The organism is Caballeronia calidae (genome assembly GCF_900044055.2).
GTDB lineage: Bacteria > Pseudomonadota > Gammaproteobacteria > Burkholderiales > Burkholderiaceae > Caballeronia > Caballeronia calidae.
In genome coordinates, this window is the sequence record NZ_FCOX02000001.1 from 338,619 (window position 1) to 396,289 (window position 57,671).

General features: G+C 63.2%; 48 protein-coding genes, 1 tRNA gene and 2 riboswitches (2 of these 51 cut by a window edge). Of the genes, 35 read left to right on the forward strand and 14 right to left on the reverse strand.

Going from position 1 to position 57,671, the window contains the following annotated elements; genetic code table 11:
- The 18 genes from AWB78_RS01630 to AWB78_RS01715 all read left to right on the forward strand — a co-directional run.
- Window positions 1–378: the 3' end of a branched-chain amino acid ABC transporter ATP-binding protein/permease gene (locus AWB78_RS01630; RefSeq protein WP_062601590.1), read on the forward strand. It extends 1,407 nt beyond the left edge of the window; 378 of the gene's 1,785 nt are visible here — the last part of the coding sequence; its start codon lies off the left edge, out of view; its stop codon occupies window positions 376–378.
- Window positions 378–1,145: an ABC transporter ATP-binding protein gene (locus AWB78_RS01635; RefSeq protein WP_062601591.1), complete on the forward strand. Its 768-nt coding sequence runs from the start codon at window positions 378–380 to the stop codon at window positions 1,143–1,145. The genes AWB78_RS01630 and AWB78_RS01635 overlap by 1 nt, the downstream gene beginning before the upstream one ends.
- A 158-nt stretch (window positions 1,146–1,303) precedes the next feature.
- On the forward strand, window positions 1,304–3,268 hold the full coding sequence (gene mnmG, locus AWB78_RS01640) for a tRNA uridine-5-carboxymethylaminomethyl(34) synthesis enzyme MnmG (RefSeq protein WP_062601592.1): 1,965 nt from the start codon (window positions 1,304–1,306) through the stop codon (window positions 3,266–3,268).
- Window positions 3,265–3,930, forward strand: coding sequence for a 16S rRNA (guanine(527)-N(7))-methyltransferase RsmG (rsmG, locus tag AWB78_RS01645; RefSeq protein WP_062601593.1), 666 nt, complete (start codon window positions 3,265–3,267; stop codon window positions 3,928–3,930). The genes mnmG and rsmG overlap by 4 nt, the downstream gene beginning before the upstream one ends.
- Window positions 3,931–4,007: 77 nt before the next feature.
- On the forward strand, window positions 4,008–4,787 hold the full coding sequence (locus AWB78_RS01650) for a ParA family protein (RefSeq protein ID WP_062601594.1): 780 nt from the start codon (window positions 4,008–4,010) through the stop codon (window positions 4,785–4,787).
- A 45-nt stretch (window positions 4,788–4,832) separates the two neighbouring features.
- A complete protein-coding gene (locus AWB78_RS01655) occupies window positions 4,833–5,735 on the forward strand; it encodes a ParB/RepB/Spo0J family partition protein (RefSeq protein WP_062601595.1) in 903 nt (300 codons plus the stop codon).
- 12 nt (window positions 5,736–5,747) lie between these two features.
- Window positions 5,748–6,884: an SLC13 family permease gene (locus AWB78_RS01660; RefSeq protein ID WP_062601596.1), complete on the forward strand. Its 1,137-nt coding sequence runs from the start codon at window positions 5,748–5,750 to the stop codon at window positions 6,882–6,884.
- A gap of 223 nt (window positions 6,885–7,107) precedes the next feature.
- Entirely contained in the window at window positions 7,108–7,641 is a 534-nt protein-coding gene (locus AWB78_RS01665; protein WP_062601597.1) for an ATP synthase subunit I, read from the forward strand.
- Window positions 7,642–7,817: 176 nt separating this feature from the next.
- Window positions 7,818–8,669 carry a F0F1 ATP synthase subunit A gene (gene atpB / locus AWB78_RS01670; RefSeq protein WP_062601598.1) on the forward strand — a complete coding sequence of 284 codons (852 nt, stop codon included), beginning with the start codon at window positions 7,818–7,820 and terminating at the stop codon, window positions 8,667–8,669.
- Window positions 8,670–8,759: 90 nt separating this feature from the next.
- A complete protein-coding gene (gene atpE / locus AWB78_RS01675; RefSeq protein WP_007180033.1) occupies window positions 8,760–9,029 on the forward strand; it encodes a F0F1 ATP synthase subunit C in 270 nt (89 codons plus the stop codon).
- A 134-nt stretch (window positions 9,030–9,163) separates the two neighbouring features.
- Complete coding sequence (locus AWB78_RS01680) at window positions 9,164–9,634, forward strand: F0F1 ATP synthase subunit B (RefSeq protein WP_061158602.1); 471 nt, start codon at window positions 9,164–9,166, stop codon at window positions 9,632–9,634.
- A 2-nt stretch (window positions 9,635–9,636) separates the two neighbouring features.
- Window positions 9,637–10,179, forward strand: a complete 543-nt coding sequence (locus AWB78_RS01685; RefSeq protein ID WP_062601599.1) for a F0F1 ATP synthase subunit delta — start codon at window positions 9,637–9,639, stop codon at window positions 10,177–10,179.
- 57 nt (window positions 10,180–10,236) lie between these two features.
- Window positions 10,237–11,778 (forward strand): F0F1 ATP synthase subunit alpha, encoded by a 1,542-nt coding sequence (gene atpA, locus AWB78_RS01690; protein WP_062601600.1) that lies wholly within the window; start codon window positions 10,237–10,239, stop codon window positions 11,776–11,778.
- Window positions 11,779–11,852: 74 nt separating this feature from the next.
- The gene (gene atpG, locus AWB78_RS01695) at window positions 11,853–12,737 is read left to right on the forward strand and encodes a F0F1 ATP synthase subunit gamma (RefSeq protein ID WP_062601601.1); all 885 of its coding nucleotides are present in this window, start codon (window positions 11,853–11,855) and stop codon (window positions 12,735–12,737) included.
- 38 nt (window positions 12,738–12,775) lie between these two features.
- The gene (gene atpD, locus AWB78_RS01700; protein WP_062601602.1) at window positions 12,776–14,170 is read left to right on the forward strand and encodes a F0F1 ATP synthase subunit beta; all 1,395 of its coding nucleotides are present in this window, start codon (window positions 12,776–12,778) and stop codon (window positions 14,168–14,170) included.
- 82 nt (window positions 14,171–14,252) lie between these two features.
- Complete coding sequence (locus AWB78_RS01705) at window positions 14,253–14,678, forward strand: F0F1 ATP synthase subunit epsilon (protein WP_062601603.1); 426 nt, start codon at window positions 14,253–14,255, stop codon at window positions 14,676–14,678.
- 283 nt (window positions 14,679–14,961) lie between these two features.
- Complete coding sequence (locus AWB78_RS01710) at window positions 14,962–16,692, forward strand: AMP-binding protein (protein ID WP_062601604.1); 1,731 nt, start codon at window positions 14,962–14,964, stop codon at window positions 16,690–16,692.
- 622 nt (window positions 16,693–17,314) lie between these two features.
- The gene (locus AWB78_RS01715) at window positions 17,315–18,262 is read left to right on the forward strand and encodes an alpha/beta hydrolase (RefSeq protein ID WP_062601605.1); all 948 of its coding nucleotides are present in this window, start codon (window positions 17,315–17,317) and stop codon (window positions 18,260–18,262) included.
- A gap of 3 nt (window positions 18,263–18,265) precedes the next feature.
- Here AWB78_RS01715 and AWB78_RS01720 read toward each other — a convergent pair whose 3' ends face one another.
- Window positions 18,266–19,105 (reverse strand): transporter substrate-binding domain-containing protein, encoded by an 840-nt coding sequence (locus AWB78_RS01720; protein WP_096031728.1) that lies wholly within the window; start codon window positions 19,103–19,105, stop codon window positions 18,266–18,268.
- Between the two features lie 183 nt (window positions 19,106–19,288).
- Between AWB78_RS01720 and hemE the strand changes: the two genes are divergently transcribed.
- The 4 genes from hemE (at window position 19,289) to AWB78_RS01740 (ending at window position 28,749) form a co-directional block, all read left to right on the forward strand.
- Complete coding sequence (hemE, locus tag AWB78_RS01725; RefSeq protein ID WP_062601769.1) at window positions 19,289–20,386, forward strand: uroporphyrinogen decarboxylase; 1,098 nt, start codon at window positions 19,289–19,291, stop codon at window positions 20,384–20,386.
- A gap of 460 nt (window positions 20,387–20,846) precedes the next feature.
- Window positions 20,847–23,099 carry a primosomal protein N' gene (locus AWB78_RS01730; protein WP_062601606.1) on the forward strand — a complete coding sequence of 751 codons (2,253 nt, stop codon included), beginning with the start codon at window positions 20,847–20,849 and terminating at the stop codon, window positions 23,097–23,099.
- Window positions 23,100–23,564: 465 nt separating this feature from the next.
- Window positions 23,565–27,500, forward strand: a complete 3,936-nt coding sequence (gene putA / locus AWB78_RS01735) for a trifunctional transcriptional regulator/proline dehydrogenase/L-glutamate gamma-semialdehyde dehydrogenase (RefSeq protein ID WP_062601607.1) — start codon at window positions 23,565–23,567, stop codon at window positions 27,498–27,500.
- A gap of 100 nt (window positions 27,501–27,600) precedes the next feature.
- Complete coding sequence (locus AWB78_RS01740) at window positions 27,601–28,749, forward strand: branched-chain amino acid ABC transporter substrate-binding protein (protein ID WP_062601608.1); 1,149 nt, start codon at window positions 27,601–27,603, stop codon at window positions 28,747–28,749.
- A 64-nt stretch (window positions 28,750–28,813) separates the two neighbouring features.
- On the opposite strand, the gene AWB78_RS01745 is transcribed toward AWB78_RS01740, so the two are convergent.
- From AWB78_RS01745 to AWB78_RS01760, 4 genes are all read right to left on the reverse strand, one after another.
- Window positions 28,814–29,716 (reverse strand): NYN domain-containing protein, encoded by a 903-nt coding sequence (locus tag AWB78_RS01745; protein WP_063958918.1) that lies wholly within the window; start codon window positions 29,714–29,716, stop codon window positions 28,814–28,816.
- Window positions 29,717–29,912: 196 nt separating this feature from the next.
- On the reverse strand, window positions 29,913–30,437 hold the full coding sequence (locus AWB78_RS01750; protein ID WP_062601771.1) for a cytochrome b/b6 domain-containing protein: 525 nt from the start codon (window positions 30,435–30,437) through the stop codon (window positions 29,913–29,915).
- A gap of 25 nt (window positions 30,438–30,462) precedes the next feature.
- Window positions 30,463–30,726, reverse strand: a complete 264-nt coding sequence (locus tag AWB78_RS01755; protein ID WP_061158588.1) for a PepSY domain-containing protein — start codon at window positions 30,724–30,726, stop codon at window positions 30,463–30,465.
- A 79-nt stretch (window positions 30,727–30,805) separates the two neighbouring features.
- Complete coding sequence (locus AWB78_RS01760; protein ID WP_062601610.1) at window positions 30,806–32,512, reverse strand: thiamine pyrophosphate-binding protein; 1,707 nt, start codon at window positions 32,510–32,512, stop codon at window positions 30,806–30,808.
- A gap of 295 nt (window positions 32,513–32,807) precedes the next feature.
- Here AWB78_RS01760 and flhF point away from each other — a divergent pair, with 295 nt between their 5' ends.
- Genes flhF through AWB78_RS01775 form a run of 3 tightly spaced genes read left to right on the forward strand, consistent with a single transcriptional unit; the run spans window position 32,808 to window position 36,231 of the window.
- A complete protein-coding gene (gene flhF, locus AWB78_RS01765; RefSeq protein WP_062601611.1) occupies window positions 32,808–34,586 on the forward strand; it encodes a flagellar biosynthesis GTPase FlhF in 1,779 nt (592 codons plus the stop codon).
- Window positions 34,579–35,481, forward strand: a complete 903-nt coding sequence (locus AWB78_RS01770; RefSeq protein WP_062601612.1) for a MinD/ParA family ATP-binding protein — start codon at window positions 34,579–34,581, stop codon at window positions 35,479–35,481. The genes flhF and AWB78_RS01770 overlap by 8 nt, the downstream gene beginning before the upstream one ends.
- Window positions 35,482–35,499: 18 nt before the next feature.
- Window positions 35,500–36,231: an RNA polymerase sigma factor FliA gene (locus AWB78_RS01775; RefSeq protein ID WP_062601613.1), complete on the forward strand. Its 732-nt coding sequence runs from the start codon at window positions 35,500–35,502 to the stop codon at window positions 36,229–36,231.
- A 4-nt stretch (window positions 36,232–36,235) separates the two neighbouring features.
- Here AWB78_RS01775 and AWB78_RS01780 read toward each other — a convergent pair whose 3' ends face one another.
- Window positions 36,236–37,330, reverse strand: a complete 1,095-nt coding sequence (locus tag AWB78_RS01780; RefSeq protein WP_062601614.1) for a GGDEF domain-containing protein — start codon at window positions 37,328–37,330, stop codon at window positions 36,236–36,238.
- 191 nt (window positions 37,331–37,521) lie between these two features.
- Here AWB78_RS01780 and AWB78_RS01785 point away from each other — a divergent pair, with 191 nt between their 5' ends.
- Entirely contained in the window at window positions 37,522–38,550 is a 1,029-nt protein-coding gene (locus AWB78_RS01785) for a Rieske 2Fe-2S domain-containing protein (RefSeq protein WP_062601615.1), read from the forward strand.
- A gap of 268 nt (window positions 38,551–38,818) precedes the next feature.
- Here the strand turns inward: AWB78_RS01785 and AWB78_RS01790 are convergent.
- Window positions 38,819–38,894 (reverse strand) — tRNA-Arg (locus AWB78_RS01790).
- A gap of 316 nt (window positions 38,895–39,210) precedes the next feature.
- On the opposite strand from AWB78_RS01790, the gene AWB78_RS01795 reads away from it, so the two are divergent.
- A complete protein-coding gene (locus tag AWB78_RS01795) occupies window positions 39,211–40,098 on the forward strand; it encodes a c-type cytochrome (protein WP_062601616.1) in 888 nt (295 codons plus the stop codon).
- A 70-nt stretch (window positions 40,099–40,168) separates the two neighbouring features.
- Here the strand turns inward: AWB78_RS01795 and AWB78_RS01800 are convergent, their stop codons facing one another.
- Window positions 40,169–42,256 (reverse strand): UvrD-helicase domain-containing protein, encoded by a 2,088-nt coding sequence (locus AWB78_RS01800; RefSeq protein WP_062601617.1) that lies wholly within the window; start codon window positions 42,254–42,256, stop codon window positions 40,169–40,171.
- 141 nt (window positions 42,257–42,397) lie between these two features.
- Between AWB78_RS01800 and AWB78_RS01805 the strand changes: the two genes are divergently transcribed.
- On the forward strand, window positions 42,398–43,441 hold the full coding sequence (locus AWB78_RS01805; RefSeq protein WP_062601618.1) for an oxidoreductase: 1,044 nt from the start codon (window positions 42,398–42,400) through the stop codon (window positions 43,439–43,441).
- Between the two features lie 3 nt (window positions 43,442–43,444).
- Here the strand turns inward: AWB78_RS01805 and AWB78_RS01810 are convergent, their stop codons facing one another.
- Window positions 43,445–43,774, reverse strand: coding sequence for a hypothetical protein (locus AWB78_RS01810; protein WP_062601619.1), 330 nt, complete (start codon window positions 43,772–43,774; stop codon window positions 43,445–43,447).
- 194 nt (window positions 43,775–43,968) lie between these two features.
- Window positions 43,969–44,079, forward strand: a riboswitch (glycine riboswitch).
- An 11-nt stretch (window positions 44,080–44,090) separates the two neighbouring features.
- Window positions 44,091–44,223, forward strand: a riboswitch (glycine riboswitch).
- Window positions 44,224–44,339: 116 nt separating this feature from the next.
- Between AWB78_RS01810 and gcvT the strand changes: the two genes are divergently transcribed.
- The 7 genes from gcvT (at window position 44,340) to AWB78_RS01845 (ending at window position 52,933) form a co-directional block, all read left to right on the forward strand.
- Window positions 44,340–45,464 carry a glycine cleavage system aminomethyltransferase GcvT gene (gene gcvT, locus AWB78_RS01815; RefSeq protein WP_062601773.1) on the forward strand — a complete coding sequence of 375 codons (1,125 nt, stop codon included), beginning with the start codon at window positions 44,340–44,342 and terminating at the stop codon, window positions 45,462–45,464.
- A gap of 63 nt (window positions 45,465–45,527) precedes the next feature.
- A complete protein-coding gene (gene gcvH / locus AWB78_RS01820; protein ID WP_062601620.1) occupies window positions 45,528–45,908 on the forward strand; it encodes a glycine cleavage system protein GcvH in 381 nt (126 codons plus the stop codon).
- 64 nt (window positions 45,909–45,972) lie between these two features.
- The gene (gene gcvP, locus AWB78_RS01825) at window positions 45,973–48,900 is read left to right on the forward strand and encodes an aminomethyl-transferring glycine dehydrogenase (protein ID WP_062601621.1); all 2,928 of its coding nucleotides are present in this window, start codon (window positions 45,973–45,975) and stop codon (window positions 48,898–48,900) included.
- 113 nt (window positions 48,901–49,013) lie between these two features.
- Window positions 49,014–50,117, forward strand: a complete 1,104-nt coding sequence (locus AWB78_RS01830) for an alginate lyase family protein (protein ID WP_062601622.1) — start codon at window positions 49,014–49,016, stop codon at window positions 50,115–50,117.
- A gap of 23 nt (window positions 50,118–50,140) precedes the next feature.
- A complete protein-coding gene (locus AWB78_RS01835; protein ID WP_062601623.1) occupies window positions 50,141–51,529 on the forward strand; it encodes an L-serine ammonia-lyase in 1,389 nt (462 codons plus the stop codon).
- A gap of 160 nt (window positions 51,530–51,689) precedes the next feature.
- Window positions 51,690–52,187: a hypothetical protein gene (locus AWB78_RS01840; protein WP_062601775.1), complete on the forward strand. Its 498-nt coding sequence runs from the start codon at window positions 51,690–51,692 to the stop codon at window positions 52,185–52,187.
- A 38-nt stretch (window positions 52,188–52,225) separates the two neighbouring features.
- A complete protein-coding gene (locus tag AWB78_RS01845; RefSeq protein ID WP_232477590.1) occupies window positions 52,226–52,933 on the forward strand; it encodes a hypothetical protein in 708 nt (235 codons plus the stop codon).
- A gap of 4 nt (window positions 52,934–52,937) precedes the next feature.
- Here the strand turns inward: AWB78_RS01845 and flhA are convergent, their stop codons facing one another.
- The 5 genes from flhA to flgA form a co-directional block, all read right to left on the reverse strand.
- A complete protein-coding gene (flhA, locus tag AWB78_RS01850; RefSeq protein ID WP_062601625.1) occupies window positions 52,938–55,043 on the reverse strand; it encodes a flagellar biosynthesis protein FlhA in 2,106 nt (701 codons plus the stop codon).
- Window positions 55,040–56,248: a flagellar biosynthesis protein FlhB gene (gene flhB, locus AWB78_RS01855; protein WP_062601626.1), complete on the reverse strand. Its 1,209-nt coding sequence runs from the start codon at window positions 56,246–56,248 to the stop codon at window positions 55,040–55,042. The genes flhA and flhB overlap by 4 nt, the downstream gene beginning before the upstream one ends.
- A gap of 213 nt (window positions 56,249–56,461) precedes the next feature.
- Window positions 56,462–56,896, reverse strand: a complete 435-nt coding sequence (locus AWB78_RS01860) for a flagellar protein FlgN (RefSeq protein WP_062601777.1) — start codon at window positions 56,894–56,896, stop codon at window positions 56,462–56,464.
- A 101-nt stretch (window positions 56,897–56,997) separates the two neighbouring features.
- Window positions 56,998–57,324, reverse strand: a complete 327-nt coding sequence (gene flgM, locus AWB78_RS01865) for a flagellar biosynthesis anti-sigma factor FlgM (protein ID WP_062601779.1) — start codon at window positions 57,322–57,324, stop codon at window positions 56,998–57,000.
- Between the two features lie 179 nt (window positions 57,325–57,503).
- Window positions 57,504–57,671, reverse strand: the 3' portion of a protein-coding gene (flgA, locus tag AWB78_RS01870) for a flagellar basal body P-ring formation chaperone FlgA (protein ID WP_062601627.1). It continues 1,140 nt past the right edge of the window; only the last 168 of its 1,308 coding nucleotides appear in the window; the start codon falls outside the window, past its right edge; it ends in the stop codon at window positions 57,504–57,506.

Here is a 57,671-nt window from a genome sequence, read left to right on the forward strand (position 1 = left end):
ATGTCGGAGGCTGCGAGGCAGATCGCGCGCGTCGGTCTCGAAAAGCATATGTACAGCGAAGCGGGCAGTCTCGCGCTCGGTCAGCAGCGGATTCTCGAGATCGCGCGTGCGCTGTGCTGCGATCCGACTCTGCTGCTGCTCGATGAGCCTGCTGCGGGTCTTCGTTATCAGGAGAAGCTGCAACTCGCCGATCTACTGCGAAAACTCCGTGCGGAAGGAATGAGCATCCTATTGGTCGAGCACGATATGGACTTCGTGATGAACCTCACTGATCGGCTGGTGGTGATGGAGTTCGGAACGAAGATCGCAGAAGGACTGCCGACGGATGTCCAGAAGGATCCAGCGGTGCTCGAAGCATATCTGGGCGGGGTGGAATGATGGCGAAGGAATCGAACGCAGTGAACAACCCGATTTTGCAGGTAGAAGGTTTATCGGTCCGGTACGGCAAAGTCGAAGCGTTGCACGATGGCAAGCTCACGGTCGGAGCGGGGCAGATCGTTTCCGTGATCGGGCCGAATGGCGCAGGGAAATCAACGTTGCTCAACGCAATCATGGGCGCGCTTCCGCAAACCGGGCATGCCAAGGGCTCAGTGCGCTATCTCGGCGAGGAAGTTTCGGCACTGGCGATCGAGCGTCGTGTTTCGCGTGGTATGTGCCTCGTGCCGGAAAAACGCGAACTCTTTGCGACGATGGCAGTGGAGGATAACCTCGTGCTCGGGGCGTATCGGCGCAAGCGGGCCGGCGAGCGAAACTTTCTCGATCAACTCGATCACGTGTTCGAGTTATTCCCCCGTCTGAAAGAGCGGCGGAAGCAGGCTGCCGGAACGCTGTCGGGCGGTGAGCGACAGATGCTCGCGGTTGGTCGCGCGCTGATGGGCAAACCGCAGCTGCTCATGCTGGACGAACCCAGTCTCGGTCTCGCGCCGCTGATCGTGAAGGAGATTTTCCACATCATTAGCGCGCTCCGCCAGACGGGCGTGGCGACCCTTTTGATCGAGCAGAACGCGCGCGCGGCGTTACAGATATCGGACTACGGGTACGTGCTGGAGACCGGTGAATTCGCTCTGGAAGGCAATGCTGACGCGCTTCAGCACGACCCGCAAGTTATCGAAACTTATCTGGGTCTGACGAAAAAGACTGCGTAAATTCGACGTTTGCGGCAGCTTGCGATGGCGTGTTTCACGTGAAACACGCCATTTTTTTCGTCCTAGACCAGTCGGCCGAATTCGGGACATGGGAGAAACCGTTATAATTCATAGCTATTCTCTCTTCAGGTTCGTGTCGTTCGCACACGAAATCTCCAATGCTTTATCCCACAGAATTTGATGTGATCGTCGTCGGTGGCGGTCACGCGGGCACTGAGGCCGCGCTCGCCTCGGCGCGCATGGGCTGCAAAACGCTGCTGTTGACCCATAACATCGAGACGCTGGGGCAGATGAGCTGCAATCCGTCAATCGGCGGCATTGGCAAAGGCCATCTCGTCAAGGAAGTCGACGCGCTCGGCGGTGCAATGGCGGCCGCAACCGATGAATCGGGCATTCAGTTCCGCATTCTGAACTCGTCCAAAGGGCCGGCAGTCCGCGCGACGCGCGCACAGGCTGACCGCCTTCTGTATAAGCAGGCGATTCGTCATCGGCTCGAAAATCAGCCGAATTTGTGGCTTTTCCAGCAGGCCGTCGACGATTTGATGGTGGAGGGCGATCGCGTCGTTGGCGCGGTGACGCAAGTTGGCTTGCAATTCCGGTCTCGGGCTGTGGTGCTGACGGCCGGCACGTTCCTCGACGGCAAGATACACGTCGGCCTCAATAACTATGTCGGCGGACGGGCGGGCGATCCAGCCGCGGTGTCGCTGTCCGCACGCCTGAAAGAGCTGAAGCTGCCGCAAGGCCGCCTCAAGACCGGCACGCCGCCTCGCATCGACGGCCGCACGATCGATTTTACGAAGCTGGAAGAACAGCCAGGCGATCTCGATCCGATTCCCGTGTTCTCTTTCCTTGGGCGCGTCGAGCAGCATCCGCGCCAGATGCCGTGCTGGGTTACGCATACAAACACGCAGACGCACGACATCATCCGCTCAGGTCTGGACCGGTCGCCCATGTATACGGGCGTAATCGAGGGCGTGGGGCCGCGTTATTGCCCGTCGATTGAGGACAAAATTCATCGTTTTGCGTCGAAAGAGGCGCATCAGATCTTCCTCGAGCCGGAAGGGCTGACCACGAACGAGTTCTATCCGAACGGGATCTCTACGAGTCTTCCCTTTGATGTGCAGTTGAACCTTGTGCGCTCGATGCGCGGCCTGGAGCACGCGCATATTCTGCGTCCGGGCTACGCTATCGAGTACGACTACTTCGACCCGCGCGCGCTGAAGGCGTCGCTGGAGACCAAGGCGATCAACGGTCTGTTTTTCGCTGGCCAGATCAACGGAACGACCGGATACGAAGAAGCGGCTGCTCAGGGCTTGTTGGCCGGGATCAATGCGGGCTTGCAGGTGCAGGGGAAGGAGTCGTGGTCGCCGCGCCGCGATCAGGCTTATCTCGGCGTCCTGGTGGATGATCTCGTCACGCGCGGCGTCTCTGAACCTTACCGGATGTTCACGAGCCGTGCGGAATATCGTCTCTCGCTGCGCGAAGACAACGCCGATATGCGTCTCACCGAGGTCGGCCGGGAACTTGGCGTCGTAGACGACGTGCGTTGGGACGCTTTCAGCCGCAAGCGCGACGCTGTTTCACGTGAAACACAGCGGCTTCGTTCGACGTGGGTTAATCCGAAGACGCTTCCTGCGGAAGACGCAACGGCCTTGCTCGGGAAGCCGATCGACCACGAATACAGTTTGGCGGATCTTCTGCGCCGTCCTGGCGTTTCATACGACGGTATCTGTGGCTTGCGTGAAGGTGCTTGCGGCCCTGAAGCGCCTCTTGCGGAAGACCCGGTGCTGCTCGCTCAGATCAAGGAGCAGATCGAGATCGGTGTGAAGTATCAGGGTTACATCGACCGGCAAGCGGACGAAATCGTTCGAAACGGTGCGCAGGAAAACACGCGTTTGCCGGAGGGCATCGACTACAACGAAGTTCGTGGTCTGTCCTTCGAAGCACGGCAGAAGCTCATTCAGCATCGCCCGGAGACCATCGGTCAGGCGTCGCGTATCTCCGGCATCACGCCGGCCGCGATTTCGCTGTTGATGGTTCATCTGAAGCGGGGCATCGGCCGTCGCGGCCGCAATTCGGCGGGCGATGATTCAGCGGCCGATAACACGACGGCGGTTCAATGACGGAGCGCAATCCATCCCTGGCGACGACGCTCGAAATGGGCGTCGCCGAACTCGGCCTTGCGCTGTCGTCATCGCAAATGCAGAAACTGCTCGACTACGTCGCGTTGCTCGGCAAGTGGAACTCGGTCTACAACCTGACGGCGATTCGCGATCCGCAGCAGATGGTGATTCAGCACATCCTCGATTCGCTCGCGATCGTGCCGGCCGTGTCCGCGCGTAAACCGCGAGCGGTGCTGGATGTGGGTTCCGGAGGCGGGCTGCCTGGCATCGTGCTGGCCATCGCGCTGCCGGAGCTGCATGTCACGTTGAACGATATCGTTCACAAGAAAACCGCATTTCAGTCGCAAGCTAAAGTGCAGTTGGGTCTGAACAATCTGTCGGTCGTGACCGGTCGCGTCGAAAGTTTACGTCCGGGCGTCGAAGTGCCGGAAAAATTCGATGTAATCGTGTCGCGCGCATTCGCAGAGCTCTCCGATTTCGTTACACTTTCGCGTCATCTGGTCGCCGACGATGGACGGATTCTGGCGATGAAGGGCGTCAAGCCCGATGCCGAAGCCGCGCGTCTGCCGGCGGGCGCCGTGGTAGTCGGCGTTGAGCGCTTGAAAGTGCCCATGCTCGACGCGGAGCGGCATCTGGTTGAGATTGCGGTCGAACCAGCATGACGGTCCGCCGCACGGTTTCCATCCGGCATTCCAGGCACGCTGATCTTCTGACAGCGAAAAAACGAGGACACTAAACGATGGCAAAAATCTTCTGCGTCGCAAATCAGAAGGGCGGCGTTGGAAAGACCACGACAGCGGTCAATCTCGCGGCGAGCCTCGCAGGGCTCGGGCAGCGCGTACTGCTGATCGACCTCGACCCGCAAGGCAATGCCACGATGGGCAGCGGCATCGACAAATCGGCATGTGAAAACACCGTCTACGAAGTGCTCGTCGATGGCGTCACGCTGCGCGACGCTCGCACGCGCCCGTCGGCGGTCGGATATGACGTGCTGCCGGCGAATCGCGAACTTGCCGGCGCCGAGGTCGAACTCGTGGACATGGAAAATCGCGAGCGCATTCTGCGCGCCGCGATCGAAGATGTAGTCGATGACTATGACTTTGTGCTGATCGATTGTCCCCCGGCGCTGTCGCTACTGACGCTCAACGCGTTGTGCGCGGCGCATGGCGTCGTGATCCCGATGCAGTGCGAATACTTCGCGCTGGAAGGCTTGTCGGACCTCGTGAACACCATCAAGCAGGTTCACGCGAATCTGAATCGTGATCTGAAGGTTATCGGCTTGCTGCGCGTGATGTTCGATCCCCGTATCACGCTTCAGCAACAAGTGTCGGACCAATTGAAGGAACACTTTGGCAGCAAGTTGTTCGACGTGGTGATCCCGCGCAACGTGCGTCTGGCCGAAGCGCCGAGTTACGGCCTGCCGGGCGTCGTGTTCGACAAGTCGTCGCGCGGTGCGCAGGCGTACATCCAGTTCGGCACGGAAATGATCGAGCGCGTCCGCGCGCTCAACGTCAACTAAGCCAACCCATTCGATGCGGCGAAGCACGCCGACGGAGGAACCGAAATGAGCGCTGTGATGAAAAAGAAAGGTTTGGGCCGAGGCCTGGACGCGTTGCTCGGCGGCAGCGTCGACATTACGGAAGCCGTGCGCGGCGAGGGCACGCCCTCGGTGCTGTCGCTCGACAAGTTGCAGGCCGGCAAGTATCAGCCCCGTACTCGCATGGACGAGGGCGCGCTGCAGGAGCTCGCTGCGAGCATCCGCGCGCAAGGCCTGATGCAGCCCATTCTCGTGCGCTCGGTCGGCGACGATCACTATGAAATCATCGCGGGCGAGCGGCGTTTCCGCGCCGCGCGCATCGCCGGGCTCGATGAAGTGCCCGTGTTGGTGAAAAACGTGCCAGATCAGGCCGCGGCCGCGATGGCGCTGATCGAAAACATTCAGCGCGAGGATCTAAACCCGCTGGAAGAGGCGCAGGGCATCCAGCGTCTGCTCGACGAGTTTCGCTTCACGCATGAACAGGCGGCGGAGTCGGTCGGGCGTTCGCGCAGTGCCGTCTCGAACCTGCTGCGTCTGCTGAACCTTGCTGCGCCCGTGCAAACGATGCTGCTCGCCGGCGATCTCGACATGGGCCACGCGCGCGCGTTGCTCGCGGTCGATGCCGCGACGCAAATCCAACTGGCCAATCACGTGGTGAATCGCCGCTTGTCGGTGCGCGAAACCGAGCGGCTCGTTGCAGCGACGACCAAGGAAGCGCCTGCGACAAAAGCGCGCGTGGCAAACGACGGCGGACGCGATACGCGCCGTCTGGAAGAAGAGTTGTCGGACCTGCTCTCCGCGAATGTGAAGATCAAGCTTGGCGGGCGAGGGCGCGGCAAGGTGACGATCGATTTCGGCACGCTCGACTCGCTGGAAGGCATCCTGACGAAGCTGCGCGGCAGCATCGAAACGCCGGCTCCGGCTGCCTGATTCGCGTACACCTTGTCCGAATTCAACGTTAAGCGGTCCCGCTCCGACTATCTCGCGCGCATCTTGAGAGCCGTCTCCAACGAGCCGGTTCTCGCGATCCTAGTTTTCGCGCTCGTCGTGTTGCAGATCGCGCATCCGCGCTCGTGGATGTCGCTGCCCGGTCTAGTCGACTGGCAAACGGTGCTCACGCTCGCCGGCCTCCTGATTCTGACCAAGGCAATCGAATTGTCAGGATTCCTGATGTGGGCGGCACATCGGCTGGTGCATCACATTCACGGCGAACGGACGCTTGCGCTTCTGCTCGTGGCGCTCGCGGCGGGTCTCTCCACCGTGCTGACCAACGATGTCGCGCTCTTCGCCGTCGTGCCGCTCGCCTTGTCGCTGCATAAGCTCGCGCCGTTGCCGATCAAGCGGCTCGTCATCGTGATCGCGCTCGCGGTCAACGCCGGCTCGATCCTCACGCCGCTCGGCAATCCGCAGAACCTCTTCCTGTGGCAGACGAGCGGCGTCGGGTTCCCCGCCTTCGTGTGGGCGCTGCTGCCGCTGTCCGCCGCATTGACGGCGCTGCTCGGCGTCGTCACGTTCGCGATGTTCCGTGCCGAGCCGCTCGATCTGTCCGGCGATGTCGAAGAGCATCGCGTCGATCGCGTGCTGTGCGGCGTGAGCGTGCTCGCGTTCGCGGCGTTCGTCGCATCGGCCGATGCGCATCACGCCGGCCCAGCGTTGGCCGCGCTCGCAATCGGCTTTCTGCTATGGCGCCGCGAAGTCGTATTCAAGATCGACTGGCTGCTGCTGCTCATCTTCGTGTTGATGTTCATCGTGCTGCGCAGCGCGGCCGCATTGCCATCGATTCACGCGGCGATCGCGCATCTCGGCGTGAGTACGCCTGTGCGCGCGTATGCGGCCGGCGCCGTGCTTTCACAAGCCATCAGCAACGTGCCCGCGGCCATCGTTCTCGCGGAGTTCTCCAAGGATTGGCGCGCGCTCGCGTTCGGCGTGAGCGTCGGAGGCTTCGGCGTGGCGATCGGCTCATTGGCCAATCTGATTGCCGTTCGGCTTTCCGGCGAGAAGGGCATGTGGATGCCGTTCCACATCGTATCGATACCGTTCTGGATCGTGGCAATGGTCATCGGTTGGGCGCTCGTTTGACGCTCACCGGCGGCTTGAGGATCGACTGAAAATCTCCTTGCAATTGCAAGAAAAATCTCGCTTTTGAGACCGATTTTTAAGGTTCGTCCGCTTGGCTTTTGACACACCTAAACTATTGAATCCGTGACAACAATCGCTTACAATCCCCCGGATTTATCAGCTAGGCCACCTCGAAAGCGCCGCGAAAGCGCAAGGTGATTTCCCCGGACTTTTGGTTGAAGGTTTGAAGACGGTGCGAGAGGAAAATCGAGCGCCGGACGCTCACGCAACCGGCGCAGCAAACGCCTCCGGAAATCAGCCGCGCAGTTCGTCTGGCGACTCGTGGGATGCCGAGGCGCAAGATAACAATATCGTTCCGCTCACGCGGGATCAGGCAGAGAAGCTGTTTGGCCCCGAGGTGAGTCGTCCATCGCGTGTCACGCCGTATCGGGTCGTGGCGGCGCAAATGGTTTTGTCCCTGGGTGCGACGCTGTTGTGGTGGCTGTTCTACAAGCCGCCGGGCGATGCTGCGCTGTCGGCCTTTCTGGGAGGAGCGATCTGCTGGGTGCCGAGCGCCTTGTTCGCCGCGCGCCTGAAAGCGAAGAGCGGCGCGGAGACGATCATGAGCTGGATGATCGGCGAGGCGCTCAAGATGGGAGCGACGATTGCTATGTTCGTGGCCGTCGCGTACTGGTACAAGAGCGCGTTGTGGCTGCCGTTGCTGGTCACGTACATCGTCGCTTTGAAGACTTACTGGGTGGCAATGGCGCTGCGGTGACGATTCTTGACGTCCCACGTAAGTGCCTGCAGCACGGGTTGTAAGTAGCATCACATATGAACAGGTGCGGACCAGGTTCCGCACTCGGGCCTCTCGACCGGAGCCGCAACGCGAAGCGGCGGCTCGGAAGCGACAGGCGGCGAAAGATTTTTGACAATTTGGGTGGCTTTAACGATATGGCAGCTAGCGAAGGAACGCACGCTCTGGATCCGTCCGAGTACATTGCGCACCACTTGCAGAATCTTTCCACGAACGCACAGACGTCGATCTTCGATATCCACGTCTGGAATCTCGACACGCTGTTCTGGTCGATCGTCTGCGGCGTCGTGACCATCGTCATTCTCGGTCTTGCTGCACGCAAGGCGACGTCCGGTGTTCCCGGCCGTTTCCAGTGCGCCGTCGAGATGCTGGTAGAAATGGTCGAAGACCAGTCGAAGTCGATGATCCACGGCAGCCGCCGCTTCATCGCTCCACTCGCGCTGACCGTGTTCGTCTGGGTCGCCCTGATGAACTCGCTCGACTTCATCCCCGTGGATCTCCCGCCGCGCATCATCGGCTGGCTGGGTCTCGAGCATGTCCTGCCCCACCATCGCATCGTTCCGACGGCTGACCTCAACGGCACCATCGGCATCGCGCTGGGCGTGTTCGTCCTGATGATCTACTACAACTTCAAGATCAAGGGCGCAGGCGGCTTCGTACATGAGCTGCTGTCCGCTCCGTTCGGCGCGCATCCGCTGCTGTGGATTCCGAACCTCGCGCTGAACATCATCGAGTTCGTCGCCAAGACGGTTTCGCTCGGCATGCGGCTTTTCGGCAACATGTACGCCGGCGAACTGCTGTTCCTGCTGATCGCGCTTCTGGGCAGCATGTGGACGTTCGGTGCGGACGCTTCGGTGCTCGGTTTCATCGGCCATGTCGTAGCAGGCACGGTTTGGGCGATCTTCCACATTCTGATCGTGCTGTTGCAGGCGTTCATTTTCATGATGCTGACGCTGGTGTATATCGGCCAGGCGCATGACTCACACTGACGCGTTGCGGCACGTTCCGGAATCGTTCAGGTTTTAGGTTTTTCGTTTTTTATAAATCCAGTTCCAAAGTCTTTAATCAAAGGAGTGATCATGCAAGCTTTCATCGCCAACATCCAGGGTCTGACCGCCATCGGTATCGGCATCATCATCGGCCTGGGTGCAATCGGCGCCTGTATCGGTATCGGTCTGATGGGCGGCAAGTACATTGAAGCGTGCGCCCGCCAGCCGGAACTGATGAACCCGCTGCAGACCAAGATGTTCCTGCTGGCTGGTCTGATCGACGCGGCGTTCCTGATCGGCGTCGGTGTGGCAATGCTGTTTGCGTTCGCGAACCCGCTGCTCTCGAAGCTCGCAGGCTGAGGTTCCTCGGAAGTGTGCGTCTGACTTTTTAAAGACGCCAGAACGGAACGGGTGAGGCGCTGATCGAGCTCAACAAGCCGATGAGCGCCTTTTAACCGTTTCCCCTCCGATCAAGCAACGTTTAAGGAAACACCGTGAATCTCAACGCAACCCTGTTTGCGCAAATGGTCGTGTTTCTGATCCTCGCGTGGTTCACGATGAAGTTCGTGTGGCCGCCGTTGATCAACGCCCTCGACGAGCGCTCGAAGAAGATTGCCGACGGCCTCGCCGCCGCCGACAAGGGCAAAGCGGAACTCGAAGCAGCGCACAAGCGCGTCGACCAGGAGCTCGCACAAGCGCGCAACGACGGCCAGCAACGCATCGCCGACGCTGAAAAGCGTGCCGCCGCAGTCGCAGAAGAAATCAAGGCCAATGCTCAGGCCGAAGCCGCGCGCATCATCGCGCAAGCCAAGGCTGATGCCGACCAGCAAATCGTGAAGGCGCGCGAATCGTTGCGTGCCGAAGTCGCGGCGCTGGCTGTGAAGGGCGCCGAGCAAATTCTGAAGCGCGAAGTCGATCAGAAGGCTCACGCCGATCTGCTGAATCAACTCAAAACCGAGCTCTGATCATGGCCGAACTTGCAACCATCGCTCGTCCTTACGCAGAAGCGCTGTTCCGCGTGGCCGAAACCGGCGATCTCGCGGGCTGGTCCACCTTCGTCGGCGAGCTGGCTCAGGTTGCGCGTCTGCCCGAAGTGGAATCGGTCGCCTCGAGCCCGAAGGTGAGCCGTCAGCAAGTCGTCGATCTCCTGCTCGCCGCAGTGAAGTCGCCGCTCGCGCAAGGCCAGCCCCAAGCGAAGAACTTCGTCGGCATGCTGGTGGAAAACCATCGCCTGTCGCTGCTGCCGGAAATCTCCGTCCAGTTCGACGAGTTGAAGAACGCCCGTGAAGGTGCTGCCGATGCTCACATCGTGAGCGCGTTCCCCCTCGAAGGCGAACAGTTGAACGACCTCGTTGCAAGCCTCGAACGCAAGTTCGAGCGCAAGCTGAAACCGATCGTCTCGGTCGATCAGTCGCTGATCGGCGGCGTTCGCGTGACGGTTGGCGACGAAGTGCTCGATACCTCGGTCCGCGCGCGCCTCGCCAGCATGCAGACGGCTCTGACCGCCTGACGCTTCAAGAGAAGCGCCTAGCTGGCACGCAACAGAATTGACTATCAGGAGCGAATAATGCAACTCAATCCCTCTGAGATCAGCGAGCTGATCAAGAGCCGGATCCAGGGCCTTGAAGCGAGCGCGGACGTTCGCAACCAGGGCACCGTGATCTCCGTGACCGACGGTATCGTGCGTATCCACGGCCTGTCGGACGTGATGCAGGGCGAAATGCTCGAATTCCCGGGCAACACGTTCGGCCTCGCGCTGAACCTCGAACGTGACTCGGTCGGCGCCGTTATTCTCGGTGAGTACGAGCACATCTCGGAAGGCGACATCGTCAAGACGACGGGCCGCATTCTCGAAGTGCCGGTGGGTCCGGAAATGGTCGGCCGCGTGGTCGACGCGCTGGGCAACCCCATCGACGGCAAGGGCCCGATCAACGCGAAGATGACCGACGCGATCGAAAAGATCGCTCCGGGCGTGATCTGGCGTAAGTCGGTGTCGCAGCCGGTGCAAACGGGTCTGAAGTCGATCGACTCGATGGTGCCGATCGGCCGTGGCCAGCGTGAGCTGATCATCGGCGACCGTCAGTGCGGCAAGACCGCGGTGGCCGTCGACGCGATCATCAACCAGAAGGGCAAGGACCTCATCTGTATCTACGTCGCGATCGGCCAGAAGGCTTCGTCGATCATGAACGTGGTGCGCAAGCTCGAAGAAACCGGCGCGATGGCGTACACCATCGTCGTGGCCGCTTCGGCTTCGGAATCGGCCGCGATGCAATACCTCGCGCCGTACGCCGGCTGCACGATGGGCGAATACTTCCGCGATCGCGGCCAGGACGCGCTGATCGTCTATGACGACTTGACCAAGCAAGCGTGGGCGTATCGCCAGATCTCGCTGCTGCTGCGCCGTCCGCCGGGCCGCGAAGCGTATCCGGGTGACGTGTTCTATCTCCACTCGCGTCTGCTCGAGCGTGCTGCGCGCGTCTCGGAAGAGTACGTCGAGAAGTTCACCAACGGCGAAGTGAAGGGCAAGAGCGGCTCGCTGACGGCACTCCCGGTCATCGAAACGCAAGCCGGCGACGTGACCGCGTTCGTTCCGACGAACGTGATCTCGATTACCGACGGCCAGATCTTCCTTGAAACCGACCTGTTCAACGCGGGTATCCGTCCGGCTATTAACGCCGGCGTGTCCGTGTCGCGCGTCGGTGGTGCGGCTCAGACCAAGGTCGTGAAGAAGCTGTCGGGCGGTATCCGTACCGACCTCGCGCAGTATCGTGAACTGGCTGCGTTCGCGCAGTTCGCGTCGGACCTCGACGAAGCCACCCGCAAGCAGCTCGAGCGCGGCCGCCGCGTGACGGAACTGCTGAAGCAGCCGCAGTATCAGCCGCTGCAAGTGTGGGAATTGTCGGTTGCGCTGTTCGCGGCCAACAACGGTTACCTCGACGATCTGGAAGTCTCGCAAGTGCTGCCGTTTGAAAAGGGCATGCGCGAATTCCTGAAGACGAAGCACGCCGACCTGGTGAAGCGCATCGAAGACAATAAAGACTTGTCGAAGGACGACGAAGGCGCACTGCATGCCGCGCTGAAGGACTTCAAGAAGTCGGGCGCTTATTGATCGGGATAGAGGAGCAACGCGCGATGTCGGCGTTGAAAATGCAACATCGCGCGGCTTCGATCAAGGAGTAAGCAATGGCTGGAATGAAGGAAATTCGCGGCAAGATCAAGAGCGTGCAGAACACGCGCAAGATCACGAAAGCGATGGAAATGGTCGCCGCATCGAAGATGCGCCGCGCCCAGGAGCGTATGCGTTCCGCCCGTCCGTATGCCGACAAGGTCCGCGCAATCGCTTCGCACATGAGCGCGGCGAACCCCGAGTATCGTCACCCGTTCATGTTGAAGAACGAGGGCGTGAAGACGGCCGGCCTGATCCTCGTCACGACCGACAAGGGTCTGTGCGGCGGCATGAACACGAACATCCTGCGTGCGTCGCTGAGCAAGATCAAGGAACTCGATCAGAGCGGTGTGCAGATCGAAGCTTCGGCGATCGGCAGCAAGGGACTCGGCTTCCTGAATCGCCTGAAGGCCAAGGTCGTGTCGCAAGTCACGCAACTGGGCGACACGCCGCATCTGGAAAAGCTGATCGGCGCGATCAAGGTGCAGCTCGACCTGTATTCGGAAGGCAAGATCAACGCGGTGTACCTGGCGTACACGCGCTTCATCAACACGATGAAGCAGGAAGCGGTGATCGAGCAACTGCTGCCGTTGTCGGTGGATGATCTCCACGCGAAGGAAGATGACGGCGCGACGCCGAAGACTTCGTGGGATTACATCTACGAGCCGGACGCGCAGACCGTGGTGGACGAGCTTCTTGTCCGCTACGTCGAGGCGCTCGTCTATCAGGCGGTCGCGGAAAACATGGCGTCGGAGCAATCCGCGCGCATGGTCGCGATGAAGGCCGCGTCCGACAACGCAAAGCAAGTGATCAACGAACTGCAGCTCGTCTACAACAAGAGCCGCCAGGCCGCGATTACGAAAGAATTGTCGGAAATCGTCGGCGGCGCCGCAGCGGTCTGACGGCCGCGTGAAAGAACACAGTATCTAAAGGAAATGCGATGAGTACTACTGCTTTGGTAGAAGGCAAGATCGTACAGTGCATCGGCGCCGTTATCGACGTGGAATTCCCGCGCGCGCAAATGCCGAAGATTTACGACGCGCTCATTCTGGAAGGCACCGAACTGACGCTCGAAGTCCAGCAGCAGCTGGGCGACGGCGTGGTCCGCACCATCTGTCTGGGTGCATCCGACGGTCTGCGCCGCGGCACGATGGTCAAGAACACGGGCAAGCCCATCAGCGTGCCGGTTGGCAAGCCGACTCTGGGCCGCATCATGGACGTGCTCGGCCGTCCGATCGACGAAGCCGGTCCGATCGAATCGGAAACGATGCGCTCGATCCACCAGAACGCGCCTTCGTTCGAAGACCTGTCGCCGTCGACCGAACTGCTCGAAACTGGCATCAAAGTTATCGACCTGATCTGCCCGTTCGCGAAGGGCGGCAAGGTGGGTCTGTTCGGCGGTGCAGGCGTGGGCAAGACCGTGAACATGATGGAACTCATCAACAACATCGCGAAGGAGCACGGCGGTTACTCCGTGTTCGCGGGCGTGGGTGAGCGTACCCGTGAAGGGAACGACTTCTATCACGAAATGAAGGACTCGAACGTTCTCGACAAGGTCGCGCTGGTGTACGGCCAGATGAACGAGCCGCCGGGCAACCGTCTGCGCGTCGCGCTGACCGGTCTGACGATGGCTGAGCACTTCCGTGACGAAGGCCTCGACGTGCTGTTCTTCGTCGACAACATCTATCGTTTCACGCTGGCGGGTACGGAAGTGTCCGCTCTGCTCGGCCGTATGCCTTCGGCAGTGGGCTATCAGCCGACGCTGGCTGAAGAAATGGGCAAGCTGCAAGAGCGTATTACGTCGACCAAGACCGGCTCGATTACGTCGGTCCAGGCCGTGTACGTTCCTGCGGACGACTTGACCGACCCGTCGCCGGCTACGACCTTCGGCCACCTGGACGCAACCGTCGTGTTGTCGCGTGACATCGCTTCGCTGGGTATCTATCCGGCAGTGGACCCGCTCGATTCGACCTCGCGTCAGATCGACCCGCACGTGATTGGCGAAGAGCACTACACGATCACGCGTGGCGTGCAGCAGACGCTGCAGCGCTACAAGGAATTGCGCGACATCATCGCAATTCTCGGCATGGACGAACTGTCGCCGGAAGACAAGCTGTCGGTCTCGCGCGCTCGTAAGATCCAGCGTTTCCTGTCGCAGCCGTTCCACGTCGCTGAAGTGTTCACGGGCTCGCCGGGCAAGTACGTGCCGCTGAAGGAAACCATTCGCGGCTTCAAGATGATCGTCGAAGGTGAATGCGATCATCTGCCGGAGCAGGCGTTCTACATGGTCGGCACGATCGACGAAGCCTTCGAAAAGGCCAAGAAGATCCAGTAAAGGTCGGGTGTTTTTCAGGCGGACGCCAACGCATCGCGCTGGCGTCCACGAATGACACTGACGACGACAGGAGTCGACATATATGGCAACCATCAAGGTAGACGTCGTCAGCGCGGAAGAGGAAATCTTCTCGGGCCAGGCGAAGTTCGTCGCGCTGCCGGGCGAGGCGGGTGAGCTGGGCATTCTGCCGGGTCACACGCCGCTCATCACGCGCATTCGTCCGGGCGCGGTGCGCATCGAGGCGGAAGACGGTTCGGAAGAGTTCGTGTTCGTCGCAGGCGGGATTCTCGAAATCCAGCCGGGCGTCGTGACCGTTCTCGCCGACACCGCCATCCGCGGCGCCGATCTCGACGAGGCGAAGGCCGAGCAGGCGAAGAAGCGCGCCGAGGAAGCGATTCAGGACAACAAGTCGGAACTCGAGTACGCGACCGCGCAAGCGGAACTCGCATACGCGACGGCTCAGCTCGCGGCGATCCAGCGTCTGCGCAAGGCGCACGCGAAGCACTGAGCGTGTGATGCGCGCCACGCGGCGTTCAGCAGTTCAAAAAAAAAGCAGCCTTCGGGCTGCTTTTTTTTATGCTCCAAATCGGCAAATCGCGCAGGCATATCTGCATATCGGTTATGTGGCTGTCCTGTCGATATCGGGTAAAGCTTTGATTCGCCGCGATTTTCGGCGATTGACTCCAATCAGCATTGCGGGGAAACACTCAATGCCCACGCGCGTCTCGCGTTGCACAATGGCCTCCATTTAGCCTACATCGGGCAGCGATTCACATTGGCGGAGACCATCGATGGCAACTGAACCGACGCAGGCCGGCGCGCAGATCGAACCGCGCGACGGTATTTCCTATGTTCGCGGCGCGACCGACATTCCGTTGAGCGACGCGACCGTTTCGCGGTTTCTTCTCGACACTACCGGGCGGTTCCCCGATCGCCCCGCGGTCGTGTTTCGCGAGCAGAACATCCGCTGGACGTGGCGCGAGTTCGCGAACGAAGTCGACGTATTGGCGAGCGGCCTGCTCGCGCTCGGTATTCAACCGGGCGATCGCGTCGGAATCTGGTCGCCGAATCGCGCCGAATGGCTGCTCACGCAGTTCGCCACCGCGCGCATGGGCGCGGTGCTGGTGAACATCAACCCGGCGTATCGCCTGGCGGAGCTCGAATATGCGCTGAACAAGGTCGGCTGCAAGGCGATCATCGCGGCCGAACAGTTCAAGACCTCGAAGTATCTGGAGATGTTGCAGGCGCTCGCGCCCGAGCTGGCTTCCTCTGAACCGAACGCGCTGCACGCGGCCAAGCTGCCGGAACTGCGCGCGGTGATCCGCATGGGCGACGGCAAAACGTCCGGCATGCTCAATTTCGGCGATGTGATGCACACCGGCCGCACGCAAGCCGATAGCGCGAAGCTCGACGCGCTCGAAGCGAAGCTCGGTCCGGACGATCCCATCAACATTCAGTTCACGAGCGGCACGACCGGCAATCCGAAAGGCGCGACGCTCACGCATCGGAACATCGTCAACAACGCGCGCTACATCGCGATGGCGATGCGCCTCACCGAGCAGGATTCGCTCTGCATTCCTGTGCCGCTGTATCACTGCTTCGGCATGGTGCTGGCCGTGCTGGCATGCGTATCGACCGGCTGCGCGATGGTCTTTCCGGGCGAGGCGTTCGACCCCGGCGCGACACTCGCCGCCGTCCACGAGGAAAAATGCACCGCGCTCCACGGCGTGCCGACGATGTTCATCGCCGAGCTCGATCATCCCGACTTCGCGAAGTACGACCTGACCCGCCTGCGCACGGGCATCATGGCGGGCTCGCCGTGCCCGATCGAAACGATGAAGCGCGTCGTCTCGAAGATGCATCTGAGCGAGGTGACGATCGCATACGGCATGACGGAGACGAGCCCGGTGTCGTTCCAGAGCTCGACGACCGATCCGCTCGACAAGCGTACGACGACCGTCGGACGTATTCAGCCGCACCTCGAGGTGAAGATCGTCGATCCGTCGGGCAACATCGTGCCCGTCGGCGAGACGGGCGAACTCTGCACGCGCGGTTACTCGGTGATGAAAGGCTATTGGAGCGACGACGCCAAGACGCGCGAGGCGATCGTCGACGGCTGGATGCACACCGGCGACCTCGCGACGCTCGACGCCGAAGGCTATTGCAATATCGTCGGGCGCCTGAAGGACATGTTGATTCGCGGCGGTGAGAACATCTATCCGCGCGAGATCGAGGAATTTCTGTTCCGCCATCCGAAGGTGCAGTCCGTTCAGGTATTCGGCGTGCCGGACGAGAAATACGGAGAGGAAGTCTGTGCGTGGATCGTCGTGCGGCCGGGCGAGCAGACAAGCGAGGCGGAGATCCGCGAGTTTTGCCAGGGGCAGATCGCGCACTACAAGATTCCGCGCTATATCCGTTTCGTCGACGAACTGCCGATGACCGTCACCGGCAAGGCGCAGAAGTTCGTGATGCGCGCACGCATGATCGATGAGTTGAAGCTCGCCGAGGCGAAGACGGCCTGAGGCTGAAGCCGGGCAGAGAAGGCAAAACGACAAAGGGAGCGCCGCGGCGCTCCCTTTTTAGCATCGAATGCAATGATCGCGCCTTGGGCTTCCAAATAGCGCAAACGTTTGTCTGGGCGAAAAAAAAGCGGGCCTGGAGCCCGCTAAAAACCACACGCTACGGGGTTAGCGCGAGGAGACCAATCGTGGGATGTTTCGAATGCCTTTCATTCGAAGAACGATCCCAACACGGATGCCCCTTACAGAGAGCTTCGACCAAAGTCGGCCATCGGATCACGCGGCTTACGCACAGCGCGCCCAAATACATCCGTGTTGAAACCGTTTCAACAGATTGTGGGCGAATTGATTCCGGGTCGCCGTAACAAAGTGTTTCAGGTTGTAACCCGCGTCACACAAGGCTCAGAGGAAATTTTCTCGCGCGATTCCTCCGATTTGCACGGATATATTGTCTGTTATTCAGATCAATTATCCGATCGGCCTGATCTCAGTGATAAATCGCGATTTTCGGGCTAGTGCGATTATTCTAATTTTTCGGCAAAATCGAACGTGCGGATGCATGAAATCGATGCGCAACTGCGCGTCGCGACCAAGTATTCAATCAAAAGACATCATGGAGACACGCATGACCATCGACGCAGCCTTGCTCCGATATTACCGCGCCGTGGACGAGGCTTTTCCTGCTCTCGGATCTGATGCGGACGCGCGAGCCGTGCGAGACCGCTTCAGCAACGTGGCCAAAGCGTACGCCCGGGACCGCGGCGACGCGGTAACGGCGGAGAACATCGAAATTCCGCTCGAAGGCCGCACGCTCGGCGCGCGCGTCTACAAGCCTAAAGCCGCGCCGGGTCCGCTGCCGCTCCTTGTGTACTTCCATGGCGGCGGCTGGGTGGTCGGTGATCTCGATACGCACGACGGTCTCGTCGAGCGGCTCGCGCAGGATTCGCAATGCGCGGTGGTGAGCGTCGATTACCGGCTCGCGCCGGAGCATCCGTTTCCCGCGCCGTGCGAAGACGCGCTCGACGCGTTGATCTGGCTCGCGGAGCATCGTTCGCGGCTTGGTTTCGCGACAGACCGGCTTGCCGTCGGCGGGGACAGCGCGGGCGCGCATTTGTCGGTCGTCGCGGCGCGCGGCGCGAATCAACGCGTGGCTGGCCTCGTCAGCTTGCAACTGCTGCTTTACCCGGTGATGCGGCGCCAGTTCGAAAGCCCCAGTTGCATCGCGAACGCGAACGGCCCGGGCCTCACGAACGCGGAAATGAAGTGGTACTGGACGCAGTTCCTGTCCGGTGCGACGCCGCATGAACACGACGCGCGCGCGTTCCCGCTCTCCGAGCCGTTCGAGCGCACGCCGGCGCCCGCGCTCGTTGTCGCGGCCGCCTACGACCCGCTCTATGACGACGCCATCGAGCTCAAGCGTTTCCTGGAAGCCAACGGCGGCCGGGTGGAAATGATCGACGCCCGAAACATGACGCACGGGTTCGGGCGCATGCATGCGCAATCGGAGGTTGCGCTGGGCTGGCTGCGCGATATCGGCGAGCGCACGGGCGAACTCGTGCGCGCCGAACGCTGAGCGCTACTTCAACCACTTGTCGTACACGGCCTGAAACTCGCCCGTCGACCGGGCGAGATGCAGCCACTGATCGACATACTGCTGGAACGGCACATCGCCGCGCGGCAGCAGATACGCCTTCTCGCCGAACTGAAACGGCTTGTCCGGATGCACCGAGCACAGGCCCGGATTGAGCTTCTGCTGGAGCAGCGTTTCCGATGCGTCCGTGACCATCACGTCGGCCTTGCCTTCGAGGATCTGCTTGAAGATCGTCACGTTGTCCGGATACTCGATCAGCTGCGAGTGCGAAAAGAACTGCTTCGCGAAGCGTTCGTTGGTGCCGCCCGGATTGACGATGGTGCGCACGTTAGGCTGATCGATCTGCGCGACGGTCTGATACTTCTCCACATCGTCGCAGCGCACGATGGGCGTTTTGCCGTCTTCCATATACGGCTCCGTGAAGAACGCGCGCTTCTGCCGCTCGAGCGTGGTCGAGACGCCGCCCACGGCGATATCGCATTTCGCGATGAAATCGTTCATCAGATTCGACCACGACGTCTTCACGTACTCCGCCTTCGCCCCGAGCGATTTCGCGAGACTCTCCGCGAGGTCGATATCGATGCCCTCGAATTGCCCGTCCGGCCGCAGGAAGGAATACGGTTTGTAGTCCCCCGTCGTACAGACGCGTAGCGTGTGCCGCGCGAGAACATCGTCGAGCCGCGAAGCCGTTGCGACGGGTGCGGACGCGGCGGGCTTCGTGCCCGCGACCGTTCCGGCCTGAATCGTCTGAGACTGCGCGACGTTCGCGAGCGCGAGCGACATGGCAAAGGCAGAGGCGGCGAGACTCACAGACTTGCGTTGCATCGATTCTCCTGGTTTTTGTTGTATCGGCCCGTGGATCATAACGAGGCCTTTGGGTGTCTGAACACTCGGTCAAACAGCATAGGCCGCGATGCATGAGACTTCCCGAATTGCCGGGCTCAGTCAACGAAAACGCCCGGCCGCTCCGGTAGAATGGATGATTCTTTGCCTTCAGCATCGAGCGACGTGGCACACACTCTTCTGAACGACACCTTCCTGCGCGCGCTCCTGCGCCAGCCGACCGACTACACGCCGATCTGGCTGATGCGCCAGGCAGGACGCTATTTGCCGGAGTACAACGCCACGCGCACCCGCGCGGGCAGTTTTCTCGGCCTCGCGAAGAATCCGGACTACGCGACCGAAGTGACGCTCCAGCCGCTCGAACGCTTTCCGCTCGACGCCGCCATCCTCTTTTCCGATATCCTCACCGTCCCCGACGCGATGGGCCTCGGCCTGAACTTCGTCCAGGGCGAAGGTCCGCGTTTCGAGCGCACCGTGCGCACGGAAGACGACGTGAAGCGCCTCGCAGTGCCGGATATCGGCGCGACGCTGTCCTACGTCACCGACGCCGTGAGTCAGATACGCCGCGCGCTCACGGACGCGCAAGGCCGCCAGAAAGTGCCGCTGATCGGTTTCTCGGGCAGTCCGTGGACGCTCGCGTGCTACATGGTCGAAGGCGGCGGCTCGGACGATCATCGCACGGTCAAATCGATGGCTTATGCGCGTCCGGACCTGATGCACCGCATCCTCGACGTGAACGCGCAAGCCGTGACCGCGTATCTGACCGCGCAGATCGAAGCCGGCGCGCAGGCCGTGATGATCTTCGATACATGGGGCGGCGCACTCGCCGATGGCGCGTATCAGCGCTTCTCGCTCGAATACATCGCGAAGGTGGTTGCGGGTCTCAAGCGCGAGCATGACGGCGAACGCGTGCCTGTCATCACCTTTACGAAGGGCGGCGGGCTGTGGATCGAGGAAATTGCCGCAACGGGCGTCGATGCGGTCGGACTCGACTGGACGATGAATCTCGGCAAGGCACGGGAACGCGTCGGCTCGCGCGTCGCGCTGCAGGGAAATATCGATCCGAGCGTGCTGTTCGCGCCGCCTGCCGCCATCCGCACCGAAGCGCGGGCCGTACTGGAAAGCTTCGGGAATTTTCCGGGCCATGTCTTCAATCTGGGCCACGGCATCTCGCAGTTCACACCGCCGGAGCACGTCGCGGAGCTCGTCGACGAAGTCCATCGGCACAGCCGCGCCATGCGGGCCGGGCAACCTGCGCGCTGAGCGCGTACGAAAGCCGGCGTTACGGACGCATGCTGCGGCGCAACCTCGACGCGCCAGCGCGGCGTATCCGGGGCGGGAGCATTCTGTCCGGATCGCCCGTCTCTGGTGGAGCGCTGCGATGTCAAGACTGAACTTATACACATTTTGTTCGCTGCGGCGCGCCATCAGACGTATGGCCGCGGGCAACCAATAACGTGGCGCTATGTGTGCTGCAAGTCAATGATTTTTAACGAATTTAGACTGCTTCGCCCGATATGTGGGCTGGCGCACATAAGGCTTTCCTGACAGTGTTTGGCGCGCACTCGGACGCACTTCTCAACAAAGTTATCCACAGGCCTGTGGAAAGCATCGGAAAACCAAAAATAATCGGCGGTTTACAGGCGATTCTGATGTTTAACTTTAACTTCGTCCGGCTGAAGCCCGCGCGCATGTCAAGCCGCTGTCCATGGAGCGATGGACGATGACGAATGTCTTCGTGCGCGTCGCCGTCGACCAGCCGATGCCGGTGTTGTTCGACTACCGCTATGCGCTGCCGGCCGCGCCGGCCGTCGGCATGCTGGTGCTCGTGCCGTTCGGACGGCGCGAAGTCGTCGGGCTGATCTGCGAAATCACCGCGTCGAGCGACGTGCCCGCCGACAAGCTGCGCAACGTCATCGCACTCGGCGATCGATGCGCGCCGCTCGCCGAAGCCTGGATCGCGCTTGCGAGTTTCGCCGCTGATTACTATCAGCGCGGCCTGGGGGAAGTCGCGTTGCCGGCGCTGCCCCAGGCGTTGCGCGACGCATCGCGCTGGGAGCGTCTTTTCGCTGTCGAGCCGCGCTATCGCTTGTTGCCGGAGGGACGCGCGCGTCTCCCCGATGAATTGCCCGCGCGCGCCAGCGCGTTGCGCCGTCTGGCCGAGGCGCTCGCGGATCAGCCGTCGCTCGGTCTCTCCGATGCCCGCGCGCTGCATCCGAAAGCAGGCGCGACATTCGACGATTGGCTCGCGCGCGGCTGGATCGAGCTTGCGACACCGGACGCCGCCGAACACGACGCGGCCGCACAAACGCTCGCCGCCCCGACCGGCGCCGCGCCGTTGCCGGTGCTGACCGACGAACAGCGCGAAGCCGTCGAGGCCATCTCCGGCGCGCAAGGCTTCGCGCCGTTTCTGTTGCACGGCGTGACGGGCAGCGGCAAGACGGAGGTCTATCTGCACGCGCTCGCCGCTTTGCTCGCCGCGCGGCCCGATGCTCAGGCGCTCGTCCTCGTTCCCGAAATCAACCTGACGCCGCAGTTCGAGGCCGCGTTCCGCGCACGTTTCGCAGCGCTCGCGGACGGCTCCATCGTCACGATGCACAGCGGACTGGCCGAAGGCGAACGCGCGCGAAACTGGCTCGCCGCGCACACGGGCAGCGCGCGCATCGTGCTCGGCACGCGCCTCGCGATCCTCGCGTCGATGCCAACGCTCGCGATGATCGTCGTCGATGAAGAGCACGATCCCGCCTACAAGCAGCAGGAAGGCCTGCGCTATTCCGCGCGCGATCTGGCGATCTATCGGGCGAAGCAACTGGATATTCCCGTCGTGCTCGGGTCGGCGACGCCGTCGCTCGAAACCTGGTGGCAGGCGGAACAGGGGCGCTACACGCGGCTGACGCTCACGCGCCGCGCCGTCGCGGAAGCCGCGTTGCCGGCGGTGCGGCTCATCGACCTGGAAGAGGAGCGACGGCGCGGCCGCGCGTCCGTCGACGGGCTGGCGGGGCCGCTCATCGCCGCCTTGAAGATGCGCGTCGAGCGCGGCGAGCAAAGTCTCGTGTTCCTGAACCGGCGCGGCTATGCGCCAATCCTGTCCTGCGACGCCTGTGGCTGGGTCGCCGGCTGTCCGCGTTGCAGTGCCTACGCGGTGCTTCACAAACCGGAACGCGCGCTGCGCTGTCATCACTGCGGATGGGAGTCGCGCATTCCGAAGTCCTGCCCGGATTGCGGCAACATCGACATCGCGCCGATGGGCCGCGGCACGCAGCGCGTCGAGGAAACGCTCGCTAGCGTGGTGCCCGGCGCACGCGTGTTGCGTATCGACGCCGACAGCACGCGTCGCAAGGGCAGCGCGCAGGCGCTCTTTTCCGACGTGCACGCGGGCGAAGTCGATATTCTCGTCGGCACGCAGATGATCGCGAAAGGCCACGATTTCCGCCGCGTGACGCTCGTCGGCGTGCTCAATGCCGACACCGCGCTCTTCTCGCACGATTTCCGCGCAAGCGAACGGCTCTTCGCGCAACTGACGCAGGTGAGCGGCCGCGCGGGACGCGCGGGCCTGCCCGGCGAAGTGATGATCCAGACGCGCTATCCGCGTCACGCACTCTATCAGGCGCTATCGCGGCAGGATTACGTCGGTTTCGCCAACTCGACGCTCGCCGAACGGCGCGACGCGCGTCTACCGCCGTTCGTCTATCAGGCGATGCTGCGCGCCGAGGGCCGCACGTTGGAAGCCGCGCTCGATTTTCTGGCCGAAGCGGCGGCGGCCTTCGCTCCGTTGCCAGGCGCGGACCGCGTGACCGTCTATGACGCGGTGCCGCTCACCATCGTGAAAGTGTTCAACGTCCATCGCGCGCAGTTGTTGCTGGAAAGCGCGTCGCGGGCCGCGCTTCAGGCGTCGCTGCGCGCGTGGCAGCCGGTGCTGCGCTCGCTCAGGGGCGTGCTGCGCTGGAATGTCGAAGTCGATCCGCTGGACGTTTGACTTCAGGCGCGTCAAGCATCGGCGCGGGCGCGTCGAGGTCTCCGTAAGCGTCCTCCATCCGACGATGACGCAGCGAAGCGCCCCGCACGAACAACACAGCGCAACCCGCCAACATCGCCCAAACCCCGGTCACCACCATCCAAGTGCTCATGCTCGTTGCTCTCCCCGAAACCGCGGCGCGTCGACCGCGAATGCAGCGCCATGGGCGGCGCGTTGCGTTTATATCGGCGGCATCCGGCAGTTTGCTTAGGGCTCGTCTCAAAAAAATTCGGACTAAGGGAAAATACTAGGCGCTCACCCCGATTGGCCGACTGGCGGCGCACCGCGCAAAGCCTTGTCCTATAAGGGTTTCATGACGGTGCAACCATAGCGAAAATCTCGGTTGCACCTTTTATATCAGCGGAGTACGATTCGCCAACTTTTTGGTCTTTGGCCGGGTGGGCACGACCGGCAAACGAAGGAAATATGGCGAGCACAACCCTAGGCGTCAAAGTCGACGATCTGCTGCGTTCCCGGCTGAAAGATGCCGCGACGCGCCTCGAGCGCACTCCCCACTGGCTGATCAAGCAGGCGATCTTCGCCTACCTCGAGCGCATCGAGCACGGCCAGCTTCCGCCCGAGTTGTCGGGTGCGAACGGCTCGTCCGAATTGGCCGACGCCGCTCCCGTCGATGGCGACGAGGACGGCGCGCCGCATCCTTTCCTCGATTTCGCGCAGAACGTGCAGCCGCAGTCCGTGCTGCGCGCGGCGATCACGGCGGCGTATCGCCGGCCCGAACCGGAGTGCGTGCCGTTCCTGATCGGCCAGGCGCGCCTGCCCGCGACTGTCGCCGCCGAAACCGAAAAGCTCGCGACGAAGCTCGTCGAAGCGCTGCGCGCGAAGAGCTCGGGCGGCGGCGTCGAAGGCCTGATCCACGAGTTCTCGCTGTCGAGCCAGGAAGGCGTCGCGCTGATGTGCCTCGCCGAAGCGCTGCTGCGCATTCCCGACCGCGCCACGCGCGACGCGTTGATCCGCGACAAGATCAGCAAGGGTGACTGGAAATCGCACATGGGCCAGGCGCCGTCGCTGTTCGTGAACGCGGCGACGTGGGGCCTGATGATCACCGGCAAGCTCGTGACGACGAACAGCGAAGCGGGTCTGTCGTCGGCGCTGACGCGTCTGATCGGCAAGGGCGGCGAGCCGCTGATCCGCAAGGGCGTCGACATGGCGATGCGCCTGATGGGCGAACAGTTCGTCACCGGCGAGACGATTTCCGAAGCGCTCGCGAACAGCCGCAAGTACGAGGCGCGCGGTTTCCGTTACTCCTACGACATGCTCGGCGAAGCCGCGACGACGGAAGAAGACGCGCAGCGCTACTACGCGTCCTACGAGCAGGCGATCCACGCGATCGGCAAGGCGGCGGGCGGGCGCGGCATCTACGAAGGCCCGGGCATTTCGATCAAGCTGTCCGCGCTGCATCCGCGTTACTCGCGCGCGCAGCAGGAGCGCACGATGAACGAGCTGCTGCCGCGCGTGCGCTCACTCGCGCAACTGGCGCGCCGTTATGACATCGGTTTGAACATCGACGCCGAAGAAGCCGATCGTCTCGAACTCTCGCTCGATCTGCTCGAAGCGCTGTGCTTCGATCCGGAGCTCGCGGGCTGGAACGGCATCGGCTTCGTGGTGCAGGGTTATCAGAAGCGCTGCCCGTTCGTGATCGACTATCTGATCGATCTCGCGCGCCGCAGCCGTCATCGCTTGATGATCCGCCTCGTGAAGGGCGCGTACTGGGACACCGAAATCAAGCGCGCGCAAGTCGATGGCCTCGAAGGCTATCCGGTCTACACGCGCAAGATCTACACCGACATCTCGTACCTCGCGTGCGCGAAGAAGCTGCTCGGCGCGCCGGATGCCGTCTATCCGCAATTCGCGACGCACAACGCGTTCACGCTTTCCGCGATCTATCACCTCGCGGGACAGAACTACTATCCCGGCCAGTACGAGTTCCAGTGCCTGCACGGCATGGGCGAGCCGCTCTATGAAGAAGTGACCGGGCGCGACAAGCTGAACCGTCCGTGCCGCGTGTATGCGCCGGTCGGCACGCACGAAACGCTGCTTGCGTATCTCGTGCGCCGCCTGCTGGAGAACGGCGCGAACACGTCGTTCGTGAACCGCATCGCCGATGAATCCGTTCCGGTGAAGGAGCTCGTGCGCGATCCGATCGACGAAGCGCAGCTGATCACGCCGCTCGGCGCGCCGCACGCGAAGATTCCGCTGCCGCGTCAGCTCTACGGCAACGAGCGCTCCAACTCGATGGGCCTCGATCTCTCGAACGAGCATCGTCTGGCGTCGCTGTCGTCGGCGCTGCTCGCGAGCGGGAATCATCCGTGGCGCGCGGAGCCGATGCTCGAAGGCGGCGCCGTCGGCAACGGCATCGCGCGCGACGTGCGCAATCCGTCGGATCTGCGCGATCTCGTCGGCACGGTCGTGGAAGCATCGTCGGAGCAGGTGAGCGCCGCGATCGCGAATGCGGTCGCCGCCGCGCCGATCTGGCAGGCGACGCCCGTCGAAGATCGCGCCGATTGCCTCGCGCGCGCCGCCGATCTGCTCGAAGCGCAGATGCACACGCTGATGGGCCTCGTCGTGCGCGAAGCGGGCAAGTCGCTGCCGAACGCGATCGCGGAAATTCGCGAGGCCATCGATTTCCTGCGCTACTACGCGTCGCAGATTCGCGCCGAGTTTTCGAACGATACGCATCGTCCGCTCGGTCCGGTCGTGTGCATCAGCCCGTGGAACTTCCCGCTCGCGATCTTCATGGGTCAGGTCGCCGCCGCGCTCGCGGCGGGCAATCCGGTGCTCGCGAAACCCGCCGAGCAGACGCCGCTGATCGCCGCGCAAGCCGTGCGCATTCTGCGCGAAGCGGGCGTGCCCGCGGGCGCGGTGCAACTGCTGCCGGGCAACGGCGAAACCGTGGGCGCCGCGCTGGTCGCCGATCCGCGCACGCGCGCCGTGATGTTCACCGGTTCGACGGAAGTCGCGCGCCTCATCAACAAGACGCTCTCGGAGCGCCTCGATCCGGATGGCCGCCCGATTCCGCTGATCGCCGAAACCGGCGGCCAGAACGCGATGATCGTCGATTCGTCGGCGCTCGCGGAGCAAGTCGTCGCGGACGTGCTGCAGTCGTCGTTCGATTCGGCCGGCCAGCGCTGCTCGGCGTTGCGCGTGCTGTGCCTGCAGGACGACGTCGCCGATCGCACGCTCGAAATGCTGACCGGCGCGATGAACCAGCTCGCGGTCGGCAATCCGGATCGCCTGTCGACGGACGTCGGCCCGGTGATCGACAGCGACGCGAAGCGCGGCATCGATGCGCATATCGCCGGGATGCGCGACAAGGGCCGCAACGTCACGCAGCTGCCGCTGCCCGACAACTGCGCGCAAGGCACGTTCGTGCCGCCGACGCTCATCGAGCTCGACAGCATCGACGAGCTGAAGCGCGAAGTGTTCGGCCCTGTGCTCCATGTGGTGCGTTACCGTCGTTCGAACCTTGATAAACTCCTCGACCAAATTCGCTCGACCGGTTACGGATTGACGCTCGGCATCCATACGCGCATCGACGAAACCATCGCGCATGTGATCGCGCGGGCGCACGTGGGCAACATCTACGTGAACCGCAACGTGATCGGCGCGGTCGTCGGCGTGCAGCCGTTCGGCGGCGAAGGGCTGTCGGGCACGGGTCCGAAAGCGGGCGGCGCGCTGTATTTGCAGCGTCTGCTGGCGAAGCGCCCGACCGGCTTGCCGAAGTCGCTCGCGAGCACGCTCGTGGTCGATCAGGCCGCGTCGAAGGACACGCCCGCCGCGGCGCTCACCGCGTTGCGCGACTGGGCGATCGGCGAACGCGATCCGCAGACGGCCGCGCGTTGCGACGGCTATCTGCAGCACGTGATGGCGGGCGCGACGGCGGTGCTGAACGGTCCGACGGGCGAGCGCAACACCTACACGCTCGGCGCGCGCGGCACGGTGCTGTGCGTGGCGGCGACGGCGAGCGGGGCGCGTGCGCAACTGGCCGCCGTGCTCGCGACGGGCAACAAGGCGTTGTTCTCGGGCTCGGCGGGCGAGCAGCTGGCGGCATCGCTGCCGGCATCGCTCAAGCCGTTCGCGTTCGTGAAGAAGGCGGCCGACGTCAATGCCGACTTCGACGCCGTGCTGTTCGAAGGCGACAGCGATGAACTGATGTCGCTCGTGAAGGAAGTCGCGAAGCGTCCGGGACCGATCGTATCGGTGCAGGGCGTGGCTGCGGGAGCGTTCGCCGACGCCGGCCACGACGGCGAAGACTACGCGCTCGAACGGCTGCTGACGGAACGCTCGGTGAGCGTGAACACGGCGGCGGCGGGCGGTAATGCGAATTTGATGACGATCGGTTGAGTTATCGCTCGAGCGCTCGATACAAACGAATTCAAACAAGCGGCAGCGGGCGCGGCGATCCCGGCACAAGCTGCCATCCACACTGGAACCAGGAGAAGCTATGAAGCACACGATGACCAAGCTGGCAGTAGCCATGACGCTCGCCGGCCTGTCGGTCGCGGGGACCGCTGTTGCGCAGCAAGCCGAGGACGTGAAGGTTGGTTACGCAGGACCGTTGACCGGCGCGCAGGCGCACTACGGCAAGGACATGCAGAACGGCATCACGCTCGCCGTCGAAGATTTCAACGCAACGAAGCCGGTGATCGGCGGCAAGCCGGTTCGCATCGTGCTGAACTCGGCCGATGACCAGGCCGACCCGCGCACGGGCACGACCGTCGCGCAGCGCCTCGTCGATGACGGCATCAAGGGCATGCTCGGCCACTTCAATTCGGGTACGACGATCCCGGCTTCGCGCATCTACGCGAACGCGGGCATCCCCGAAATCGCGATGGCGACGGCGCCCGAATACACGACGCAAGGCTTCAAGACGGCCTTCCGCATGATGACCTCCGACACGCAGCAAGGCTCGGTCGCGGGCGAGTTCGCGGTGAAGAACCTGAAGGTCAAGAAGATCGCGATCGTCGATGACCGCACGGCTTACGGCCAGGGTCTCGCCGACCAGTTCGAGAAGGCGGCGAAGGCAGCGGGCGGCACGATCGTCGTGCGCGAGTTCACGAACGACAAGGCCGTGGACTTCAAGGCGATTCTGACCAAGATCAAGTCGACGAACCCGGACCTCGTGTACTACGGCGGCGCCGATTCGCAAGCCGGCCCGATGGTCAAGCAAATGAAGACGCTCGGCTTCCGCGCACCGCTGATGGCGGGCGAAATGGTGAAGACGGACACCTTCCTGAAGATCGCGGGCGACGCGGCTGACGGCACGGTGGCATCGCTCGCCGGCCTGCCGATGGACGAAATGCCGGGCGGCGCCGACTACTCGGCGAAGTACAAGAAGCGCTTCAACGAAGACGTGCAGACCTACTCGCCGTACGCCTACGACGGCGCAATGGCGATGTTCACCGCGATGAAGGCGGCCAACTCGACGGATCCGGCGAAGTACCTGCCGTTCCTCGCGAAGACCGACATGCAGGGCGTGACGGCGAAGCACCTGTCGTACGACTCGAAGGGCGATCTGAAGAACGGCGGCATTACGCTGTACAAGGTCGTCGGCGGGAAGTGGACGACGCTGCAGAGCGTGGGCGGCAAGTAACGCGAGCCTGCGATCGCAGGCTTGATTCCAACGGCCCGGTTCGCGTTTGCGGCCGGGCCGTTTGTCATGGGGCCGTCCGGACCTTGACCGCGGCCGGGCCCTTGTGCCCCATGCCTTTCAGGAAGCTCACTTCCATGCCTTTGTAGAGTTCGTCGAAATCGGTGTCGACCAATGCCGAGCAATAGAAAAACAGGTTTTCCCTGGCGCCCTCCGGCGTGATGAACCCGTATCCGTTTTGCACGTGGGCGATGGTGCCGACTTTCCAGTCGTCATCGTGTTCTGCGCCGATGGCTTGCGCCGCGGTCTTGCGGCGCTGAAACAGCAAGCTCAACGCTTCTTTTTCCTCTCCCTGCGCGCTGTCCATCCGGTCGATCACGTCCGACATCATGACCGGATACTTCGCCTCATTCAGGAGCAACTGGCTCGGCCGCGTGCCTTTCTGCTCTCCGCTTGCCGCGTCGTAGGCGAAGGTCCAGCCGAGCACCAGCACAGGCATGCCGAGTGCCTTGAGCTTGCGCGCGAGCTGGATATAAGCGGCGTCACCGGCGATGAGCGCGATGACGTCGAACCGTTGATGCACAGCCATATCGAACGCGTCGAGCGCGAGCCATACATCGATGCTGCTTTCCTTGCCTGCGAAATTCACCGGCAAGTAATGCGTGGTGACACGCTCTTTCATCAGGATGTCGTCCAGGACGCGTTCGTTGTATAGCGTCTCGGATGCTTTCTCGATGCTTTGCTGAGCGGAGAATCGCTCGCGAAAATAATGCGCTTCGGTGATCTGGCAATCAGCCGAACCTACGCCTTCCTCGCTGGCGAATTTATAGCGGATGTATTCGTGAAGCCCGCGCACGGAAATCCACGCGTTCTTCTTGTGTTGGTGCATGTAGTACTTTCGGACAAGGTCGAGATAGTTGCCGTCATAGAACACGCCGACCCTGATGAATCGTCTCGTAAGTTTTGACATTGCCTGATACGTCGAATGAGGCCAAGGAACATGCTCCTCCAGGGAGCAGCGCAAATATTGGCGATTGACGGAGACGAAATCAATACTAAGAGATGCCAAATAATCGGCCGAGTACGATTTTGGGAGAATAAATAGGGCGGATCGGCAAAGATCTACGTCTGCCGGCAGATAATCATCAGAAAACTTCTATGAATAATCAACTTTTCGGCGTTGCATTCCGGCGTTTATAGCCGGTCACCATCGCCCGAATAAGATTTTCCCGCGTCCAGAAACTCATCAACACCGCCGCGGCGATGTGTACGCAGACGCAAACCTCGACCGCGATGGAAAGCCACGTGTGAATCTCCTGCGGCCACTCTTCGCCCCAGAACGCGTCGAGGCGCATGATCCAGCCCGACACCGCGAGCCCGAGAATCAGGAGCCACAGGAAGAGCGCCATCAACCCGCCGAGCGGATTGTGCGAGAGATGATGCAGCGGTTTGCCCGCAACCAGCGACCGGAGATAGTCGATGAGATGCGAGGGCGTCGGCCACCACGCGGAGAAGCGCGCCGACCGCGATCCGACGAAGCCCCACGCGATGCGCGCCACGACGAGCCCGGCTGCGACATACCCGAGCAGCCGGTGCGTGGAATCCGTTGGTCCGAACAGATTCCACAAGACGATGCCCGCAACCATCCAGTGCGTGAGCCGCACCCAGACATCCCAGACTTTCACGGGCATCGTCATGAGCGGAAAGCCAGCGGGCTTACTCGACTTCCGACTTCACGACGGCCAGCGTCTTCGTGTCGTAATAAATCTCGACCTTCTTGCCGTCCTTGTCGTGGCCGTAGATTTCGTAGCAGTTTCCGTCGACCTTGAACTTGCGGATCTTGTAGCCCTGCGCTTCGAGCTGCGCCTTGGCGTCCGATTCCTTCATCCATTCGCTCTTCGGGTGCGCCGTGCAGTCCGCCTTCGCGAACGCCGCACCCGAGAAACCCAATGCCAACGACAAAGCCAGAACCTTCAGCATCGCTAACTCCCAGTAGTTTTCGGACTGGCTACTCTACTGCCACCGGGAGTGCGCCGCAAGAAGATTGAAAGTTTGTCGCTTAGCCCTTGCCTTGCTGGCGAATTTGTTCAAGTGTCGCGCCCGGTGTGCTCTGATCCTGCGGAATGCGGATTTCGATCAACGCCGGCAGACCGGAATTGCGCGCGCGCTCGAACGCGGGCATGAACTGATCGGTCGTCTCGACGAGCTCGCCATGCGCGCCGAACGCGCGCGCATAGGCGACGAAGTCCGGATTCGTGAGCCCGGTCCCGTGCACGCGATTCGGGTAATGGCGCTCCTGATGCATGCGGATCGTGCCGTACTGCGCGTTGTTCACGACGATGAAAATCACCGGCAACCGATATTGCATGGCCGTGGCGATTTCCTGGCTCGACATCATGAAGCAGCCGTCGCCCGCGAACGCGATCACCGTGCGCTCCGGATAAAGCGATTTCGCGGCGATCGCGGCGGGCACGCCATAGCCCATCGCACCGCTCGTCGGCGCGACCTGCGAACGGAAGTGCCGATACGAATAGTGCCGATGCAGCCACGTCGCGTAATTGCCCGCGCCGTTCGTGAGGATCGAATCGGCGGGAATCGTCTCCGCGAGCTGACGCATGATCTCGCCGAGCTGCACGTCGCCGAGCATCGGGCGCGGCTTGCGCCATTCGAGGTACGCGGCGCGCGCGGCCTCGACTTCGCCGCCCCACGCGATGTTCGCGGGCGGCGTCAGCGCGGCGAGCATCGACACGATTTCCGGCATGCCCGAGACGATCGGCAAATCCGCGTTATACACACGCCCGAGCTCCTCCGCGCCCTGATGCACGTGGATGAGCGTCTGCTTCGTCTTCGGGATGTCGAGCAGCGTGTAGCCGCCCGTCGTCGATTCGCCCATGCGCGGGCCGAGCACGAAGAGCACGTCGGCGTCGCGCACGCGCGCGGCGAGCGCCGGATTGATGCCGAGGCCGACATCGCCCGCGTAGTTCGGATGCTCGTTGGAGAGCGTGTCCTGATAGCGGAACGCGCAGCCCACGGGCAGCTTCCATTGCTCGACGAAGCGCGCGAAATCCTGCGTCGCTTCGGTCGTCCACCCGCTGCCGCCCGCGATCACGAACGGCTTCTTCGCGCTCGCGAGCAATTCGCGCAGGCGTTCGATCTGCGCCGCCGACGGCGATGCGGCCACGCGCTGATAGCGCGGCGCGGGCGGCGCGGCATCGACGGTTTCGGTCAGCATGTCTTCCGGCAGCGCGAGCACGACCGGACCCGGACGGCCCGACGTCGCCGTGTGAAACGCGTGGCTCAGATATTCCGGCACGCGGCGCGGATCGTCGATTTGCGCGACCCATTTCGCCATCTGCCCGAACATGCGCCGATAGTCGATTTCCTGGAACGCCTCGCGATCCATGTGCTCGCGGGCGCATTGGCCGATGAGCAGGATCATCGGTGTCGAATCCTGAAACGCGGTGTGCACGCCGATCGACGCGTGCGTCGCGCCGGGGCCGCGCGTGACGATCGCGACGCCCGGCCGCCCCGTCAGCTTGCCGACGGCTTCGGCCATGTTCGCCGCGCCCGCCTCGTGGCGGCAGACGATCGTCTGAATCTGCGAGGTTTCGTCGTGCAGGGAATCGAGCACGGCGAGAAAGCTCTCGCCGGGCACGCAGAACACGCGTTCGACGCCGTGATGCACGAGCGCATCGACGACGAGGCGCGCGCCGGTGGTTTGACCTTGGGGAGATGCCGATTGCGCGGTGGGGACAGCGGACGCCATGCGAAGAAGTCTCCTTGGAATGTCCGGACGCGTCGAGGCGAGCCGGATCGTGGGCGAACAGACCCTAGAGCTTACGCCGTCGCGCGCGCGTCCGGAAAAGCGCGGGGCGGAATCTTTTTCCGAGGCGCGCATCGCCGCGTTTCCATCAGCCGAAATACCCCTTTTTCTCACCCTTTATCCAGCGATGGACAAAAGGCGAAGTTCGCAATAATGGCCTCACTGAAAAGCGGGCACGGCTATGAGCCAGACGCGCCCGCCTCGCAAAGATCGCAGTCTCACCTCATCGGGGGCCAGTTTGAACATTCGTAAATTCATCGGCGCGAACAGCCGCGACGCATTGCGCCAGGTTCGTGAAGCGCTCGGACCCGATGCCGTGGTGCTGTCGAATCGCACGCTCGATGACGGCTCCGTCGAGATCGTCGGTGTCGCGGATAGCGATATCGCATCGATTTCGCCCGCCGCGCAGGAGCAGGCGGTGCGCTCGGCCGGCACGTCGCGCGCCGTGCTGGCGGCCGCCGCCGCCGCGATGCCGATGAAGCAGCCGGCCGCGAATCCGTACGCGAGCGGCGATGTGTTCTCGTCGGTCTTCGGCGCGAACACCGACATCGACGATGAAGAAGACCACGCCCGAGCGAACGAAACCGCATCCGATGACGAAGCGCCGCGCACGATGGCCGATTCGAATCCGTGGCTGATCGAGCATGCGAAGCGCATCGCGCAGCAGGCGACGATGCCGTCGAACCGGCCGCTCACGGCATCCGCCGCGATCGCGCGCGGCATGGGCGTGCCGAAGCCGGTGTCCGAGCAGGAAGCGCGCGCCGACAAGACGCCGGAAACCGGCAAGTACGCGCTGCGTCAACAACCGAAGCGCGTCGAAGCAGCCGTCGAGTCGAAAATCGAAACTCCTGACTGGGCTCGCGAAGCCGCGCAAGTCGCCGCGCGCCGCGCCGCCCAGAAGATCAACGCGAGCGTGCCGCACGCCGATGCGCCCGCTGCACAAGCTGCACACGCCGCGCCGGAAAGCGCGTTCGACGGTTTGCCCGCGAACGCGGCGGCCGTCGTCACCGAAGCGATCCGCGCGCGCATGGAGCAGGTCGTCAACGAAACGGTCATGAACGAGCTCTCCTCGATGCGCTCGATGATGGAAGAGCACTTCTCCGGGCTGATGTGGGGCGAGCGCCAGCGTCGCAATCCGACGGGCGGCGCGCTGACCAAGCGTCTCTTTTCCGCCGGCTTCTCCGCGCAACTCGTGCGCATGATGATGGACAACATGCCCGAGATGGAAAGCGTGGAAGGCGCGCTCGAATGGGTGCAGCAAGTCCTCGAATCGAACATCCCGGTGATGGACAGCGAAGACGCGCTGATGGAGCGCGGCGGCGTGTTCGCGCTGATGGGCCCGACGGGCGTCGGCAAGACGACGACCACCGCGAAGCTCGCCGCGCGCTGCGTGATGCGCTTCGGCGCAAGCAAGGTCGCGCTGCTCACGACCGACAGCTACCGTATCGGCGCGCACGAGCAACTGCGCATCTTCGGCAAGATTCTCGGCGTTTCGGTGCACGCGGTGAAGGACGGCGCCGACCTCCAGCTCGCGCTGTCCGAACTGCGCAACAAACATATCGTGCTGATCGACACGATCGGCATGAGCCAGCGCGACCGCATGGTCTCCGACCAGATCGCGATGCTGTGCGGCGCGGGTCATCCGGTGCAGCGCATCCTGCTGCTCAACGCGACGAGCCACGGCGACACGCTCAACGAAGTCGTGCAGGCCTACAAGAGCGCGCCGGATCAGCCGCCGCTCGCGGGTTGCATCCTGACGAAGCTCGATGAAGCCACGAACCTCGGCGGCGTGCTCGATACGGTGATCCGCTACAAGCTGCCGGTGCATTACGTGTCGACCGGCCAGAAGGTGCCGGAGAACCTGTACGTCGCGACCAAGCGTTTTCTCATCAAGAGCGCGTTCTGCATTCCGCGTGACGGCTCGCCGTTCGTGCCGCAGGACGAGGAAGTGCCGGCGCTGCTCTCGGCATTGTCCGCGCGCGCCACGACCGACATGCACGAGGTGCGCTTTGGATAAGTTCGTGCTCGACCAGGCGGAAGGTCTGCGACGGCTCCTCACGCGCGCCGGTTCGCGCGTGGTGGCGGTCGCAGGCGGGCCGGCGGGCATCGGATGCACGTCGGCGGTGGTGAATCTCGGCGCGGCGCTGTCCGTGCACGGCAAGGATGTGCTCGTGATCGACGAGCATCGCGACGCGGGATCGGTGAGCCGGATGCTCGGCCTGTCCGACGCGGGCGCGCTCGCCGCGGTGATGTCGGGCCGGCGTGCGCTGGCCGATACCGTCGAGCGCACGCCGTTCGGCTTCTCGCTGATCGCGGCGCCGCGCGACGAGCGCATCGTTCACGACGCCGCGCAGTGCCGCGCGTTGCTCGACGGTCCGGCGGACATCGTGTTGATCGATGCGCAGCTCGATCGCCACGGCGCGCTCTCGACGCTCGCGACGCAGGCGCATGACTTTCTCGTCGTGACGCGGGTGGCCGCGTCGGCGATCACCGAGGCGTATGCGTGCATGAAGCGTCTGCACTACGCCCATGCGATCGGCCAGTTCCGCGTGCTCATCAATCACGTGCAGAACCCGGCCGACGCGGCGGTCGCGTTCGACAACCTGTCGGGCGTCGCGAGCCGGTATCTGGCCGTGTCGCTCGTGCAGGCGGGGTATGTGTCCGAGGATGCGCGCGTCGCTCGGGCGAAGGAACTTTCACGCTGCGCAGTCGACGCGTTCCCGGCCACGGCCGCGGCGCGCGACTATCGCGCGATCGCGGCGGAACTCCTGCACTGGCCGATGCGTCCCGCGCCTTTTCCGGCGAAGACCGAGAGCCAGAGAAACGCGCGCATTCCGGTAGGCGACTCTGATCACGGCGTGCGGGAAGCCTGGCTTTCCGAGCATGCAATGAGCAGCACGGCGTCGATGTGATCAAGATAGGTGACCAAGATGTATAACGCCCAAGGCAAACTCTCACAGTCGGAAGTGCTGACGAAATATGCGCCGCTCGTTCGCCGGCTGGGGCTTCAGCTCGTCGCCAAGATGCCGGCGAGCGTCGATCTCGACGATCTCATCCAGGCCGGCATGATCGGCCTGATGGACGCGGCGAGCCGCTACAAGGAAGATCAAGGCGCGCAGTTCGAAACGTACGCGAGCCAGCGCATTCGCGGCGCGATGCTGGATGAGCTGCGCGCGAACGACTGGCTGCCGCGCAGCATGCGCAAGACATCGCGCGAAGTGGAATCGGCGGTGCACAAGGTCGAGCAGAACCTCGGCCGCGCGGCGAGCGAGACGGAAATCGCGGAGCACATGAACATGCCGCTTCCCGAGTATCAGTCGATGCTGCAGGACTTGCACGGCAGCCAGCTGATCTACTACGAAGACTTCGACCGCTCCGCCGACGACGAGCCGTTCCTCGACCGCTATTGCGTCGACCGTTCGGACCCGCTTTCGGCGCTGCTCGACGACAGCCTGCGCGGCGCGCTGATCGAAGCCATCGACAAGCTGCCCGAGCGCGAGAAGCTCCTGATGAGCCTGTATTACGAACGCGGCCTGAACCTGCGCGAAATCGGCGCGGTGATGGAAGTGAGCGAATCGCGCGTGTGCCAGTTGCACAGCCAGGCGGTTGCGCGTCTTCGCACGAAGCTGCGCGAGCAGGCGTGGACGGGCGTCGAGGCCTGATGCTTCAGTTCGTTTCGAAGTCGCGCGTCTCGGCGAGCACGGTCTTGCCTTCGCCGAGACTTTTCGCGCGATACATCGCGCGGTCGGCGGCGCGCAGCACGGCGGTCATGCCGGATTGATGCGCGGCCGTCGCGCTGGAAAGCAGGCATGCGCCGATGCTCGCCGATACCGACACCGGCCGCTCCTGCACCGAGGTGATCGCGGCGAGCACCGAGTGAATGCTGTCGGCCATGGCGAGCACCGCGGCGGGATCGCGCACCTGATGCGCGAGCACGACGAACTCGTCGCCGCCCAGACGCGCGATGGTATCGGTCTTGCGCATGCGCTTGCCGAGCGATTGCGCGAAGGCCTGCAGCAGCATGTCGCCGACGGCATGGCCGTAGGTGTCGTTCACTTCCTTGAAGCCGTCGAGATCGATGAGGAGGAGCGCGGTGGCGCTGTCGCCATCGGCTTCGGGCGCTGACATCGCGCGATCGACGATCTGCTCGAGCGCATAACGGTTCGACAGACCGGTGAGCGGATCGGTCGATGCCTGACGCGCGAGATCGCGATTCGCGCTGCCGAGCCGGTCGACGAGCACGCTCAGATACACCGATGCGCCCAGCACGCTCAGGCCCAGCCCGATCGCGGCGGGGATATTCGCATTCCACCACGGCTGCCAGATCCCGAGCGCCACGACGATGACGAGCGCCGTCGCGCATGAAACGGCGAGCGTGCGCTTCCCATAGCGGCATCCCGAGCCGATCAGAAACCAGAACATCACCCAGATGAGCGGCAACCCGATGGCGCCGCCGGCGGCGAGCGCGAGCCCGAGCAGCGTTTGATCGGCGATGGTCGTCATCGTGAGACGCGTCACCGAAGGCGAGCGCATGCGCCTGACGATCAGGAGCGTGACGGCACCATAAGACACATAGAGCGCGACGATGCGCGTGACCATCGATGCATCGTGCGACGGACGGAGCCACGCGTAGATGCCGTAAGCCAGAAGAACCGCCGCTCCCATCCAGATCCGCAGCGTGGCCTGCTCGCGTTCGGGATTCCGGTGCTCGGACCATGCGAAGGCATAAGCCCGGCGTGCCGGTTGTTGCGCCTGCTCCATACTGAACCCCTGGATGGTGATTTCTTTCTTTTATCGTGCTGTTATGTACTGCGGCCCCGTCGCATGGCATCGGTGGGATGGCGCGACATCGAATGGCACCGAGCGAGCGATCCGCTATTTTGCAATGTTTTGCGAAGACGCTGTGTTTCGTGTAAGAACGGCTTTCAAACGACTTTTTCCGATTCACCGTGATGCGCGACGAATCTTCCTCAGCCTCATTAACGGCGGAATGGCTGCCGGTCTGTAATAGCGAAGACGTGCCGGAGGGCGAGGCGCGCGGGTTCATCGTCGCCGATGAGCGGATCGTCGTGTGGCGCGACGGCATCGGTGCGGCGCACGTCTGGCGCGATTACTGTCCGCATCGGGGCGCGCAGTTGTCACTGGGGCACGTGATGCGCGATCAGATCGTGTGTCCGTATCACGGATGGCGTTATGACATCGAGGGGCAGTGTTTGCGGATTCCGTCGAGTCCGTCGCTGCGCCCATCGAAGCGCGTTTGCACGACGACGTTCGTCAGCGAGGAGAAATACGGCGTTATCTGGATGTGCTTCGGCGAGCCTGCTTATGCGCTCGATTTTTTTCCCGAAGCCGCGATTCCCGGTGGCCGGCGCATCAATCTCGCGCCGCAGACGGTGAGATCATCGGCGCCGCGCGTTGTCGAGAATTTTCTGGACATGGCGCACTTTTCGTTCGTGCACCAGGGCATTCTCGGCGAAGAGGCGCATACGGAAGTGCCGGACTATGAAGTCCTTGCGACCGATGGAGGGCTGGAGGCGCGGCATTGCCGATACTGGCAGCCCGCGGGCATTCCGGGGCAAGGCGGCGGCGCGATGATCGAGTATGTGTATCGCGTGAAGCGGCCGATGATCGCGACGCTCACGAAGATGGCGGGCGGCGGGCTGGGGGCGTTGCATATCATGCTGGCGGCATCGCCCGTGTCGCAGACGGAGACGCGGGCCTGGCTCGTTTCCATCCACGAGGATGACACGACGCATTCCGACCAGGCGCTTTATGACTTCAACATGGAGATCCTGATGCAGGACACGCCGATCGTGGAGTCGCAGTGGCCTCGACATTTGCCGCTCGATCTCGATGCGGAGTTGCATCAGAGGTGCGATCGGATGGCGGTGGCTTATCGGAGATGGCTGGCGGGGATGGGGTTCGGGTGGGGGACGACTCTTCGCGCAGCGCCGACCTCGGCTCTTTCAGGCGACGGCTGATCCGAGCGGATAGTCATACTGCGACGGCCGCGGCCATTGATTCGGACTGCGGAATCGCTTGACGAAGTAAGCGCGTCGATCAGCACTGCGGTAGGCAAATCCCGTTTCCTGACGTGAAAACGCCCAAGGGTTTGGCGCGTCCTGGATAGGTGGACGGCGAATTGCCAAGGACGGGATGACAGAAATTCTAATCGGACCGGCGGATGGATGAGTCTGGAAACACAGCCGCGCTTGCTGGTTGTTGCCGAATTAGTTGAAGCGGAATTCTTGGCGCGCCCGGCTGGGATCGAACCAGCAACCCCTGCCTTCGGAGGGCAGTACTCTATCCATTGAGCTACGGGCGCATCGGAGAAAGACCTTGCTGAGGGATAAACAAAAGCCGAAAGTCGGCTGCAAGGCCCATGCGAATCCGAGAGGATACCTGTTTTCCATGACTTCGTCCATCGCGCGAGGCCCAACGCGTCCGCGCGACACGACGCCCAAAGCCTCACGCGATTCGGGTAAACGCCCGCTCCGCCGTGCCGGCCACCCCGCGCCGACAGTTAAGCGTTCCGTCTATAATCGACCGTGCCTTTCCCCAAGGCGCGCCCAAGCGCAATGCTGTAGCTGTCACGCTGTCACTGAACCGACTCACACCAAAAAACGGGAGACGAGACAAGCATGAGCGAAGCACCCCACGGAGCCCCGATCAAGACACCCGGCCAACTCATCGCCGCGGTCATCGCGGGATTCGGCATCCCGGTCGCCATCATCATCCTGCTGGCGGTCTACGTGAACAATGCGACACGCACTGGCGCCGGTACCGATCTCGAATCCTCGGTCAAGGAGCGCATCGCGCCCGCCGCGCAGGTCGATGTTCGCGACGCCAACGCGCCGCGCGTCTACAAGACCGGCGAGGAAGTCTACAAGGCCGTGTGCTCCGCCTGTCACGCGGCAGGCACCGCAGGCGCGCCCAAGTTCGGCGATGCCGGCGCATGGGGCACGCGCATCGGCGAAGGTTACGACACGCTTCTGCACAACGCGCTCAACGGCAAGGGTGCGATGCCCGCGCGCGGCGGCACCAGCCCCGACGATTACAGCGACTTCGAAATCGCCCGCGCGGTCGTCTATATGGCGAACGGCAGCGGCGGCAAGCTCGCCGAACCCGCGCAACCCGCGCCGGGCGCGGCCGCCAGCGCGGGCGCATCGGCCCCGGCGGGCGCGAGCTCGAACGAAAACGCGCAAGCCGCCGCCGCCGTGGCAGCGCTCGCATCCGTGCCGCAAACGGCATCGGCGGCGCCGGCAGCGGGCGCGCAAAGCGCCGACGCAGCCCAGGCCGGCAAGGCACTGTACGAGCAGGTCTGCCAGGCATGTCACGCCGCCGGTGTGCTCAACGCGCCGAAGTTCGGCGACAAGGCCGCCTGGGCGCCGCGCCTCAAGGAGCCGATGGATACCGTCTACAACTACGCGTTGCACGGCAAGGGCGCCATGCCGCCGAAGGGCGGATCGAACGCACCGGATGCGGATGTGAAGGCGGCCGTCGATTACATGGTCAACGCGGCAAAGTAATGCCCGATCCGAAATGAAAAAACCCTGCGTCGCGGCGCAGGGTTTTTTCGTTTGAAGCACGACAAAAGCATCAGGTCTTCTGCAACATCGCCTTGAGCATCGCCATGCGATCCTTCGGCGACAAAGGCGCTTCTTCCTTCGTAGGCGGCGGCGCGTCATCAAGCAGCATCTCGGGGATGAAGCGCGACGGCTCGCACACCACCGTCTCCCGCGCGCGCTTTCTCTTCTTGCACCAGTTCAGATGCAGGCTGCGCTGCGCCCGCGTGATCGCCACATACATCAGCCGGCGCTCTTCCTCGATGCGCGAATCGTCGATGGGCGCGTCATCGTCGGAGCTGCCGCGATGCGGCATGATGCCTTCCTCGACGCCCACCAGAAACACGTGCGGATACTCCAGCCCCTTCGACGCATGCACCGTCGACAGCCGCACCGCGTCTGGGTCTTCCTCCTTGCCTTCGAGCATCGACATCAGCGCGACGGTCTGGATCAGGCCGAGCAGGTTCTTGCCTTCATCGGCGAGACCGTCGGCAGTGTCGTAGCCCGTCTGCTCGGTTCCGGGCGCGGCCTCCGGCTTCGTGCCCTTGCGCTTCAGCCATTCGAGAAACTCGAGCACGTTCTGCCATTTCGACTGCGCCTGGCGCTCGTCGTACGCATCGTAGAGATACGACTCGTAGTGGATGGCTTCCATCATGTCGTCGAGCACTTCGGTCGCGGGATCGCGCGCGGCGCGGTCCGACAGGCGACGGATCCACTCGCAGAACGTGCGCAGCGGCTCGACCTGCCGCGCCGACAGCCGCGCCTCGATGCCGCCCATGAACACCGCCTCGAACAGCGACACCTTCGCGGCCCCCGCGAACGCGCCGAGCGCTTCGAGCGTGGTATTGCCGACACCGCGCCGCGGCGTCGTGATCGCGCGGATGAACGCGGGATCGTCGTCGGGATTCGCAATCAGACGCAGATACGCGATGAGGTCCTTGATCTCGGCCTTGTCGAAGAACGACTGCCCGCCCGACAGCACATACGGAATGCGCTCGCGCCGCAAAACCTGCTCGAAGATACGCGCCTGAAAGTTGCCGCGATAAAGAATCGCGTAATCGCGAAACTGCGTGCGCCGCTCGAACTTGTGCGCCGACAGCCGGAACACGACGGATTCCGCTTCGTGCTCCTCGTCGTTGCAGCCGGTGACGGTGATCGTGTCGCCCATGCCGTGCTCGGACCACAGCTTCTTCTCGAACAGCTTCGGATTGTTCGCGATGACGTTGTTCGCCGCCGTCAGAATCCGCACCGTCGAGCGATAGTTCTGCTCCAGCTTGATGACGTGCAGCTTCGGGAAATCCTTGCCGAGCTGCGCGAGGTTTTCGATGGTCGCGCCGCGCCAGCCGTAGATCGCCTGATCGTCGTCGCCCACGGCGGTGAACGCCGCGCGCGGGCCGGCCAGCAGCTTCACGAGTTCGTACTGGCACGCGTTCGTGTCCTGATATTCATCGATCAGCAGATAACGCAGGCGGTTCTGCCACTTGTCGCGAATCGGCTCGTTCTCCGCGAACAGCTGGGCGGGGCGCAGGATCAGATCGTCGAAATCGAGCGCCTGATACGCGTGCAGCGTGGCCGCATAACTGCGATAGACGATCGCCGCCTGATGCTCGTCCTCGTTGCTGGCGAGCACGGATGCCTGATCGGGCGACACCATCGCGTTCTTCCACAAGGAAATGATCGACTGGATCTTGCGGATCAGACCCTTGTCGGTCGTGCCGAGCTGCTCCTGAACCATGCCGAAGCAGTCGTCCGAATCCATGATGGAGAACTGCGGCTTCAGTCCGACGTGCTCCGCTTCCTGCCGCATGATCTGCACGCCGAGCGAGTGGAACGTGCAGATCGTCAACTGATTGACGGGAATCTTGCGGCCTTCCTTGCCGGGCGTCGTGAGCGTCTTGCCTTCGAGCAGTTTCCCGGTGCGCTCGCGCATTTCGAGCGCGGCCTTGTTCGTGAAGGTGAGCGCGGCGATGTGCTTCGGCTCGAAGCCGCGTCCTTCGATCAGATGCGCGATCTTCTGCGTGATCACGCGCGTCTTGCCGCTGCCCGCGCCGGCGAGCACGAGACAGGGACCGTCGAGATAGCGCACGGCTTCGCTTTGCGCGGCGTTGAGACCTGCGGACATCGTTTTGGGCTTGGATATCTGGCGCGCGCGGCGGACCGGCGCATGGAGGAGAGCGCGATGTTAACACGATAGAACCGGCACGGTTCCGGCCCTCGTTCGTGCCACAATATCCGACCGAATTCACGACAGGACGATGCCCGCATGAACACAGCACTGAAAGTCGGCGTAATGGGTTACGGCCTTGCCGGCGCGACGTTTCACGCGCCGGTCATCGAGCACTGCGGCCGCGCCGAGGTGACGGCCATCGCGACGAGCCAGGCCGAGCGCGCGCAGGCCGACTATCCGAACGCGCAAATCGTCGCGGACTTCGACGCGCTGCTCGCCGTCGACGGGCTCGAATGCGTCGTCATCGCGACGCCGAACGACACGCACTTCGATCTCGCGCACCGCGGGTTGTCGGCGGGCAAGCACGTGGTCGTCGACAAACCCGTGACGCTCTCCGCGCGCGACGCCCGCACGCTCGCCGATCTCGCACAGCAGAAAGGCCTGATCTTCGCGCCGTTCCACAATCGCCGCTGGGACGGCGATTTCATGACGGTGCGCGCGCTCGTCGAAAGCGGGCGGCTCGGGCGCATCACGCATTACGAATCGCATTTCGACCGTTTCCGCCCGAAAGTGCCGCAGCGCTGGCGCGAGGAAGCGGAGCGCGGCGGCGGGCTGCTGTTCGATCTGGGACCGCATCTGATCGATCAGGCGCTGACGCTCTTCGGCGCGCCGCAGACGGTGACGGCGTTCGTGAAGGCGCATCGCGATCACGCGCACGCGCCGGACTACGTGCATCTCGTGCTCGGCTACGGCGACAAGGAAGTGATCCTGCACGCGAGCGCGCTCGCCGCGCTGGAGCCGCCGCGTTTCGCGATTCATGGCACGCGCGGCAGTTATGTGAAGAACGGGCTCGATACGCAGGAAGATCAATTGCGTTCGGGCATGCGGCCGGGCAATCCGGAGTTCGCGAAGAATCCGCCGGGCGTGCTGCGCGAAGTCGATGGCGACCTCGATCTGCGTCACGAATTCGCCACGAAAGACGGCGCGTATATCGAGTTTTACCGGTCGCTGGCGGCGTCGATTCAGGATGGGAAGCCGTTCCCGGTCTCGCCGCAGGATGCGGTCGATACGATGACGATCATCGAGCTGGCCATTCAGAGCGACGCGGAAGGGCGGCGCGTGCCGTTCGAGCGCCGGTGACGTCTATCGCTGGTTGATGCTGCCGGACGTCGTGCTGACTTTTCCGCCGACGTCGCGGCAATTCACGCTGCCGGAAACCGTCGACACGGATCCGCCGATATCGCCGCAGGTGACGCTGCCGGAAACCGTCGACACCGAGCCGACGTTGCCATGCACGGCGACCGTGTCGCAGCGATCGGCCTGAAACGACTGAAGATCGCCGTGCACTTCGAGCGTGATGCGCGACGCGGTTTCTGGCGTGACGTCCTTGCCGTCCACGATGACGCGTCCGCCGCGCACCGACACGCTTTCGCCCGAATACGTGACGCCGTTGATGGTGATGGTGGCTGGCATGGGGTCTGGGAAAAAGATTGCGAATCGACCAGTGTACGCGCGCGATTGCGGCAAATTTCCCCGCATTTGCAACAAAGCGATTCGATTTCTCCGCGGCGCGAGCGCATTCGGCGCACCGGATACGGATCGATCGGACAGTCAATCGCTGCGGTCCGAATCCGTTTGACAACCCCAATTCGGTCGCGTAAATTCTGCCGCACGCGTCGGGAGAGCGCGTGGCCGCCGCTTGTCAGCACGACAGCGAACGCCGCGCCGCCGAAGGGGCATACCCGCAAACTCTCAGGCAAAAGGACCGACGGCGTCGAGGAAAGCAATTTCCTCGCACTCTGGAGAGCGGCAGCGGCTTCGTCGAACGAGCCAGTTGCCCACCGAAGGGGCGCGCGATGAACCGCTGCACAATCGTGCATGGTTCGCGCAATCTCTCAGGTACCGAGGACAGAGGGGTCACGCATCGCAACCGCCAGTCGGTATGCACGTTGCGCGCTGCATCGGCAGCGAGCGCAGGCGCATTCCGCAGGCAAAAGCGCGCTGCGTGGCCTTTTTTGTTTCGCGAACCGAGGCCCCGATGACTTCTCTTCAACACACGCCCTTGCACGCCGCTCACCTCGCGCTCAACGCGCGCATGGTCGACTTCGGCGGCTGGGACATGCCCGTCAACTACGGTTCGCAGATCGACGAGCACCGCGCGGTACGCACGGATGCCGGCATGTTCGACGTGTCGCACATGCGCGTCATCGATTTCGAGGGCGAAGCCGTCCGCGATTTCTTCAAGTACGCGATCGCCAATAACGTCGACAAGCTCACGACGCCCGGCAAGGCGCTCTACTCGTGCCTGCTCGGCGGCGACGGCGGCGTCATCGACGATCTCATCGTTTATTACTTCTCCGAGACGAGTTTTCGTGTCGTCGTGAACGCGGGCACGGCGGAGAAGGACATCGCCTGGTTCGGCCAGCTGAACGCCGAGGGCGAATTCAATCTGTCGATCACGCCGCGCCGCGATCTCGCGATCATCGCCGTGCAAGGCCCGAACGCGCGCGAAAAGGCCTGGCAAGTGCTGCCGGATACGCGCGCGCAGACTCAGGACATCAAGCCGTTCAACGCGGTCGTTTTTCCGTCGACGCAATTCGGCGAGCTGATGCTCGCGCGCACCGGCTACACGGGCGAGGACGGCTTCGAGATCGTCGTTCCGGCGACGCACGTCGAAGCGCTGTGGAACGCGCTCGCAGCCGCGGGCGTGAAGCCGGCCGGCCTCGGCGCGCGCGACACGCTGCGCCTCGAAGCCGGCATGAACCTCTACGGCCAGGACATGGACGAGACGGTCTCGCCGCTCGACGCCGGCCTCGCGTGGACCGTCGATCTGAAAACGCCGCGCGATTTCGTCGGCCGCAGCGCGCTCGAAGCGCACGGCTCGAAGGCGAATTTCGTCGGGCTCGTGCTCATCAAGGAAAACGGCAAGGCGGGCGGCGTACTGCGCGCACATCAGAAAGTCGTCACGCCGCACGGCGATGGCGAAATCACGAGCGGCACGTTTTCGCCGTCGATGCAGGAGTCGATCGCGTTCGCACGCGTCCCGACCGCTGTTGCCGTCGGGGATACGGTGCAGGTCGTCATCCGCGACAAGCAACTCCCCGCGCGCGTGGTAAAACTTCCGTTCGTGCGCAACGGCAAGGTTCTCGTCGAACTTTCATAAGCGCCGTCGCGCCCGTTCCCTCCTATCAAGAACCTCACGAAAGAACCACGCAAGGAGCATCCAATGAGCATCCCGGCCGATCTGAAATACACCGAATCGCACGAATGGGTCCGCACCGAAGCCGACGGCACGCTGACCGTCGGCATCACCGATCACGCGCAGGAAGCGCTCGGTGACATCGTGTTCGTCGAGCTGCCGGCGGCGGGCAAGACCGTCGCGGCGGGCGATGCGATCGCCGTGATCGAATCGGTGAAGGCCGCCTCCGATATTTACGCGCCGGTCTCGGGCGAAATCGTCGCCGCCAACGACTCGCTCACCGCCACGCCCGATCAGGTGAACGGCGCGCCGTACGAAAGCTGGCTCTTCAAGATCAAGCCGGCGGGCGACGCCTCCCTCGACAAGCTGCTCGACGCCGAAGGCTACGGCAAGTCGATCGGCGAATAACTCCCTCAATCGACGAAGGCGGCTCCTTTCCGCAACGAAGGCGCCGCCATTCGCAGGAATTCACATGAAGCTCGAACACCCGGATCGCCTGATGAACCGCACCTCCCTGTCACTCGCCGCACTCGAATGTCACGATGCATTCGCCGAGCGGCACATCGGCCCCGACGAAGCGGACCAGCGCGCGATGCTCGATGCGCTCGGCTTCGCATCGCGCGCGGCCTTCATCGACGCGGTGATTCCTGAATCGATCCGCCGCAAGGAAACGCTGCCGCTCGGCGCGTTCACGCAGCCGAAGAGCGAGGCGGAAGCGCTCGCGTCGCTGCGCAAGCTGGCGGACGAGAATCTGGTGTTTCGGACTTACATCGGCCAGGGTTACTACGGCACGCACACGCCGGCCGTGATCCTGCGCAACGTGCTGGAAAATCCGGCCTGGTACACGGCGTACACGCCGTATCAGCCGGAAATCTCGCAAGGGCGCCTCGAAGCGCTGCTGAACTTCCAGCAGATGGTCATGGACCTGACGGGCCTCGCGATGGCGAACGCATCGCTGCTCGACGAAGCCACCGCCGCCGCCGAAGCGATGACCCTGCTGCAACGTGTCGGCAAGCCGAAGTCGAACGTCTTCTACGTCGCCGATGACGTGCTGCCGCAGACCATCGAAGTGGTGAAGACGCGCGCGAAGCCGGCGGGCATCGAGGTGAAGGTCGGCCCTGCCGCCAATGCCGCGAGCGCGAACGCGTTCGGCGTGCTGCTGCAATACCCCGGCGCGCAAGGCGACATCCTCGACTATCGCGCCCTGACCGAAGCGATCCACGCGGCGGGCGGCCATGTCGTCGCGGCGGCGGATCTGCTCGCGCTGACGCTCGTCACGCCGCCGGGCGAATGGGGCGCGGATGTCGCGATCGGCAATACGCAGCGCTTCGGTGTGCCGGTCGGCTTCGGCGGTCCGCACGCGGCTTTCATGGCCGTGCGCGATGAATTCAAGCGCCAGATGCCGGGCCGTCTCGTCGGCGTGACCGTCGATGCGCAAGGCAATTCCGCGCTGCGTCTCGCGCTGCAGACGCGCGAGCAACATATCCGTCGCGAGAAGGCGACGTCGAACGTCTGTACGGCGCAGGCGCTGCTCGCGATCATGGCGAGCATGTACGCCGTCTATCACGGCCCGCGCGGCCTGAAGACGATCGCATTGCGCGTAAACCGCGTCGCGTCGGTGTTCGCGGCGGGTCTGCGCAAGCTCGGCTACGCGATCGCCAACGATACGTTCTTCGACACGGTCACCATCGACAGCGGGGCGAACACGACCGCGCTGCATCAGGCCGCCCACGCCGCGCACATCAACCTGCGCCACGTGAGCGCGAGCCAGGTCGGCGTATCGCTGGATGAAACCACCACGCGCGACGACCTCCTCAAGCTCTTCGCGCTCTTCGCGGAAGTGGCGGGCAAGACCGAAACGTTCGATATCGACGCGCTCGACCAGGCCGCGCCCGATTCGCTGCCGGCCGAACTGCATCGCACGAGCGAATACCTCACGCATCCGGTCTTCAACCGCCATCACTCCGAGCACGAAATGCTGCGCTATCTGCGCAGCCTTGCCGACAAGGACCTCGCGCTCGACCGCACGATGATCCCGCTCGGCTCCTGCACGATGAAGCTCAACGCGACCTCCGAAATGCTGCCGGTGACGTGGCCCGAGTTCGCGCAGATTCACCCGTTCGCGCCCGCCGAGCAGACGCTCGGCTATCGCACGATGATCGATCAGCTCGAACAGATGCTGGTTGCGTGCACGGGCTACGCGGCGGTATCCCTGCAGCCGAACGCCGGTTCGCAGGGCGAGTACGCGGGCCTGCTGATCATCCACGCGTATCACGAGTCGCGCGGTGAAGGGCATCGCAATGTGTGTCTGATTCCGGCGTCCGCGCACGGCACGAATCCGGCGTCGGCGCAGATGGCGGGCATGCAGGTCGTCGTCGTCGCGTGCGATGCGAACGGCAACGTCGATATCGAAGACCTGAAGGCGAAGGCCGACAAGCATTCGGCGAACCTCGCGGCGATCATGATCACGTATCCGTCGACGCACGGCGTGTTCGAGCGCAATGTCCGCGAAATCTGCGACATCGTGCATTCGCACGGCGGCCAGGTGTATGTCGACGGCGCGAACATGAACGCGATGGTCGGTCTCTGCGCGCCCGGCCAGTTCGGCGGCGACGTTTCGCACCTGAATCTGCACAAGACCTTCTGCATTCCGCACGGCGGCGGCGGACCGGGCGTCGGTCCGGTCGCGGTCGGCGCGCATCTGGCGAAGTTCCTGCCGAATCAGATCTCCACGGGCTACAAGCGCGACGAAGCGGGCATCGGCGCGGTGTCGTCGGCGCCGTATGGCTCGGCCGCGATTCTGCCGATCTCGTGGATGTACATCGCGATGATGGGCGCGCAAGGCCTCACCGCCGCCACCGAAAGCGCGATTCTCGCGGCGAACTATGTCGCCAAGCGCCTCGCGCCGCACTATCCGGTGCTGTACAGCGGCCCGGGCGGGCTCGTCGCGCACGAGTGCATTCTCGACGTGCGGCCGATCAAGGAATCGAGCGGCATCTCGGTGGACGACGTCGCGAAGCGCCTGATCGACTACGGCTTCCACGCGCCGACGATGAGCTTCCCCGTGCCGGGCACGCTGATGGTCGAGCCGACGGAATCGGAATCGAAGGAAGAGCTCGACCGCTTCATCGACGCGATGATCGCGATCCGCGAGGAAATCCGCGCGGTGGAGGAAGGCCGCGCCGATCGCGAAGACAACGTGCTGAAGAACGCGCCGCACACGGCGGCGGCCGTCACGTCGGACGAGTGGACGCACAAGTACACGCGCGAAGCGGCGGCGTACCCGGTGAAGTCGCTCGTGACGCGCAAGTACTGGTCGCCGGTCGGCCGCGCGGACAACGCGTACGGCGACCGCAACCTGATGTGCTCGTGCGTGCCGATTTCCGATTACGCGGAATAAGCAGGCACGCCGCCCGGCAATGAAGGAAGCGTAAAGCATTGTCGGGCGGTATCGCGGCGCGCGTCAGAACGGCTAACATCTCACCCCGGACCAAAGCCAATCAAGGAGTTCGCATGGCGCGGAAGGTGCGAGAGATGAATAAGAAGAGCCGTTTCAGGACGCGCACGGCGCTGGCCGCGCTGTTGGCGTTCGGCATGTCATGCGCTCACGCGGCGATGAATTTCTGCGCCGCGCCCGCGATGCAGACGAGCGAGCGCACCAACGCCGATCCCGGCGTGAGGGCGCTGGTGAAGATGGTGCAATCGCACGTGAACGACCAGCCGAAGGCGCGGGCGACGCTGCATACCGAGGGCACGCTGCCGCACGAAGGCATCTACGACGAGAGCGTCGAAGCGGAGAAAGATCTCGGCCTGATGCGCGATGCGGCGCTCGCGTGGCGCGCGACCGGCGACGAGCGCTATCTGCGGCTCGTCGACCGCTTTCTGTTCGCGTGGACGACCACGTACCAGCCGAGCTTCAATCCCATCGACGAGACGAATTTCGAATCGCTGATTCTCGCGTACGACCTCACGGCGAGCGCCTTGCCGGTGAAGACGCGCAATGCGGCGAACGCGTTCATCGCGAAGATGGTGAAGGGCTATATCGCCGATATGGACCAGCAGCCGCGTCCGCTCACGGGCAATTATCGGAACAACTGGCAGAGTCATCGGGTGAAGCTGGTGGCGATGGGCGCGTTCACCATCGACGACCGCAAGCTCATCAACGCGGCGCAGCGGCTGTTCGTCGAGCATATCGGCGACAACATCGCGCCGGATGGATCGACGGTCGATTTCGCCGAACGCGATGCGCTGCGCTACGTCACCTACGATCTTCAACCGCTCGTGACAGCGGCGCTCGCCGCGCGGCGGCACAACCGCAACTGGCTGCCGGAGCGCGCGCAGTCGGGCGCGACCCTCGCCGAAGCGCTCAACTGGCTCACGCCGTACGCGATCGGCACGAAGACGCATAATGAATTCGTGCGCTCGTCGGTGCCTTTCGACGCCAAGCGCCGCGAAGCCGGATTGCCGGGTTTTTCGGGTCAGTGGGATCCGAAGAACGCGGCGGAACTCTTTCATCTTGCGGCCCGTCTCGACGGCCGCTACGCGCCGGTCGCACTGCGGCTCGCACTCACGCCGCCTGCGTGGCTCGCGGTGTGTCTGCCGTTGCCGGCGCGCTAATCCAAGCACAGGTAGGAGCAGTCATGGCAGTCAGCGTATTCGACCTCTTCAAGATCGGTATCGGCCCTTCGAGTTCGCACACTGTCGGACCGATGCGCGCGGCATTGATGTTCGCGCAAGGACTCGAGCGCGACGCTCTGCTGGACGCGACGGCATCGGTGAAATGCGAGCTGTACGGCTCGCTCGGCGCGACGGGCAAAGGCCACGGGACCGACCGCGGCGTGATGCTCGGCCTGATGGGCGACGCACCCGACACCGTCGATGCATCGAGCATCGTTCCGCGGCTGGAGGCCGTGCGCGCGTCGAAGACGCTTGCGCTGCTCGGCACGCGCGATATTCCGTTCACGATCAAGGAGAACATCGCGTTCTACCGGCAGGCGTTGCCGGAGCATCCGAACGGCATGAAGCTGTATGCGTTCGATGCGAACGGCGCGTTGCTGCGCGAGGCGACGTATCTGTCGGTGGGCGGCGGTTTCGTCGTCACGGCGGGCGCGGCGAACACGGCGGTGCTGACGGCGCACGAGCAGTTGCCGTATCCGTTCCAGACCGGCGACGAGCTGCTGAAAATGTGCGACGAATCGGGCAAATCGATCGCGCAGCTGATGTGGGAAAACGAGCGCGTCTGGCGCAGCGAGGATGAAATTCGTGCCGGGCTGCTGCGCATCTGGGATGTGATGCAGGATTGCGTCGCGCGCGGGTGCGGCATCAATAATCCCGAAGCCGAAGGGCACTTGCCGGGTCCGTTTCAGGTCAAGCGTCGCGCGCCGCAGTTGTACAAGGCGCTGGCGGGCAAGCCGGAGCAGGCGTTGCGCGATCCGCTTTCGATGATCGACTGGATCAATCTCTATGCGATCGCGGTGAACGAGGAGAACGCGATCGGCGGGCGCGTCGTGACCGCGCCGACCAATGGCGCGGCGGGCATCATTCCGGCAGTGCTGCATTACTACGACCGGTTCGTGCCGGGGTCGAACACGCAGGGCGTGATCGACTTCCTGCTGACGGCGGCGGCGATCGGCATTCTGTACAAGATGAATGCGTCCATCTCCGGCGCGGAAGTGGGATGTCAGGGCGAGGTGGGCGTTGCCTGTTCGATGGCGGCGGGCGCGCTGGCTGCCGTGCTCGGCGGCACGCCCGCGCAAGTCGAGAATGCCGCGGAGATCGGCATGGAGCACAACCTCGGGCTGACGTGCGATCCGGTCGGCGGAATGGTGCAGATTCCGTGCATCGAACGCAACGCGATGGGATCGGTGAAGGCCGTCAACGCCGCGCGCATGGCGATGCGCGGCGATGGCTCGCACTATGTTTCGCTCGATTCGGTCATCAAGACCATGAGAGAGACCGGCGCGGATATGAAGACCAAATATAAAGAGACTTCGCGCGGCGGGTTGGCGGTGAATATCGTGGAGTGTTGAGAGATGATGTCTTCGGGCAGTCATCGGCACGACGACTGAAACATTCGGTGAAAGGCGATCGAGGCGCCAGGCGAAGCGGCTAGCATCGGTAGAACAAGAACGATTCTATCGATCGCTGGATTGAACCGGTGCGTCGGTAGAGATGCCTGGGAGCACCGCATTGGAACCGAAGGAACTTGCTGCGCATAGACAAGTGCGCAAGACGCTGAGCGGCGCACTGCAATTCAAGCCGATGAACAAAACCAGGTGGCCCAAGCCATTCAACAGAATGGCGCGGCCGCGGGTTCACGCGACCGATCTCACTCGCGTCTCGGACGATCATTGCGTGCTGTTCATATGGCGCGACGGCGACGAACTCGAAGATCGCTCGTTTTATGGGCATTTGCTTCACGCACTGCCTCCCGGGGATCTCTACCCGCTGCTGGAGTTTCACTACCATCCCAGTCACAAGGGTTTGCATTGCAAGGTGCCATGCCGGACCACCTTCGACTACCGGAATCGCTTGCTGCCCGGCGCACCCGAGCTTAACCTGAAGTCTTATCGACGCTTCGACCCAAGGGTGGTCGAAGACCGCGCCGCGCTGATCGTTCTGTTCCGCGAGATAGCGGGGATATCGATTTCGAACGAACAAAACGGCCAAGGCGACCTGTTGTGCTAACGGACATTCTCAAGCGAACGATCTGCACGTTGTTCGAAGTGCATGCCGATAGCAACGGTGTGCAGCGAATCGTCACGCCTTTGCAGTATCCCGGAACGGGAGATCGCGTGGTCGTTCGCATTCGCCCTCGCGACGGCGGATGGGTCATAGACGAGAACGGAGAGGCATGCTTTTCCGCGAGCATGGCGGGCGGCGACGTCGAATCTGGCATCGTCGAGCATTGGTCGCAAGAACATGCACGACTCAGCCCCGCGCGACTGTGTGCAGACGAGGTGATTCGCGCGACCACCACCGACGAGCGTCTTCTTGCACCGTATGTGTTTCGCGTCGCCGAGGCAGCTCAGCAGCTCTATGCTGTTGCGACCTCGCGGCCCGAGCGCCAGTCAAGCAGCGACTTCAAGGAGCGGCTGACTCGCACCATCGCCGAGATAGCGGAGGAATTCGGTCTCGGACATCGGTCGGAGGTCGAGTTGCCGATTTCCGGCGGTTTGATAGCCGATCACCTGATCGAAACGCCCACGCCGTCGATCATCATCGCCGCGACCAGCGCCAAGCGGTTGCTCGAAGGCGAACTCATCCACTTGCAGTATCGAGCCGTGCATATGCCAGGGCATGTGCTCGCCATTGCGGAAAATCAGCAAGCAGTCGGCAAGACCGAGTTCGAGCGGGCGAACTATTACACGTGGAAGACAGTCGTCTTCGATGCGCGGAATCTTCGAAGTTTGATTGGCTCCGTGCTTCATTGAAGCATCACGCCCCAATCAGATTCACCACCTTCACATTCCGCGTATCCGGTACTTCCGCATACGACAGCACCTTCAATTGCGGCAGACTTCTCCTGAGAAAGCGAGCCAGCATCGCCCGCAGCGAATGCTGCACCAGCAACACCGGCGGCAAGCCCAGGTTCTGCTGACGCATGATCGCGTTCTGCGTCGAGTTCATCAGCGTCTGCGCGAGCCCCGGCTCAAGCCCCGGATTCGTGCCCGTCGACAGCGCCTGCGACAGCACACGTTCCAGCGTCGGATCGAGGCCCATCACCTGCAGATCGTCGGTGCCCGGATACCACTGCTGCGTGATCGCGCGACCCAGCGCGAGACGCACCGCCGCCGTGAGATCGTGCGGATCGGACATGCGCGGCGCGTGTTCCTGCAGCGCGTCGAGGATCGTGCGCATATCGCGGATCGGCACGCTCTCGTCGAGCAGGTTCTGCAGCACCTTCTGCAGCGTGGTGAGCGACAGCACCTTCGGAACGAGATCGTCCGTGAGCGAAGGCGTGTCCTTGCCGATGCGCTCGATCAACGCCTGCACTTCCTGTCGTCCGAGCAATTCCGCGGCATGCGTCACGACGAGATGATTCAAATGCGTCGCGACGACCGTGCTCGCATCGACCACCGTGTAGCCGTACACCTGAGCCTGTTCGCGCAGATTCGTGTCGATCCACACGGCGGGCAGGCCGAACGCCGGGTCCGTCGTCTGGTTGCCGGGCAGCGCGGCCGAAACCTGCCCCGGATTGATCGCGAGCCACTGCCCCGGAAACGCCTCGCCGACACCCACTTCCACGCCCTTCAGCGCGATGCGATAACCATTCGGCCGCAGTTCGAGATTGTCGCGAATGTGAATGACCGGCGGCAAAAAGCCGATTTCCTGCGCGAACTTCTTGCGGATGCCCTTGATGCGCTTGAGCAACTCGCCGTCGCTGTTGCGGTCGACGAGCGGAATCAGGCGATAACCCACTTCCAGCCCGAGCGGATCGATGAGCGAGACATCCTCCCAGCTCGCCTCCGCATTCTCCGCCGACGCGGCCGCGGCGCTCGCCGCGAGCGGCGTGACATCGGTGACGGCGCTCTTCTTCTTTGCCTCGGCGCGTTTGTTCATCGTGCGCGCGGCGTAGATGAGGCCGCCGCCGAGCAGAATGAACGCGAAATGCGGCATGCCTGGAATCAAACCCATGATGCCGATGATCACGCCCGTGATCATCAGCACGCGCGGGTTCTGGAACAACTGGCCGGTCAGCTGCGTGCCGATGTCTTCCTCGGTCGCGACGCGCGACACGATCACGCCCGCCGCCGTCGAGATGATGAGCGACGGAATCTGCGCGACGAGGCCATCGCCGATGGTCAGCAGCGTGTAGTTGGTCGCCGCGTGCGCGAAGTCCATGTCGTGCTGGAGCATGCCGACGATCAGCCCGCCCACCACGTTGATCACCATGATCAGCAAGCCCGCGATCGCGTCGCCGCGCACGAACTTGCTCGCACCGTCCATCGAGCCGTAGAACTCGGCTTCCTGCGCGACACCCTGACGGCGCTTCTTCGCCGTTTCCTCGTTGATGAGGCCGGCGTTCAGATCGGCGTCGATGGCCATCTGCTTGCCGGGCATCGCGTCGAGCGTGAAGCGCGCGCCCACTTCCGCGATACGTCCCGCGCCCTTCGTGATGACCATGAAGTTGATGATCATCAGAATCACGAACACGACGATACCGACCGCGAAATTCCCGCCGACGAGAAAGTGCCCGAACGACTCGATCACCTGACCCGCGGCGTCCGGGCCGGTGTGGCCTTCGAGCAGCACGATACGCGTCGACGCGACGTTCAGCGAAAGCCGCAGCAACGTCGAGAACAGCAGCACGCTCGGGAACGCCGCGAAGTCGAGCGGCTTTTGCGTGTACATGCTGACGAGCAGCACCATCACCGACAGCGCGATGTTGAAGGTGAACAGCAAGTCGAGCAGGAACGACGGCAAGGGCAGAATCATCATGCCCAGGATCATGCAGATCAGGATCGGGCCGGCGAGGGCTCGCAAGTTCTGCGTGCCGAGCGCGTCGGGCCGTTTGGCGAAAAATCCAGCGCGCGCGTTCATGCTGCGGCTCCCTTGTCAGTGTTGTCGCCAGCCAGGGCCTCCGCGGCTTCCTGGTCGGCATCGGCGTCGGAAACGCCGCCTTTGTCCAGTTCTTTCGGCACGTCGAGATCGGAAGGCTCTTCCGGTTCGATTCCGCCGTCTTCCTTGTAGCGCTTGAGCTGGTAGACCCACGCCAGCACCTGCGCGACCGCGCCGTAGAGCGCGCCCGGAATCTCGCGGTTGATCTCGACGTTGTGATACAGCGCGCGCGCGAGCGGCGGCGCTTCGAGCAGCGGCACGTTGTGCTCGCGTCCCAATTCGCGGATGCGCGCCGCGACCAGATTCACGCCCTTCGCGACGACCTTCGGCGCGCGCATCTGGCCATCGGCGTACTTCAGCGCGACGGCGAAGTGCGTCGGGTTCGTGACGATGACATCGGCGGTCGGGATCGCCTGCATCATCCGGCGACGCGCGGCCGCGCGCTGCTGCTGGCGGATCTTGCCCTTGATGTGCGGATCGCCTTCGTTTTCCTTGTGCTCGCGCTTCACTTCTTCCTTGCTCATGCGCAGCTTCTTCGCGTGCGAGTAGAGCTGATACGGCACGTCGACGGCCGCGACGAGAAACAGTCCGGCGATCGCCATGCCGCAGCACACGAAGATCAGATGCATCGCGTCGGCGAGCGCGAGACCGAGCGGCTTGGTCAGCAAACCGAGCACTTCGGCCTTGCGGCTCCAGATCGCCGATCCCGCCATGCCGCCGACGACGATCGTTTTCAACATCGACATCCCGAGCTGAACCGGCCCTTGCACGGAGAAAATCTTGCCGAGGCCGCTGATCGGATTGAGCCGCCCGAAGTTCGGTGCGAGCGGCTTCGTCGTGATGAGCCAGCCGCCCAGCGCCATCGGCGCGGCGAGCGCGGCGAAACCCGTGAGCACGAGCACCGGCAGCACGGCGAACAAACCTTCCTTGCCCGCGTTCGCCGCGCCGATCATCATCTGGCGCGTGTCGAGCACGGTCGCGTGATCGAAGGTGAACGCACCGCGCAGAATCGACTGCAAATGCTGGCTGATCGTCCCCGACAGGCCCCACACGCCGAAAAATCCCGCCGCGAGCAGCGCGAAAGACGCGAGCTCGCGTGAACGCGCAACCTGGCCTTCCTCCCGCGCCTTTTCCAGGCGCTTGGGAGTGGCTGATTCGGTTTTTTCGAGATCGCTTTCTTCTGCCACCGGGCCTTACTCCGTTCCTTCCATCGTTTCCACATGCGAGCGGTGCGAAGCCGCTTTTTGATGAAAGCGATTATTGCGGAAGGCGTCGAGCGGCCATCGACGGATAAGGCCGGTGAAAAGGGGGTTATTCGCTAGATGAAAGCGCGGGAAACGAAAGCGGCGCGTGCCTCGCAAGAAGCACGCGCCGTTTCTTTCGATGAAGCGTCGGGGCGATCAGGCGCCCGGCACGCGGCCGTCCGGGCCGTAGAACCCGGCCTTCGACGGCGCGACCTGCAAGGCGGCAAGCGCCTTGCGGTTGTATTCCATGCGTGTGCGGATCAGCACGCCGTTGTTGTTGTTGCCCTGTTTCGCGCGGCGGGCGGCGGCGGTGAGCAGCGCCCATTGCTCGGCGATCGCGCCGTCGTTCGCAGCCGCGGCTTCCATGCCGACAAAGCCGCCGGGGAAACCGAGCGCGTTCAACTGCTCGTCGCGGGTCTTTTCGAGTGCCGAGATGCGCTCGGTGAGCGCGGTCTTGTTCTCGACGATCCCGGGCAGCGCCGGAAGCGGCTGCGCGGCGATCAGCGCTTTTTCCTCATCGACGAGGAGGGATTCGAATGCCTGAACAGCGGCGACTTCTTCGGTGACGGTGGCCAGCAGGGCGTCTCTCATTGCATCGCTCATAAAGCAGAAGCGGTTTCAAAAAGCCGCCCGGTGCGATGAACGCCGCCTGCGCGCGCCTGCTTTTTGCAAGCGCGGCCGGATCACTGCGTTCAGCCGCCGGTCGGCGGGGTTCTCGTTTGCAGCAGGTCGCGGGCGGTGCTCAGAATGCCGTCGGCGATCTTGCTCGTGTCCATCTTCAGGCTGCCGTCGCGGATCGCGGCCTTGATCGATTCGACTTTCGCCGTGTCGATGTCCGATCCGTTCGATGCGCGCAAGTCGCTCGACAGCGACGACAAGCTCACCGTCGAATTCTTCGCCGGGCTCGCGTCCGATTGCTGCACGGTGCTCGCGGCACCCTTCGCGTCGCTTTGCGACGTGCGCGGCAGGTTGTCTTGAAGGCCTGCCAGAGTGGTGTTGCTATTCGATTCGATCTTCACGATGTCCATTCCCGAACGTGTTGAGTCCTTTATCGGCGAGGGTGCTTGAAAACTTTACCCTGCCGGGGAACAGCCAACTGCCGATCGGCGCGCTCATCGCCATGAAAGCCTTATCGGGCGGGCTTTCGGCGCATTTGCAACAAAATGAAACAAACGTGGGGGACCGAACACTTCGCCATTTACAGCGCCACTTCCACTGTCTGACCGTCCTTCACGATGCCGGTGATGATCTGGCCGCCGGCGGTTTTTACGCGAACCTGCTGGCCGGGCGCGGCGTTGTTCATCGCGGTGCCTTCGGCCGAAATCGAGAAGCCGGAGCCGCCGGCGACCACGCGCACGTTCTGCCC

Excerpts from the sequence above, each read along its gene's own strand:
- AWB78_RS01635 (WP_062601591.1), top strand. The coding sequence starts at position 378 with ATGGCGAAGGAATCGAACGCAGTGAACAACCCGATTTTGCAGGTAGAA.
- mnmG (WP_062601592.1), top strand. The coding sequence starts at position 1,304 with ATGCTTTATCCCACAGAATTTGATGTGATCGTCGTCGGTGGCGGTCAC.
- rsmG (WP_062601593.1), top strand. The coding sequence starts at position 3,265 with ATGACGGAGCGCAATCCATCCCTGGCGACGACGCTCGAAATGGGCGTC.
- AWB78_RS01650 (WP_062601594.1), top strand. The coding sequence starts at position 4,008 with ATGGCAAAAATCTTCTGCGTCGCAAATCAGAAGGGCGGCGTTGGAAAG.
- AWB78_RS01655 (WP_062601595.1), top strand. The coding sequence starts at position 4,833 with ATGAGCGCTGTGATGAAAAAGAAAGGTTTGGGCCGAGGCCTGGACGCG.
- atpB (WP_062601598.1), top strand. The coding sequence starts at position 7,818 with ATGGCAGCTAGCGAAGGAACGCACGCTCTGGATCCGTCCGAGTACATT.
- atpE (WP_007180033.1), top strand. The coding sequence starts at position 8,760 with ATGCAAGCTTTCATCGCCAACATCCAGGGTCTGACCGCCATCGGTATC.
- AWB78_RS01685 (WP_062601599.1), top strand. The coding sequence starts at position 9,637 with ATGGCCGAACTTGCAACCATCGCTCGTCCTTACGCAGAAGCGCTGTTC.
- atpA (WP_062601600.1), top strand. The coding sequence starts at position 10,237 with ATGCAACTCAATCCCTCTGAGATCAGCGAGCTGATCAAGAGCCGGATC.
- atpG (WP_062601601.1), top strand. The coding sequence starts at position 11,853 with ATGGCTGGAATGAAGGAAATTCGCGGCAAGATCAAGAGCGTGCAGAAC.
- atpD (WP_062601602.1), top strand. The coding sequence starts at position 12,776 with ATGAGTACTACTGCTTTGGTAGAAGGCAAGATCGTACAGTGCATCGGC.
- AWB78_RS01705 (WP_062601603.1), top strand. The coding sequence starts at position 14,253 with ATGGCAACCATCAAGGTAGACGTCGTCAGCGCGGAAGAGGAAATCTTC.
- AWB78_RS01710 (WP_062601604.1), top strand. The coding sequence starts at position 14,962 with ATGGCAACTGAACCGACGCAGGCCGGCGCGCAGATCGAACCGCGCGAC.
- AWB78_RS01715 (WP_062601605.1), top strand. The coding sequence starts at position 17,315 with ATGACCATCGACGCAGCCTTGCTCCGATATTACCGCGCCGTGGACGAG.
- AWB78_RS01720 (WP_096031728.1), bottom strand. The coding sequence starts at position 19,105 with ATGCAACGCAAGTCTGTGAGTCTCGCCGCCTCTGCCTTTGCCATGTCG.
- AWB78_RS01730 (WP_062601606.1), top strand. The coding sequence starts at position 20,847 with ATGACGAATGTCTTCGTGCGCGTCGCCGTCGACCAGCCGATGCCGGTG.
- putA (WP_062601607.1), top strand. The coding sequence starts at position 23,565 with ATGGCGAGCACAACCCTAGGCGTCAAAGTCGACGATCTGCTGCGTTCC.
- AWB78_RS01740 (WP_062601608.1), top strand. The coding sequence starts at position 27,601 with ATGAAGCACACGATGACCAAGCTGGCAGTAGCCATGACGCTCGCCGGC.
- AWB78_RS01745 (WP_063958918.1), bottom strand. The coding sequence starts at position 29,716 with ATGTCAAAACTTACGAGACGATTCATCAGGGTCGGCGTGTTCTATGAC.
- AWB78_RS01750 (WP_062601771.1), bottom strand. The coding sequence starts at position 30,437 with ATGCCCGTGAAAGTCTGGGATGTCTGGGTGCGGCTCACGCACTGGATG.
- AWB78_RS01755 (WP_061158588.1), bottom strand. The coding sequence starts at position 30,726 with ATGCTGAAGGTTCTGGCTTTGTCGTTGGCATTGGGTTTCTCGGGTGCG.
- AWB78_RS01760 (WP_062601610.1), bottom strand. The coding sequence starts at position 32,512 with ATGGCGTCCGCTGTCCCCACCGCGCAATCGGCATCTCCCCAAGGTCAA.
- AWB78_RS01775 (WP_062601613.1), top strand. The coding sequence starts at position 35,500 with ATGTATAACGCCCAAGGCAAACTCTCACAGTCGGAAGTGCTGACGAAA.
- AWB78_RS01780 (WP_062601614.1), bottom strand. The coding sequence starts at position 37,330 with ATGGAGCAGGCGCAACAACCGGCACGCCGGGCTTATGCCTTCGCATGG.
- AWB78_RS01785 (WP_062601615.1), top strand. The coding sequence starts at position 37,522 with ATGCGCGACGAATCTTCCTCAGCCTCATTAACGGCGGAATGGCTGCCG.
- AWB78_RS01795 (WP_062601616.1), top strand. The coding sequence starts at position 39,211 with ATGAGCGAAGCACCCCACGGAGCCCCGATCAAGACACCCGGCCAACTC.
- AWB78_RS01800 (WP_062601617.1), bottom strand. The coding sequence starts at position 42,256 with ATGTCCGCAGGTCTCAACGCCGCGCAAAGCGAAGCCGTGCGCTATCTC.
- AWB78_RS01805 (WP_062601618.1), top strand. The coding sequence starts at position 42,398 with ATGAACACAGCACTGAAAGTCGGCGTAATGGGTTACGGCCTTGCCGGC.
- AWB78_RS01810 (WP_062601619.1), bottom strand. The coding sequence starts at position 43,774 with ATGCCAGCCACCATCACCATCAACGGCGTCACGTATTCGGGCGAAAGC.
- gcvT (WP_062601773.1), top strand. The coding sequence starts at position 44,340 with ATGACTTCTCTTCAACACACGCCCTTGCACGCCGCTCACCTCGCGCTC.
- gcvH (WP_062601620.1), top strand. The coding sequence starts at position 45,528 with ATGAGCATCCCGGCCGATCTGAAATACACCGAATCGCACGAATGGGTC.
- gcvP (WP_062601621.1), top strand. The coding sequence starts at position 45,973 with ATGAAGCTCGAACACCCGGATCGCCTGATGAACCGCACCTCCCTGTCA.
- AWB78_RS01830 (WP_062601622.1), top strand. The coding sequence starts at position 49,014 with ATGGCGCGGAAGGTGCGAGAGATGAATAAGAAGAGCCGTTTCAGGACG.
- AWB78_RS01835 (WP_062601623.1), top strand. The coding sequence starts at position 50,141 with ATGGCAGTCAGCGTATTCGACCTCTTCAAGATCGGTATCGGCCCTTCG.
- flhA (WP_062601625.1), bottom strand. The coding sequence starts at position 55,043 with ATGAACGCGCGCGCTGGATTTTTCGCCAAACGGCCCGACGCGCTCGGC.
- AWB78_RS01860 (WP_062601777.1), bottom strand. The coding sequence starts at position 56,896 with ATGAGAGACGCCCTGCTGGCCACCGTCACCGAAGAAGTCGCCGCTGTT.